The organism is Pontiella desulfatans (genome assembly GCF_900890425.1).
In the GTDB taxonomy this organism is placed as follows: Bacteria; Verrucomicrobiota; Kiritimatiellia; order Kiritimatiellales; family Pontiellaceae; genus Pontiella; species Pontiella desulfatans.
In genome coordinates this window covers 3286738-3344408 of the sequence record NZ_CAAHFG010000001.1, presented here as the reverse complement: position 1 = coordinate 3344408, position 57671 = coordinate 3286738, and the positions used below count along the sequence as shown (strand labels likewise).

44 protein-coding genes (2 of these 44 only partly in view) are annotated in these 57671 nt (G+C 57.7%); 34 read left to right on the top strand and 10 right to left on the bottom strand.

Annotated elements, in window-relative coordinates:
• The 9 genes from E9954_RS11820 to E9954_RS11780 all read left to right on the top strand — a co-directional run.
• A protein-coding gene (locus E9954_RS11820) for a glycoside hydrolase family 95 protein (RefSeq protein WP_168442185.1) crosses the window boundary here: on the top strand, positions 1-2063 show its 3' portion. 403 nt of this gene lie to the left of the window's left edge; only the last 2063 of its 2466 coding nucleotides appear in the window; its start codon lies off the left edge, out of view; the stop codon is at positions 2061-2063.
• Positions 2064-2074: 11 nt separating this feature from the next.
• Entirely contained in the window at positions 2075-3925 is a 1851-nt protein-coding gene (locus E9954_RS11815) for a dienelactone hydrolase family protein (RefSeq protein WP_136079371.1), read from the top strand.
• A 213-nt stretch (positions 3926-4138) separates the two neighbouring features.
• The gene (locus E9954_RS11810; RefSeq protein WP_136079370.1) at positions 4139-4954 is read left to right on the top strand and encodes a PaaX family transcriptional regulator C-terminal domain-containing protein; all 816 of its coding nucleotides are present in this window, start codon (positions 4139-4141) and stop codon (positions 4952-4954) included.
• 348 nt (positions 4955-5302) lie between these two features.
• Positions 5303-7936, top strand: a complete 2634-nt coding sequence (locus E9954_RS11805) for a glycosyl hydrolase 115 family protein (protein WP_136079369.1) — start codon at positions 5303-5305, stop codon at positions 7934-7936.
• Between the two features lie 239 nt (positions 7937-8175).
• Positions 8176-9564, top strand: coding sequence for a sulfatase family protein (locus E9954_RS11800; protein WP_222847157.1), 1389 nt, complete (start codon positions 8176-8178; stop codon positions 9562-9564).
• A gap of 171 nt (positions 9565-9735) precedes the next feature.
• A complete protein-coding gene (locus E9954_RS11795; RefSeq protein WP_136079368.1) occupies positions 9736-11253 on the top strand; it encodes a sulfatase family protein in 1518 nt (505 codons plus the stop codon).
• Positions 11254-11307: 54 nt separating this feature from the next.
• Positions 11308-11952 (top strand): hypothetical protein, encoded by a 645-nt coding sequence (locus tag E9954_RS11790; protein WP_136079367.1) that lies wholly within the window; start codon positions 11308-11310, stop codon positions 11950-11952.
• Between the two features lie 753 nt (positions 11953-12705).
• Positions 12706-14448, top strand: coding sequence for a hypothetical protein (locus E9954_RS11785; protein ID WP_136079366.1), 1743 nt, complete (start codon positions 12706-12708; stop codon positions 14446-14448).
• 75 nt (positions 14449-14523) lie between these two features.
• Positions 14524-17994 carry a leucine-rich repeat protein gene (locus E9954_RS11780; protein ID WP_136079365.1) on the top strand — a complete coding sequence of 1157 codons (3471 nt, stop codon included), beginning with the start codon at positions 14524-14526 and terminating at the stop codon, positions 17992-17994.
• Between the two features lie 24 nt (positions 17995-18018).
• Here the strand turns inward: E9954_RS11780 and E9954_RS11775 are convergent, their stop codons facing one another.
• Positions 18019-19434 (bottom strand): sulfatase family protein, encoded by a 1416-nt coding sequence (locus E9954_RS11775; protein ID WP_136079364.1) that lies wholly within the window; start codon positions 19432-19434, stop codon positions 18019-18021.
• A 181-nt stretch (positions 19435-19615) separates the two neighbouring features.
• Between E9954_RS11775 and E9954_RS11770 the strand changes: the two genes are divergently transcribed.
• The 7 genes from E9954_RS11770 to tatA all read left to right on the top strand — a co-directional run bounded on the left by E9954_RS11770 (position 19616) and on the right by tatA (position 26524).
• Positions 19616-20344, top strand: coding sequence for a DUF975 family protein (locus tag E9954_RS11770; protein ID WP_136079363.1), 729 nt, complete (start codon positions 19616-19618; stop codon positions 20342-20344).
• Positions 20345-20354: 10 nt separating this feature from the next.
• Positions 20355-21536 carry a tRNA guanosine(34) transglycosylase Tgt gene (tgt, locus tag E9954_RS11765; protein ID WP_246046705.1) on the top strand — a complete coding sequence of 394 codons (1182 nt, stop codon included), beginning with the start codon at positions 20355-20357 and terminating at the stop codon, positions 21534-21536.
• A complete protein-coding gene (gene yajC / locus E9954_RS11760; protein ID WP_136079362.1) occupies positions 21537-21890 on the top strand; it encodes a preprotein translocase subunit YajC in 354 nt (117 codons plus the stop codon). It abuts the gene before it with no gap.
• Between the two features lie 14 nt (positions 21891-21904).
• A complete protein-coding gene (gene secD, locus E9954_RS11755; protein WP_136079361.1) occupies positions 21905-24391 on the top strand; it encodes a protein translocase subunit SecD in 2487 nt (828 codons plus the stop codon).
• Between the two features lie 63 nt (positions 24392-24454).
• Positions 24455-25702, top strand: coding sequence for a cation diffusion facilitator family transporter (locus E9954_RS11750; RefSeq protein ID WP_136079360.1), 1248 nt, complete (start codon positions 24455-24457; stop codon positions 25700-25702).
• A 45-nt stretch (positions 25703-25747) separates the two neighbouring features.
• Positions 25748-26221 carry a hypothetical protein gene (locus E9954_RS11745; protein ID WP_136079359.1) on the top strand — a complete coding sequence of 158 codons (474 nt, stop codon included), beginning with the start codon at positions 25748-25750 and terminating at the stop codon, positions 26219-26221.
• Between the two features lie 9 nt (positions 26222-26230).
• Positions 26231-26524, top strand: a complete 294-nt coding sequence (gene tatA, locus E9954_RS33485) for a twin-arginine translocase TatA/TatE family subunit (protein WP_136079358.1) — start codon at positions 26231-26233, stop codon at positions 26522-26524.
• Positions 26525-26527: 3 nt separating this feature from the next.
• Here tatA and E9954_RS11735 read toward each other — a convergent pair whose 3' ends face one another.
• Positions 26528-27709 (bottom strand): ROK family transcriptional regulator, encoded by a 1182-nt coding sequence (locus E9954_RS11735; RefSeq protein WP_168442184.1) that lies wholly within the window; start codon positions 27707-27709, stop codon positions 26528-26530.
• 115 nt (positions 27710-27824) lie between these two features.
• On the opposite strand from E9954_RS11735, the gene E9954_RS32440 reads away from it, so the two are divergent.
• Entirely contained in the window at positions 27825-28271 is a 447-nt protein-coding gene (locus E9954_RS32440) for a hypothetical protein (RefSeq protein WP_168442183.1), read from the top strand.
• Between the two features lie 177 nt (positions 28272-28448).
• Here E9954_RS32440 and E9954_RS11725 read toward each other — a convergent pair whose 3' ends face one another.
• The 4 genes from E9954_RS11725 to E9954_RS11710 form a co-directional block, all read right to left on the bottom strand.
• Positions 28449-28850, bottom strand: coding sequence for a phnA protein (locus tag E9954_RS11725; protein ID WP_136079355.1), 402 nt, complete (start codon positions 28848-28850; stop codon positions 28449-28451).
• A gap of 69 nt (positions 28851-28919) precedes the next feature.
• Positions 28920-29147 carry a DUF2164 family protein gene (locus E9954_RS11720; protein ID WP_136079354.1) on the bottom strand — a complete coding sequence of 76 codons (228 nt, stop codon included), beginning with the start codon at positions 29145-29147 and terminating at the stop codon, positions 28920-28922.
• 74 nt (positions 29148-29221) lie between these two features.
• Complete coding sequence (locus tag E9954_RS11715) at positions 29222-30325, bottom strand: Ldh family oxidoreductase (RefSeq protein ID WP_136079353.1); 1104 nt, start codon at positions 30323-30325, stop codon at positions 29222-29224.
• A gap of 29 nt (positions 30326-30354) precedes the next feature.
• On the bottom strand, positions 30355-31563 hold the full coding sequence (locus tag E9954_RS11710) for a glycosyltransferase (protein WP_136079352.1): 1209 nt from the start codon (positions 31561-31563) through the stop codon (positions 30355-30357).
• A 152-nt stretch (positions 31564-31715) separates the two neighbouring features.
• Here E9954_RS11710 and E9954_RS11705 point away from each other — a divergent pair, with 152 nt between their 5' ends.
• The 3 genes from E9954_RS11705 to lysS all read left to right on the top strand — a co-directional run bounded on the left by E9954_RS11705 (position 31716) and on the right by lysS (position 35000).
• Positions 31716-32294, top strand: coding sequence for a hypothetical protein (locus tag E9954_RS11705; protein ID WP_136079351.1), 579 nt, complete (start codon positions 31716-31718; stop codon positions 32292-32294).
• A 68-nt stretch (positions 32295-32362) separates the two neighbouring features.
• Positions 32363-33418, top strand: a complete 1056-nt coding sequence (gene tsaD, locus E9954_RS11700) for a tRNA (adenosine(37)-N6)-threonylcarbamoyltransferase complex transferase subunit TsaD (RefSeq protein WP_136079350.1) — start codon at positions 32363-32365, stop codon at positions 33416-33418.
• 133 nt (positions 33419-33551) lie between these two features.
• A complete protein-coding gene (lysS, locus tag E9954_RS11695) occupies positions 33552-35000 on the top strand; it encodes a lysine--tRNA ligase (protein ID WP_136079349.1) in 1449 nt (482 codons plus the stop codon).
• A gap of 137 nt (positions 35001-35137) precedes the next feature.
• Here the strand turns inward: lysS and E9954_RS11690 are convergent, their stop codons facing one another.
• A complete protein-coding gene (locus E9954_RS11690; protein ID WP_136079348.1) occupies positions 35138-35734 on the bottom strand; it encodes a hypothetical protein in 597 nt (198 codons plus the stop codon).
• Between the two features lie 197 nt (positions 35735-35931).
• On the opposite strand from E9954_RS11690, the gene E9954_RS11685 reads away from it, so the two are divergent.
• The 4 genes from E9954_RS11685 to E9954_RS11670 all read left to right on the top strand — a co-directional run bounded on the left by E9954_RS11685 (position 35932) and on the right by E9954_RS11670 (position 40001).
• Complete coding sequence (locus E9954_RS11685) at positions 35932-36249, top strand: nucleotidyltransferase domain-containing protein (RefSeq protein WP_136079347.1); 318 nt, start codon at positions 35932-35934, stop codon at positions 36247-36249.
• Positions 36233-36619: a HEPN domain-containing protein gene (locus E9954_RS11680; protein WP_136079346.1), complete on the top strand. Its 387-nt coding sequence runs from the start codon at positions 36233-36235 to the stop codon at positions 36617-36619. Before E9954_RS11685 ends, E9954_RS11680 begins: the two co-directional genes overlap by 17 nt.
• Positions 36620-36631: 12 nt before the next feature.
• Positions 36632-37651, top strand: coding sequence for a hypothetical protein (locus E9954_RS11675; protein ID WP_136079345.1), 1020 nt, complete (start codon positions 36632-36634; stop codon positions 37649-37651).
• Positions 37652-38267: 616 nt separating this feature from the next.
• On the top strand, positions 38268-40001 hold the full coding sequence (locus E9954_RS11670; protein ID WP_136079344.1) for a DEAD/DEAH box helicase: 1734 nt from the start codon (positions 38268-38270) through the stop codon (positions 39999-40001).
• Here E9954_RS11670 and E9954_RS11665 read toward each other — a convergent pair.
• Positions 39998-42610, bottom strand: coding sequence for a VIT domain-containing protein (locus tag E9954_RS11665; protein WP_136079343.1), 2613 nt, complete (start codon positions 42608-42610; stop codon positions 39998-40000). The two genes, E9954_RS11670 and E9954_RS11665, sit on opposite strands and share 4 nt — an antisense overlap.
• A 5-nt stretch (positions 42611-42615) precedes the next feature.
• Entirely contained in the window at positions 42616-42957 is a 342-nt protein-coding gene (locus E9954_RS11660) for a PadR family transcriptional regulator (RefSeq protein ID WP_136079342.1), read from the bottom strand.
• Positions 42958-43126: 169 nt separating this feature from the next.
• Here E9954_RS11660 and E9954_RS11655 point away from each other — a divergent pair, with 169 nt between their 5' ends.
• From E9954_RS11655 to E9954_RS11610, 10 genes are all read left to right on the top strand, one after another.
• On the top strand, positions 43127-43825 hold the full coding sequence (locus E9954_RS11655; protein ID WP_168442182.1) for a DUF4377 domain-containing protein: 699 nt from the start codon (positions 43127-43129) through the stop codon (positions 43823-43825).
• Between the two features lie 50 nt (positions 43826-43875).
• Entirely contained in the window at positions 43876-44559 is a 684-nt protein-coding gene (locus tag E9954_RS11650) for an SDR family oxidoreductase (protein ID WP_136079340.1), read from the top strand.
• Positions 44560-44708: 149 nt separating this feature from the next.
• Positions 44709-46394 (top strand): hypothetical protein, encoded by a 1686-nt coding sequence (locus E9954_RS11645; protein WP_136079339.1) that lies wholly within the window; start codon positions 44709-44711, stop codon positions 46392-46394.
• Between the two features lie 12 nt (positions 46395-46406).
• Complete coding sequence (locus E9954_RS11640; RefSeq protein ID WP_136079338.1) at positions 46407-47195, top strand: TIGR00266 family protein; 789 nt, start codon at positions 46407-46409, stop codon at positions 47193-47195.
• Positions 47196-47375: 180 nt separating this feature from the next.
• On the top strand, positions 47376-50345 hold the full coding sequence (locus E9954_RS11635; protein WP_136079337.1) for an AIR synthase-related protein: 2970 nt from the start codon (positions 47376-47378) through the stop codon (positions 50343-50345).
• A 28-nt stretch (positions 50346-50373) separates the two neighbouring features.
• A complete protein-coding gene (locus tag E9954_RS11630; protein WP_136079336.1) occupies positions 50374-52662 on the top strand; it encodes a DEAD/DEAH box helicase in 2289 nt (762 codons plus the stop codon).
• Positions 52650-52856, top strand: a complete 207-nt coding sequence (locus E9954_RS11625) for a hypothetical protein (RefSeq protein ID WP_136079335.1) — start codon at positions 52650-52652, stop codon at positions 52854-52856. Before E9954_RS11630 ends, E9954_RS11625 begins: the two co-directional genes overlap by 13 nt.
• Complete coding sequence (locus E9954_RS11620; RefSeq protein WP_136079334.1) at positions 52853-53173, top strand: hypothetical protein; 321 nt, start codon at positions 52853-52855, stop codon at positions 53171-53173. The genes E9954_RS11625 and E9954_RS11620 overlap by 4 nt, the downstream gene beginning before the upstream one ends.
• Before the next feature lie 524 nt (positions 53174-53697).
• Positions 53698-54888, top strand: a complete 1191-nt coding sequence (locus E9954_RS11615; protein WP_136079333.1) for a hypothetical protein — start codon at positions 53698-53700, stop codon at positions 54886-54888.
• Between the two features lie 798 nt (positions 54889-55686).
• Positions 55687-57147 (top strand): FAD-dependent oxidoreductase, encoded by a 1461-nt coding sequence (locus tag E9954_RS11610; RefSeq protein WP_136079332.1) that lies wholly within the window; start codon positions 55687-55689, stop codon positions 57145-57147.
• A 30-nt stretch (positions 57148-57177) separates the two neighbouring features.
• Here the strand turns inward: E9954_RS11610 and E9954_RS11605 are convergent, their stop codons facing one another.
• On the bottom strand, positions 57178-57671 hold the 3' portion of the coding sequence (locus tag E9954_RS11605; RefSeq protein WP_136079331.1) for a hypothetical protein. Its footprint extends 688 nt past the window's final position; only the last 494 of its 1182 coding nucleotides appear in the window; its start codon lies beyond the right edge, outside the window; its stop codon occupies positions 57178-57180.

The following is a 57671-nucleotide window of genomic DNA, read 5'->3' as shown; positions in this document are numbered from 1 at the left end:
ACTATTCGCGCACGCTCGACTTCGAAACCGGCGAAGTGGAGGTCCAGTGGCGGGATGGGGAAACCCGTTTTTCGCGAAGGCTCTTTGTTTCGATTCCGGATCATCTTTCGGCGATGTCGATCAGCGCCGACCGTGCGGGTGCGGTGAATGGCGACGTCACGCTGGATATCCACGATCTGAACGATGCCATCGAGCAAAGCGGGAAATCGTTTGATCCGGGCTTTACCTACCGGACGGTTGCCGATGGCGACTTTATCGAGTTCCATGCCGATGGCTCCGATGGGGGGGAGTTCGGTGGCGCGGTGCGTGTGGTCTGCAAAAACGGGACCATGGAAGCCGATGGGAAATCGATCCGGTTTTCCAATGCGGACGAGGTTGTCTTGCTGGTCGGGTTCTTTGCGAACGAGGAGGGCGCAACGGCCATGCCGCGTGTGAAAAAGCAACTCGCGGCGCACGCTGGGGATTACGGAAAACTTTTCGACCGCCACCATCCGCTCCACCGTGCAAAATTTAATTCCATGGGGCTGCGTTTAAACATGGCGGATAGGCAGGACACCCCGAACGAACGGTTGCTGCTGGATGCCTATCAAAACCCGGCATCGCCGGAGTTGGTTGAAAAACTGTTCAACTATGGCCGCTACCTCCTGATTTCCAGCAGCCGGGCGGGGGGCTATCCGGCGGGGCTGCAGGGCATCTGGAACGGGGACTACCGCCCGCCGTGGAGCGGACTGTATGGCATTAACGAAAACCTGCAGATGACCTATTGGCAGGCGCTGCCCGGCAACATGCAGGAATCGATGATGGCCTTCTACGACTATTTCGACAGCCATCTCGACGAGTTTCGCTATAACGCCAAGCAACTTTGGGGCTGCCGCGGCATCTATATCCCGCCCTTCATGTCGCCGGACTCCGGCGTCATGCGCCACACCGCGCCGCACGTCGTCTACTGGACGGATGCCGCCGGCTGGTTGGCCTCGTTCTACTACGACTACTACCTCTTCACCGGCGACGAAAAATTCCTCAGGGAGCGCGCGATCCCCTTCATGAAGGAAGTCGCGCTCTTCTACGAGGACTACATCGTCAAGGATGCAAATGGCAAAAACATGTTCCTGCCTTCCCAGTCACCGGAAAACCAACCGGCGGACAAAATGATCACGGATCCGAAAACCGGCCGCGTAGGCAAAATCAAAGTGCAGATCAATTCGACGATCGCCGTGGCCATTGCCAAAGAGGTTTTCGGCAACCTGGTTGAGGCATGCGAGGCCGTGGGGGTGGAGCAGGGCGGCGTGAAACGCTGGAAACAAATGATCGCCGATATGCCGGACTACCAGGTGAACGAAGAGGGTGCGCTGAAGGAATGGATGCATCCGGACTTCAAAGACAACTATGAGCATCGCCACCAGTCGCACCTCTATCCGCTCTTCCCTGGGCAGGAGATTACGGCGGAGTCCGACCCGGCGCTCTACGACGCCTGCCGGGTGGCGATCGAGAAGCGGCTGGTCATTGGCCTCAAATCGCAGACGGGGTGGTCGCTGGCGCACATGGCCAATGTCTATGCCCGGCTGGGCGACGGGGAAAAGGCACTGGAAGCCTTGAACATCCTCTCACGCTGCTGCCTGGGGCAAAACCTTTTCACCTATCACAACGACTGGCGCAAGATGGGTGTAACCTTGCCGATTACCTGGGGGCGTACGGCCCCGTTTCAAATGGATGCCAATTTCGGCATTCCCGCGGCGGTCATGGAAATGCTCTGCGGATCGACCGCCGACATGCTCCGCTTGCTGCCGGCGCTTCCGGCCAGCTGGCCGGCCGGCGAGTTCCACGGCCTGCTGACCCGCACCGGGGCCAGCGCGTCCGCCCAATGGGACATGGCGAAAAAGGAGGTCGAACTGACGCTCCTTGCCAAGCGCAACGCCACGTTCTCCCTGAAGTTGCCGGGTGAAATCCTGAGGCTGGAGTGCAGCCGCCCGCAGGCCGTCGGCGCATCGAAATATGGCGAACAGTATCGGGAGATTTCCCTGAAGAAAGGCGACGACCTGAAACTTAAAATCAAACTGAAGTAGGAGGGGCTAGGATGGGAACGCAACGATTCAAGGTCTTGGGGATGGTCGCATGCCTGGTGCCGGGGCTCTTTGCTGAAACCTTGGCACCGTTGAACGGAACTCCGGCACCGCAGACGCATGCGGAGCTTTGGGCGGGATTTGACCCACGCGCCGAACCGCTGGATATGGAAATCCTGAAGGAATGGGAAGAGGACGGCGTGGTGCTGCGGGTCGTGCGCTTCCGCGTCGGGATCTTTAAGGGCGAGAAGGCCATGTTGGCCGGGGTGTACGGTTTCCCCAAAGGAGGGAATAACCTGCCCGGGTTGGTGCAGATTCATGGCGGCGGGCAGTATGCCGATTACCGGGCGCCGCTGGCCAACGCGAAGCGCGGATACGCCACGGTGTCGATTTCCTGGGCGGGAAGAATCAATGCGCCGGATCACAAGGTGAACCCCGACGTCGTTAAATTGTTTTGGGAAAACAAAACCGATCACCCGAACTATCGGGTGACGACCGACTGGGGCGCGCTGGATGCATACCATGCGCCGACCAGAAGTGGCCTTGGTTCGTTCGGCAACACAAAGCCGACGGAGTGGACGCTCGATCCGGTGGAATCGCCCCGCAACAACCAGTGGTTCTTGTGCACGCTCGCCGCACGCCGCGCATTGACCTTCCTGGAACAACAGCCCGAGGTGGATAAAACCCGGATGGGCGTATACGGCCATTCAATGGGCGGCAAGCTGACCGTGTTGACCGCCGGAGCCGATGCCAGGGTGAAGGCGGCGGCGCCGTCCTGCGGCGGCATCAGCGGCCGCGACGGCGGTGCGGAGTGCGACGATGCCGTTTCGCTGAAGAAGATCAACTGTCCGATCATGTTTCTGAGTCCGGCCAACGATTTCCATGGGCGGATCAATGATTTGCAGACGGCGATAACCGAAATCCAAACCGACCAATGGCGGGCCACCTGCGCCGCACACCACAACCATCAGGACACAAAGGATTACGAGGTGGCTTCGCTGTTGTGGTTCGATGAGCATCTGAAGGGTACGTTCAAATGGCCGGAAACCCCGGCAACGGATTTGAAGTTGGGCGGTGTTCCGCAGTTTTCCGTGAAACCCGACCCATCGAAACCCGTACTGGAGGTGGATGTGTTCTATACCCGGCAGGGGCAGATGGACGGGGAGAAGGACGACCGCGAAAATACGAAAGCCCGGTTTTGGCACCATGCGAAGACCGAGAAAAAGGACGGCGTCTGGACGGCGGAGCTTCCGCTATCCGGCGCCGACAAGCCGCTTTGGGTGTATGCCAATGTGGTTTATCCGCTGGACGATCCGGTGACCGGGGCGGGGTATTATTACGGCGAATATACTACGGATCGGTTTAACCTTTCTTCGAGAATGGAAATGGGTACGCCGGGCGAGTTGAACGCCGGCGGCGTCAAGGCATCGCTAAAGCCGACATTGGATATCGAGTCGTTCGAAGGGGATTGGCAAAAGGAATGGTTCACCTACCGGCCGGAGGAGTGGGGCCGTAAAACGCACAAGATCTACGATCCGCGATGGAAAGCGCCCGAAGGCGCAAAGCTCGCCTTTGAAGTCAAGGCCGACGAAGCGAACAAGATGGCCGTCGGCATTGATTCCTACGCAGCCGAAGTTGCGCTGAAGGGTGGGGGGACGTGGCAGCAGGTTGTTCTTTCATCCTCTGATTTTAAAGACGCAGGCGGCGAATCCATGGCGGGGTATCAGGCGATCCGAGAACTGCGGCTGGGTGCAAAGGATTCGCTGAAGAAAACGGTGGATGGTCAAACGAAGAGGGCAACATATGGTGCAGCATGGAAGGGCAAGGTGCCCGAGTTCCGCAACCTGCGCTGGATCGATCCATAATCGGGCTATTCGAGAAAACAGACCCTGTTCGTTGAATCCCTCCCATCCCTTCGCATTCTCTGGGCCACGGAACTGGCCACGGCCGTGGTGCTTTCCGTGGCCCCTGGGGGGGGGAGATAGTCCCAAGATATCCTCCTTCTTTGTGGCAACGGAACCGACCACGGCCGTGGAAAGTTCCGTGACATGCAGGCGGTTTCCCTGTAAGTTTGCCTCATGAAATGGGAAACATTGCACCATCCAGACATTTCGCTTCCCGTCATCCGCCGCAAGGTGGGCGAGGAGCTTGTAACCCTGCTGGATCAAACCGCAGGCATGGTGTTGAGCGCAGGAGCCTGCGACTTCTATGGTCATTGCTATCCTTCACGGAAGGCTTTCCACGCGTCGGTTAACCGGTTGCGGAAGAAAGGACTGCTGATTGCGCCGCACACGGACGGGACGCTTCCTGAACTGAGACTGACGGATGAGGCCGAATCCTTGGTTCCCGTCTACTACTGGCCGGACAAGCTCTGGTCGAAACCGTGGAACCGATGGTGGTATGTGCTGATGTTCGACGTGCCGGAACGCGAAAGATTGTATCGAGACCAGTTGCGGGAATTCTTGAAGCGGCTCCGCTTCGGATGCCTTCAGCAAAGCGTTTGGGTGACGCCCCGGGATGTCCGCCCTGAATACGACGACCTAGACCACGCGGCGAATGTTGACAGCATTGCACATCTGTTCGAAGCGCGAACCGTGCTTGGACACGGCAACCAGTCGGTGGTTCGTGAAGCGTGGAACTTCGACAGGCTCAAAAGTTTCCACACGCAATACCTTGCCGCCGCCGACAAGAATCTATCGCTGTTGTTGGCAGGAAACCATGGCCATGCGGATTTGATTCAACTCCTGCGCATGGACAACCTCGCCTATTCGCAAGCCATGGTCACGGATCCCCTGCTTCCCGACGAGCTGCTCCCTTCGGGCTATCTCGGCAAAGAGGTTTGGGATCGTCATCAACGCATCGTCTCCCAAATCACCGACCAGGCGACCAATTGACCTGTCACGGAGCGGCCCTCGGCCGTGGTGCTTCCTGCTAACTTGACATTAAATTCCAACCCCGTTGGTAACGCAACCGTCCACGGCCGTGGTGTTTTCCGGGGCCTGGCGTTTCCGTCCCAGGATTCGTTGGCCACGCAACTGTCCACGGCCGTGGATAGTTGCGTGGTCGGATTGCGGGGCGGCATGACCATCGAGAAAGCTAATGGACCTTTCATGGCGGTAGCATATTTATTTTCCGGGTGAATCGTATCGACGTATGCTTGTGAACCCTCCTACGAACGTAGGATAGGCTTGTCTCATATGCCTTGTATTCTGTTTGGAGCATGTAACCAGGGAAATGAATTCATGAAATATCAGACGCGTACCTTTTTGCTCCTTATCGTCGTTGCCTTCGCCGGGCAGCTGCTGTTCGCCGCGCCCGCCTCCTTGAAAATCAACGGTGATACACCGTGGGTGGTCATGGAGAAGGATTACGAAAACCCGGCGATCCAGGAAGCCATCCGCGATGCCGAGCGCGATTGGTACAAGGTGTTCGGCATTCCGCCGGTGGTCTTCAAGGATAATCCACGCAACTCCTGGGATGGGGCAATCATCGTTTTTGGATCCAAGGCGAACACGGCGCACTTGCTCGATGCCGAGGTTCCTGAGGGCAAGGAGCAGCATCGGCTGTTCCCGGTGAAAGTGAAAAACAATCCGGCCATTGCCGCGATCGGCTCCGACACCCGTGGCACGGTCTTTGCCATCTATACCTTTTGCGAGCGGGTGCTCGGCATCGACCCAATGTATGTCTTCACCGACCAGGTTCCGGCGCGGCGCGGGGAAATCGCCTTTACCCGTGATCATGCCTATTGCTCCAAGGCACCGACCTTCGAAAACCGCGGGTGGTTCATCAACGACGAGGAGCTGCACGATGGCATGCACCGCGATCCGCTGGGCGGGAACGTGATTTCCATGGAATGGATGGACAAGATTCTCGAAACCCTGCTGCGCTGCAAGGGCAACATGATTATCCCGGAGTCTTCGCCCTATCCGGACGCGACCGTCTACGACCTGTGCAAGCGGCGCGATGTCATCATTACCCACCATCATATCGCGCCGCTGGGCTTGAACATGATGAACTGGCCGAAGGGTGTGCCGTTCTCCTACATCACGCACAAGGACATTCTCGAAGATGCGTGGCGCAAGGCCGCGCTGGCGCAGGCCGACAAGAAGGTCGCCTGGATCGTCGGCTTCCGCGGGGAGTCCGACGGCGCCTTCTGGCATAGCGATCCCGCTACCCCCAAGGACGATGCCGGCCGTGCGGCGGTGATTGCGGAAGCCATGCAGAAACAGACGGACATCATTCGGGAAATCGATCCGGATGCAACCATCGTTGCCGCCCTGTGGAATGAACTCGGAAGGTTCTATAACGACGGTCTGCTGAAGGTTCCGGACGGGGTTTGCAAAATGTTTGCCGACGATGGCCGGGGGTATATGCGCGACAAAGGGGACGGCTCTGATCTTGATGCGGGCGACGGGCTCTACTACCACGTCATGATGATGATGAACACCCAGAACCGCACCACGGAGGCTGTTCCGCCCGCCCGTTTCTACAGTGAACTCCGGCGCTATGTGGAAAAGGGCGCCACCCGATACGCCATCATCAACGTCAGCGGCATCCGGCCGGCCGCGATGTCGGTCGAAGCCATTACCGATTTCCTTTGGGATGCCGAGCCCGCGCTGGCCAAGAGCCCGGATGAGGCGATGAAGGAGTATCTCACGGCGTGGTATGCCAAGGCGTTTTCCCCGCAGTTGGCGACTGAACTGGCCGAGCTGCGCCTGCAGTATTACGACATTCCCTACATGCGCGAAAAGATGCCGGTGCAGGGGCGTTGGCGGGGTGCCCGCGCGGAGCACCTGCTTCAATACCTGACGCAGGAAATGCTCAAGAAATATGCCGCGGCGGTGGAGAAGGGGGAGGATCTCCGGGCCATCGACGGCTTTGACAAACAGTTCAGCCAGGCCAGGGAACCCTTGGCGGAAACCGCGGAGTTTTTCCCGGGGCTCTGGGCGCAAACCAAGAAACTGGAAAAACAGATTCCGCCGGATCGCAGGTTATTCTACCAGGCGCACTTCACCTACCAGGTGGCCGTCCATATGCATTCCTGCAGGATGCTCGCGCTCGTGAACCGCGCGTTCGACCAATATCTGCGCGACCGCAACCCGCAGGCCTTTGCCGGGAACCTGCAGGGGGCGCTGGCGGAGCTGGAACTCGTCATTGCCGAGGCGCACAAGGCGGAGTATGGCATTTGGGATACGATGTTCATGCATGTCCGCCTGATGGATATCTGGCGCACGCGCCTGATCCTGAAACAGACGATTGCCCGGATCGAAGGCAAGCCGTTCACCTCGGCCACCCGCGGCTACATGAACGGTTCGTTCTGGGGGTCGGCCCAGGCATACATGGAGCACGGCGACGGCGTCTATCCCTATTTTCATAAGCATTCCGGCCGAGGGTTGGAGGTGTTGGAAAACGGCGAGGTGTTCAAGAAGACCGTTCGGCAACAACCCCGCCGGGCCAGCGACCTGATTCAGGATGAAAGGTTCAACTCGCAACATGCCTACTCGATCGTTCCGGACGGCTTCACCAAGAATGCCGTCCTTTGGACCGACAGAAAATACACCGTGGGCGAGGTGCCTGCGGAGCTTGAGGGCGCAACCCTGATCCAGACCCCCATGCAGGACCGGGGAAGCGACCGCGACGACCTCATCACCTTCAAGCTGAAAAAGGACTGCACGGTCTATGTGGCGTTGAAGGATGAAGTACGAAACCTCCCGGCCTGGCTTGCAAGCTGGGAGGAAACGGGTTGGTCGGTTGATGCCAGAAATCATCTGTTGCTCTACGGGAAAACCTTCAAGGCTGGCGAAACCGTCGTACTCGGCTCCATTCTCAACAGCGGGGTCTCCGCCATGTACGGCGTGGTGGTCAAGGCGCTGTAAACGCGCAACCCCATCGCCGTTATCCTTCGTTTTGCACGCATTCGCTGTGGGTGTTTTTCGGCGTCGATGTGCTTTCGGCCTGCTCCACGCAGATGGATCAATCCTTCGAAAACGGAGTCTTGCATGGAAGGGGATTGTATGGCCTGGCTTATGATGATAGGTATGGTGCCTTAACGTGGGCGCGTCCGTTTTAGGCCATGGGTAGCGTTCATTTGCTAAAATCCGAACAGGGGAAACCGATGAAACACATTATGTTGAATGGACTTGCCGTAGCCGCCGCAGCAACCGCGGTCTTTGCGGCGGAGCAACCGAACATTGTCATTATCCTGAACGACGACCAGGGCTATCAGGATCTGGGGTGCTATGGCTCGCCGGATATCAAGACGCCGAACGTGGACCGGCTGGCCCGCGAAGGGATGCGCTTTACGGATTTCTATGTGGCGTCGTGCGTTTGCTCGGCCTCGCGCGCGGCTCTGCTGACGGGATGCTATCCGAGTAAGATCGGCGTACCCGGGGTCTTTTTCCCGAACCGGGGGCACAAGGGGCTTGCGCCGGAGCATGTGACGATTGCCGAGGTGCTGAAGGGGGTCGGCTATTCCACCAAGGCGGTCGGCAAGTGGCACCTGGGGGATCATGTGGAGTTTTTGCCGACCAACCAGGGCTTCGATTCCTACTATGGCATTCCCTACAGCAACGATATGTATCCGGCCAAGGAAATGAAATATGCGGACGGATGCCTGTTCCGCGAAGGGATGGATTTCAAGGCCTTGGATGACGCTTTTGCCGGGAAGTCCAACAATGGAAACCCCCGATCCATGAAGGACAAGGTTCCGCTGATGCGCAACGAAGAGTGCATCGAGTTCCCGGCCGACCAATCCACCATAACCCGTCGCTATGCCGATGAAGGCATCCAGTTCATCAGCGAAAGCGTTAAGGCCGGCAACCCCTTCTTCCTCTATCTGGCCAACTCGATGCCGCACACGCCGCTGTTTGCCTCGCCCGACTTCAAGGGCAAGAGCGCGCGCGGGCTCTATGGCGATGTGATCGAGGAGATCGACCACAACACCGGGCGCATCCTGAACCATTTGAAACAACTGGGTGTGGATAAAGACACTATCGTGGTTTTCACCTCCGACAATGGCCCTTGGCTGGTCAAGGGGGCTCATGGCGGTTGCGCCCTTCCGTTGTTTGAAGGCAAGATGACGCGCTTCGAGGGCGGGCAGCGGGTTCCGGCGATCATACGGTGGCCCGGCAAGGTTCCGGCGGGTAGCGCCTGCTCGGAAATGGCGCTGACCATGGATCTGTTGCCGACCTTGGCGCAGGTTACGGGGGCGGCGCTTCCGGCCCAGCAACCGCTTGCCGGAAAAAACATCATGGATCTGCTCACCGCGAAAAAGGGCGCAAAGACGCCGCATGAATATTTCTTTTTCGGCGACCTCGCGGTGCGCAGTGGCGACTGGAAATACCACAAGAAGGAAATCTTCAAGGTCAAGGACACCAAGCGGGAATCCAAGGCCCCGACGCTCTACAATCTGGCGGATGACATTGGCGAAAGCAAAAACGTGATCAACGATCATCCGGAAATTGCGGAACGCCTGGCCCAGGCCCTCGAAGCCCACAACCGGTAGGGTCGGTCGAACCGGCCGCATTGCCCGAGGGCACGTTCCCGGCGAAAAAAACAACGTGCAGGTTCGGCGGGGAATGATGCGGAGTCAGCGATGCCAAAATGTTGCATATGCCCTTGTTCCGATGCGTCCTTTGTGGTCGTCTATTGGGATTCACCAATATGGGGGTTTTGAATGAGTAGAATAGTTGCATGGGTCTTGGCGGGATTGGTTTCCGCTTCGGTGGCCGCGCCGCGGCCGAACATTGTATTGATCTATGGCGATGATGTTGGATTTGGCGATGTGGGGGCCTATGGCTCGGAAATGATCCCGACGCCAAATATTGACCGGCTCGCGGCGGAGGGGTTGCGTTTTACGGATGGCCATTGCACGTCGGCCACCTGTTCGCCGTCGCGCTTCTCGATGCTGACGGGCGTCTATGCCTTCCGGCACAAGGTGAGCATCCTGCCGCCCAATGCTCCGCTCTCGATCCCGACCGACATCACCACGTTGCCCAAAATGTTGCAGCGGGCGGGCTACAAAACCGGCGTGATCGGCAAATGGCATCTGGGTATCGGGGCCAAGGAGGTGCCGACGGATTGGAATGGTGCCGTGAAGCCGGGGCCGCTGGAAATCGGGTTCGACTATTCCTTCCTGCTGCCTTCCACCAACGACCGGGTGCCTTGCGTCTATCTGAAGAACCACCACGTGGTGGGGCTCGATCCAAAGGATCCACTTTTCGTGGAGCGGAAATTGGCTGACGTTCGGAAGCATGCGGGCAGCACGCAATATCCCGACGCCAAGGAAACGCCCGAGGCAATGACCTACTACAAAAGCTCGCACGGCCACAACAATAGCGTGATCAACGGCATCGGCCGCATTGGCTTCATGGCCGGCGGAGCGTCTGCGCTTTGGAACGATGAAACCATGGCCGATGAATTCGTGAAGGAAGCAAAAAACTACATTGCGGAAAACAAGGACCGTCCGTTTTTCCTCTACTTCGCCTCGCAGGACATCCACGTGCCGCGCGCTCCGCACCCGCGTTTCCAGGGCTCAACCCAGCTCGGCTACCGTGGCGACGCGATGGTGCAGTTCGACTGGTCGACCGGCGAAATCATGAAGGCCCTGGAGGAAAACGGGCTGACCGAAAACACCATCGTGATTTTTTCGAGCGACAACGGCCCCGTCTACGACGATGGCTACGATGACGGAACCGTGGTAAAAACCTCGTCCGAAGAAGTGGACCGGGGCCACGATGGATCCGGGATCTGGCGCGGCGGGAAATACCAGATCTATGAAGGCGGAACGCGGGTGCCGTTCATTGTCCGCTGGCCGGCGCGCATCAAGCCCGGTGTGTCCGCCGCGTTGGTGAACCAGGTGGACCTGATGGGTTCCTTTGCCGCGTTGCTCGGGGAGGAGCTGGCCGACGACGAAGGCATCGATAGCCGGAATACGCTGGCTGCCTTGCTGGGCGAAGAGCGCAACGGCCTGCCCTTCATGGTCGAGGAGGCCGGAGGCAAGCGCGCCCTGCGCCGGGGGGAATGGAAATATATCCAGGCCTACAAGCACAATAAAAAGGGGGTTCCCGCACAGCTTTTCAATCTGGCCAACGACCCAGGAGAGCAGGACGATTTGATCAAGACGCATCCGGAAAAGGCGGAGGCCATGGCGGGCGAACTTGAGGATCTGTTGAAAAGCAAACGGATGCGTTAGGCCATCGGTTGGCCCATCCATCCATCCACAAACTGAACAGGGGAATAAAAAAAAATGAAAACCAGCATGTTTCTTCTAACGATGGCCGCCGTTGCATTGTCCGCCGGTGCCGCCCAGGCGGCTGCGCCTAAAGTCCATCCAGTACGTATCCAGGTGATGGGCCAGCTTGAGAAGGATCGGGACTCCACGAAAAACGAATCCGAACGGTCAAGCTCGAAGTCCAAAACGGAAACGCAGTTTTATGAGCTGCAGATCACCCTGGCCAACACAATCAAGCAGGAGGGGGCGTTCGATCTGGAATGGTATTTCTTCAAACGTCCGCTCGACGGCGACGGCAATGAGGGCGATCCGGTCATCTGTGAAAAGGGCAAGACGACCATGGAGCTAGGCGGCATGAAACGCGCCACGCATCCGGTCAAATCCGGAACCTTGACCTGGTCTGAAACCAAAACCAGCAAGACCAGTAGCGGAAACAGCAACAGCAACAACAGCGGCAGCTCAAGCTCGAAGTCCGTTTCCGGCGATGTCTACGACGGTTATTTGGTGGTGGCCCGCAAAGAGGGCGAGATCATCAAAACCTATGCCAGCGACAAGAAATACATGGATGAGAAATGGCTCACCAAGTTGGACGATCCCGTCGAGGCTGGAAGGAAAGCGAGCAAAGGCGCGTCTTCCAAGAAAAAGAAGAAAGAGAAGTAGGCCCGATTGCTTTTTGCATGGCCCGCAGGATTCGTTCTGCGGGCTTTTTTGTGTTCAGCCTTCGGTCAATAAAGAACAAGGCTATGTTCACGGTGAAGATGCCGGAACCCAATCAGCGTGGGGGCTATTGCCATTCGCGTCTAGAAAAGGCTCGAGCTTCCCGAGCCTTGCGTTCAGATGTCGCCGAGGCCATCGACCCTCCACAAAACGCAGCAAGCAACCGGGTATTAACGCAATGCAACTACGCCTAAAGTGGTCTATACAGCCCCGCCGTCTTGCCATATCCTTGCCCCCATTCCAAACACGGGAGCTGGAAAAAGTGAGTGATAAGGAAATCAACGGAATCCGATTGGCTGTTTTATTGGCCTGCATGACTACGCTGACCGCGTGTCTGCTTTTTCTGGAAATCCTGTAGACCGGATATTTCGCCGGAAAAACGCCGTAATCCGGGCTTCACGGACAAATAGTTGAGGTTCATAAACCCCCAGAGGCAATACGTTAAACGAGTTATGCACATCAAAATATGACAAAAATAATCATTGTGTAAGACAAAGGGCAGGCGTAGCGTCCTTCCGTTCACGGGAGAGGTCATGAAGGTCGGTTTTAAAAATGTGGGCACGGTGCGGTCGAATAAGGCTGGCCCCATTCCGCATTGGCCGACTTCTGACAACCCCATCTCCCCATGCACCACAGCCCGTTTCCTTCAACAGGAAGCGGGCTTTTCATTTCAACAACCATAACCGGAGACGTCCGATGAAAAAGACAACATGCGTTACACTTGCTGGCCTATTGATGGCATGCGGCTCAACCCTGGCCAACTTTTCCGGCGGGGATGATTTCAATGACAACATAATGAATTCCGGCAATTGGACGAATTTCGTGAATGAGGTTGGAACCTCATTCACTGAAACCAACGGACGGCTTGAGTTCCAGGCCACAGGAGTTGGGATTGACCGTTCCAATGCATGGAAATGGAAAGCCAATGCTGGAAGCTATACGAATGACTGGACTGTTTCAATCACCACGGTCAACCAATTGAATGAAAATCTTATACCGAGCGGCAGCAATGAAACATGGCTGGGTATTGGCGTGTACTTTAATTCGTTCAGCAACTCCTTCGGTATCGACCGCAATAAGGGCAACAATGGTTTCGGGTATCATGACATCGTTACTGAGGGAGGGACGAATGGGGTCTCCCAGTTCAAGGAATACCAGGCGGCATCAAGCGATGAGATCAGCTTTACCATTTCTTTCGATGCAAGTGCCAAGACGATAAGCAGCTCATATGACCAAGGCGCTGGGTCCGTTGTAAACAAGACCATGAATATCACCCCTTGGGGCATGGGCAATAGTGATGTTTTTGAAGTCTTCATTTATGGCGGTAGCCGCGGGGTGGTTGTCAACTCCGGCGATGTTTATGCAGACAACTTCACCGCAACGTCAGACGAAGGCATGCCAATAAACGAGGAAGCACGTATTCACTGTTCCTCCATCGTCGGAAGCTGGGTTATCGGGGATCCGACGACTGAGGATACCGTGGCGCTAACCTTCCTTACAAACGGTACCTATTTTCTTACTCATGATAGCACGGATGGCTTTTCCGGTGGACTGGGCATGGAACGGGGAACCTATACCTGGGATTCAGAGACCGGTGCGTTCAGCCGTACGGTAACCGTGGACACGAATGGTGAAGGGGGACTTTCGCATGCCACGATCCTAAGCGCCACTGTTCAAGGAGATGCCGTTTATTTTGACCTTGATGATGAAGGAATCGGAATCTTTCACCGTGTCTACCAGCCTTCCACGCCTCCCTCCATTGTTGGCGGGTGGGTTCATTTGGATCCAGTCAATAACCACGATAATGTGGTCTTCAGCTTTCTGCCCAACGGCATCTATTTCTTTGCTCAGGATGGCGATTCCACATTCGATCCCTCCGGTCAGGACGGCATGGAGCGCGGCGTTTATTCGTGGGACGGAAGCCTGCTGTCCGTTACCGCATTGACGGATACCTGCGGCGAATGGGGAATGGACGGCGAAAGTGGAGTGTCCTGTGTGGTCAATGGCAACACGATGACGTGGTTCGGCTCGTTTGTTCTTGACCGTATAGTGGATCCCGACTGCTCCGACCTCGATGGCGATGGTCTGCCGGACAGTTTTGAGTTGTTGTATTACGGAAATCCCACGAATGCGTTGCCAACTTCCAATGGCGATGGTGATGAGCTGACCGATCGCGAAGAATTCATTGCCGGCACCTTGCCAAACGACGGTTCTTCACAATTCGTGGTTTCAAATGCCCCGCCATCCCCGTCCGGCATGGTCGTCAACTGGAACGCCCTCGAAGGCCGCTCTTATTCCGTCAAATGGACGGATTCATTGACCAACGGTTTCCAAACCCTGGAAGCCGCAATCCCGTATCCGCAAAACAGCTACACCGACACGGTGCATACGGTGGAGGACGGCGGGTTTTATCAGGTTGATGTGAAATTAGGGAATTAGCTGGTGGGGCGGACATTCCTGTCTGCCCTCGGTTGAGCAGGCAGGAAAGCCCACTCCACAAAAGGAGAGCCGAAGATGAAAATGATGTATTTTATAAAGCCACTAAAGATCTCTGTTGCCACTTTGGGTTTAATCATCGGGGGAGCCGATGGTGCGATAATGATTAATTTCGGGTCGAATGATGCTGGGTCAGGGTGGAACAACATATCTCCAGGGGATCTTAATGGTGGATCCGTGTGGCCAGTGGATGATGAAGCCGGTACACCGACATCGATAGGCATACAGGGTTTCGCAAATCTTTTCGCCGATCAGACAGTCTACGATGGCCTGACTTTGGGACAACCAAGTAGTGCACTATGGAACTCCGGGGTTTCGAAAGAATGGATAACACCGGCAGCGGCGCAGGATTACCTGGCAAACCCATCTGATGGAAGTATATACATGGCTCTCTCTGGATTGGATACGGAATCTTCCTACAGAATCGAACTTCTTGGTTCTATTGAAACGGTTGAAATTTTTCAACGTTACGGCATCGTAAGAGATTCAGGGTTGGAAATTGGTATTGATCGCCCCGCTCTTACGTATGAGGGTTTGGATGGCACGGCAAACCTTGGAACACGATCGGTCGGTTGGGAAAGTCAGGATTGGGTTATCTGGGAAAATGTCTCGCCGGGTGTATCAGGATCTACGGCTTCCATCTTTGGTATATCACCCACCAATGCTCTACTCCTAGGCTGTGGTGATGTTTCTGGAGCCGGGGCTGTGACTGCGATGCGTATCACCATTCTTTCAGAACCATCTCCTATTCATTATGTGAATATCAATAATACTACGCCCGAGTCACCGTACGGAAGTTGGGCAACCGCCGCCACAAATATTCAGGATGCCGTTGATGTGGCGGTTGATGGCGATACCGTGCTAGTAACCAACGGCAACTATTTGCTGGCATCCGAAATCCTCGTTACTAACGACATCGTGGTTCAGAGTGTTAACGGGTATGCATCGACTGTCGTGGATGGAGGCGGTGCGGTGCGGTGTTTTAATCTTACCAACAGTTCCTGTGTGGTGGGCGGGTTCACGATCACGAATGGCTATTCATCGGGAGATGAGGTGCTGCCTGACGAGGCGCGGGGTGCGGGTGTCTTTTGTAGTCGAGGTAATGCTTCTGCTACTGTTTCGAGCTGTGTTGTCATTGGAAATACTGCAACCCACCTTGGTGGAGGGATGTATTATGGAACAGCCATCAATTGCCTGTTTGTAGGGAACTCCGCTGGCTTTTCGGGTGGGGGTAAATTTGGCGGCATTCTTGAAAGTTGCACTGTAGTCGGAAACACGGCAATATTCAACGGAGGTGGTGTGGACGGCAGTTTTCTTTACCCCGGCGAGGTTAGGAACTCGATAGTTTTCGGAAATACGGCTACGGCTGATCCAGACTATATGCAATTTTTTGCTTCGTGTTCTCCGTTTCTTACCCACGGCATGGATGGGAACATCACAAATGAACCTTCGTTTGTAGATTTTGAAGACGGAGATTTCCGTTTGTCCGCTGCTTCACCTTGTATTAATTCAGGGAATAATTCCTATGTCTCATCTGCCAACGATTTGGCTGGGAATCCACGTATTTCATACGGGACGATTGACATGGGAGCCTATGAATTTATGGGCGCTGCTGCGTTGCTTGGAATATTCGGAGATTATGAATACTATTTAACCTTTGAAGGGATGACTATACCCGATGCACGGGCGCTGGCCGCAAGCCAAGGTGGACATCTAGCCACAATATCCTCTCAGGCAGTCAACGATTATCTGGATAGTCGCCTGCGGGATATGGTGAGCGATACGAGCTGGGCGGTTTGGGTTGGGCTTTCTGATGAAATCTCCGAAGGTTCTTTCCTCTGGGATTCCGGACAGCCGCTAGCCTTCCTGAATTGGCTGCCCAATGAGCCGAATAATGTGGGTAACGAGGATTTCGTTATCTTTGAGCTTGGGGCTGCCGTTCGACCGACTATTCCTGGCTGGAAGGATCAACCAATGATCAATGGCGACTTTCTCCGCCGCAGGGCTGTTTATGAGGTTCCATTGCCGAGAGTAGATTTTACCTATGTCGTCAATGCATCAGATACGAATACCGTAACAATCACCGGCTACACCGGAACGGTTGGTGCAGTCGCGATGCCATCGTTGATTGAGGGTAAAACAGTCACCGCAATTCAGGATGATGCATTTAACTTCAATACGGTTCTCACAGAGGTGACCATCCCGGACAGTGTTGTGTCCATTGGGGAACGTGCATTCTACGACTGTACAAACCTGGAAATGATTACGATCGGCGATGGGGTTGTGACCATTGACGATTATGCCTTCTTCAGGTGCACCGGACTTACAAACATTGTTATTCCGGAAAGTGTGTCATCAATCGGTTTTTTTGCTTTCGCATCCTGCTCCGGGATTTCTTCGGTGACGGTGGATGCGAATAACAGTGTTTTTGTCAGCAGTGATGGGGTTTTGTTCAGTAAAGACCTTACAGAGCTGGTACTCTATCCGGCTGGCAAGAGCGGTAACTACGCCATTTCCAATGGCGTCACATCTGTAGGCACCGGCGCATTTGCAATCCTCCCGGGGCTCACGAATATTGTCATTCCGGACAGTGTTATGTCGTTGGGAAGCTATGCATTTTATGCATGCACAGGAATGGAGAGTGTAACTGTACCCGATAGCGTGAATACAATTTCGGACTCGGCATTCCGAGAATGTTCCGGACTTACTAATGTTACGTTGGGGGCAGGTTTGGTGTCGATCGGTGGAGATGCATTCAGGAATTGTGAAAATATTACGGGCATTGAATTCCCGGAAGGCATAACGTTCATCGGCGCAGGTGCATTCAGGAATTGCACAGGGTTAATAAGCATAGCATGGCCGGAAGGTATTTCCTCTATCGGTAATGAAGTATTCGCAAACTGCCCCAGCCTCATGCACGTTGAAATTCCTGGCAGTGTCGTTTCCATTGGGAACTCTGCATTCACTTTCTGCTCCGGGCTGATTGAGCTGGTGATTCCGGACAGCGTCATGACCATTGGGAATAATGCATTCCAATTCTGTTCCGCTATAACAAATATCGTTGTGGGAAGCGGAGTAGAGTCGATCGGTAACTATACTTTTTATGGGTGCACAAGCCTTTCGAAAATGCACTTCAGGGGAGATGCACCTGCCATCGGGATGGACGCGCTTTTCGATACAGGCCTCTCAACGGTGCACTATCTTGGCGGAACGGAGGGGTGGGGTGCGACCTATGGTGGTCGCCCAGTCGTTCCGTGGTTGTCTCCGGTTCAGGTTTTCCTGGGTAGTATGGGCATTGAGTCAAACGAGTTTGGATTCAACATTGTCGGAACTCTGGGTGAGTTGGCCGTGGTCGAAGTCTGCACAAACTTAGTGTCTGGAAATTGGGAACCGGTCTCCAGCAATGCAATTCCATCCGGGATGTTACGCCACAATGATCCAGAATCAACGAACCAAGTAGAGCGTTACTATCGTCTCGTGATTCCATAACGAGAGGAATGCCGTGGAGTTGACTTACTTAGCGAGCTTTTCGTGCTCCGCTTTGGCGCGGGCGCGGAGTTTGGCGGCTATTTCGGGGTGTTGCTTGTATAGGTTGTTGGTTTCGCCGATGTCGTTGCGCAGGTTGTAGAGTTCGGGTTCGAATTTACCTTTCCTGTAGTCCTTGGGTTCAACCTTTTGGGAATAGCTGATGGCCGGGACGTCCATGATCAGTTTCCAGTCGCCCATGCGGATGCAGGTGAGCTTGCCGTTCATGAGGTAGTAGAGGAAAAAGTCGCGCGGGGCTTTTGCACCGGGCTTGCCTTTCAGCAGGTCGGAGGCGTCGGCCCCGTCGATCAGGTGGTCGACCGGAATTCCGGCGAGGGCACCGATGGTGGGGAGCAAGTCGAGGGTGCCCATCATTTCTGTGCACGTGGTTCCGGCGGGAATGGTGCCGGGCATTTTCATGATGCACGGAACGCGTAGCCCGCCCTCGAAGGTGGATCCTTTACCATTGCGCAGGGGCAGGGCGTGGCCGCCATGGTCGCCGAAGGAGAGCCACGGGCCATTATCGGACGTGAAGATGACGAGGGTGTTGTCTTCGAGTCCGTTCTTTTTGAGGGCGGTGTTGATCTGCCCGACGGCCCAGTCGATCTCCTCGATGGTATCGCCGTAGAGCCCGGCCTTGCTTTTGCCTTTGAAGGCTTCGGAGGCGAAGAGCGGAATGTGGGGCATGGCCGGGGTCACGTAGATGAAGAAGGGGTTGTCTTTGTTCTGTTCGATGAACCTGACGGCTTCTTCGGCATAGCGTTTGGTGAGGGTGGTCTGGTCGGCCGGGAATTCGACCACCCGGTTGTCGCGCATGAGCGGAACCTTGTTCCGGCCTTCTTTTTCCAGTTTTTTAACGGCCATGGTTTTCATCCGCTCCATCGTGATGCCCTCGCGCAGCAGAATGTCGTCGGCCGGTTTGAGTTCCGGGGCGAGCCACATGTCGTTGGAGTAGGGGACGCCATAGTAGGTGTCGAAGCCCTGGGCGGTCGGCAACACGCGCTCCGTGTGGCCAAGGTGCCATTTGCCGATGCAGGCGGTGGCATAGTTTTTCTTTTTCAGCTGTTCGGCGATGGTGATCTCTTCGGGCGCAAGCCCTTTGTCGCCGGAGTGGGGAAAGAGGACGCCCTTGGCCATGCCCAACCGCTGGGGATATTTCCCGGTGAGCAAAGCGGCGCGCGACGGGGTGCAGACGGGTGCGGCGACATGGAAGTCGGTAAAGCGCATGCCTTCCTGCGCCATTTGGTCGAGGTGTGGGGTGGCGATGTCGGGCGAGCCGAAGCAACCGATGTCTTGGTAGCCCTGGTCATCGGTGAAGACGATAATCACGTTGGGCGGTCGTTGAGCCGATAGTGCGGATAAGGCTGCGAATACGATAGCGAGCAGAGTGAAGAGCTGTTTCATGTTTCCCCTATAGGTAAGATGTTAACCACTAATCGTCACTAATTTGCACTAATGGACAAACAGCAGGAGAGGATTAGTGAAAATCAGTGACGATTAGTGGTGCTTCCCTCCATCTTCCGGCTTGGTTTGCCGGATGGATTTCGGCACTATTCCCGCCTTAATTCTTTCTTAGGGGAAAGCCATGGCTGGTTTGGACGATTTATTGAGCGAGGGCGCCAGCGCGCCTTCGGCTCCGGGACTCGGGGGCGACATCGGGGGATTGGGCGGGTCTGACAACAAGGACTTGATGGCCGATGCGCGGATGGCGCTCTCTGGCAATTGGGGCATGGCGGTGCTGGGGCACCTGCTCTATATCGCGCTCATGATGAGCTTTTCCATTTTCGTGGGATCGGCCGTGCTGTTCGTGACGTTCACCAGTGCGGCCAGCGGAACCGACGCAACCTCGGCAACGACGGCCATGAATTCTGCGGCCAACCTGATCGAATTGCTCGTTTCCGGAGCCTTTATTGTCGGCTTCATGGGCTTTTTCCTTGGCATCGCCCAGGAATCGGAAGCCCGGCTTGATTTGCTGTTCGTGGGTTTCCAGCGCTTTTGGAAGTCGTTCGTGGTCTATTTTTTCTTTAGCCTCATGGTTATGCTCCTGCTGTTGCTGCTCATCGTTCCCGGCATCATGGCCGCGCTGGCTTTTTCCATGGCGTTTTTTGTGATCGCCGACGACGAAGATTGCGGGCCGTTCGAGGCGCTTGGCCGCAGCAAGGAAATGATGAAGGGCAACAAATGGAAATTTTTCTGCCTGCACTGGCGCTTTTTCGGGTGGGCGTTGCTCTGCACCATCCTGCCGATCGGCTGGCTCTGGCTCGTCCCCTACATGCAGACCTCGTTTGCAAAATTCTACGAGGATGTAAAGTGAGGCGTGATTCGTGATTCGTGATACGGGCAATGGGAAACTACAAATTCCCGGAAAATTTGAACTACTCGGCACCGATCCCTCCTGCAAGGCGCGGCGGGGGCGCTACCACACGGCGCACGGCTCTTTCGAAACGCCGGTCTTCATGCCGGTCGGGACGCAGGCCACGGTGAAGGCAATGTCGCCGAAGGAGATGCACGAACTGGATTGTGAAATCCTGCTGGGCAACACCTATCATCTCAACGACCGCCCCGGCCCCGACCTGGTCGAGCGCATGGGCGGCCTGCACCGGTTCATGGGGTGGGACCGGGCCATTTTGACCGATAGCGGCGGCTACCAGGTCTTCAGCCTCGGCTCCATGAACAAGATTACCGAGGACGGCGTCTCGTTCAAGTCGCATTCCGATGGCCGCACCCATTTCATCGGGCCACGCGAATCGATGGAGATCCAGCGCAAGCTCGGCTCCGATATTGCCATGGTTTTCGACGAATGCCCGCCGTACCCGTGCGACAAGGATTACGCTTGCAAAGCCGTACGCAGAACCCTAGATTGGGCGGCTATTTGCAGGGAAGCGCCCCGGGCGGAAGGCCAATTGTTTTTTGGCATTGCGCAGGGCAGCGTGTTTCCGGAGTTGCGCGAAGAGTGCGCCAAGGCCCTCGTCGGGATGGATTTCGACGGCTATGCCATTGGCGGCGTGAGCGTTGGGGAGCCCGATGAACTGATTCTGCGCGGCGTGGACGACACCGTCGACCACCTGCCGCAGGAGAAGCCTCGCTACCTGATGGGTGTTGGAGAGATGGCCCAGATGGTGGAGTCGGTGGCGCGCGGTGTCGATATGTTCGACTGCGTCATGCCCACGCGCCAGGCGCGCAACGGTGCGGTTTCGACGCGGCGCGGACGCTACCCTGTGAAGGCGGCCCTCTATAAGGAGGACCCCCGGCCACTGGAGGAAGGATGCACCTGCTACGCGTGCCAGAACTTTACGCGTGCCTACGTGCGGCATCTTCTCAATGTCGGGGAAATCCTGGGGTTGCGGTTGATAACGATGCACAACCTGCATTGCTATCTGGAATTTATGAGAGATATGAGAACGGCGATAGAGAAGGGGAGATTCGACGAATTCCGCAAGGAGTTCCACTCCGGCTATCGCGTCGTGCTTGAGGAACATGCGTTAAACGTAAAGGAGAACAACTAGATGTACCTACTACCCTTAACTATCGCCGAAGCGGCGCCAGCAGCAGCGCCCGCCGGGGGCGGATCCCCGTTCCAGATGATTGGAATGATGGCCATTCTGTTCGCCATCATGTATTTCATGATGATCCGCCCGCAGAAGCGCCGCGAAAAAGAACGCAAGGAAATGATCGCCGCCGTCAAAAGCGGCGAGCGCGTCCTGCTCACCAGCGGCATCATCGGCCAGGTTACCAACGTGAAGGAAAGCACGCTGGTCATCCGGATTGCCGAAAACACCAAGATTGAAGTGGTTCGCGCCGCGATCTCCCAGATTCTGGAAAAGGGCGAAATGCCCACCGAAATTGAACCGGCGAAGTAGGAAAGGTTTACACAATGGATAAAAACAAACTCTGGAAGTGGTTGCTGCTCGGCGTTCTGGTCATCTGGTCGCTCACGCTCGCCGTACCTCCGTTCGATAAATACGACGACGAAGGCAACCTCGTCTCGCGCGGCAAGATCAAGCTGGGGCTCGACCTCAAGGGTGGATCGAGCTTCGTGGTTGAAGTCGATGCCGCCGATGTCGCCAAGAAAATGGTCGAAGCCGGCGATGCCGCCTCGGTCGAGCAGCTCGGCGAATCCAAGCTCAATGCGCAGATCAAGCGAGTTCGCGACATTGCCGTCGAAGTCATCCGCAACCGCATCGACGTGCTCGGCACCGCCGAACCGGAAATCTATCCGGAAGGGGATGCGCGCATCGTGATCCGCCTGCCGGGGGCCGACACCGCAACGCGCCACGAAGCCAAGATGCAGATCTCGCGCGACGCCGTGCTCAGCTTCAAACTCGTTCACGCCGAAAGCGAAACCTGGGTGAATGAAACGATCGGAAGCGGACAGCTTCCGCAGGGCTTCAAGGTTGCTGGCCAGGATGCTTCCGGCCCCTTCCTGATCCGCGACCGCTCCGCGCTTTCCGACGACAAGCTCGACCGCGCCTTCTTCGAGCGCCTCAAGCGCCTCGGCAGCAAGTCGGCCGACTACATGCTGATGGAAGACCGCCTGCAGGACGACTCCACCGTCTACCGCCCGCGCTACATCGAGCGCCGCCGCCAGCTCGGTGGCGACACCGTCGTGAACGCCAACGTGGAACCGAACCCGATGACCGGCCTGCCGGAAATCACGCTCGAGTTCGACAAGGAAGGCCAGAAATCCTTCGGCCGCATCACCGAGGCCAACGTCGGGCGCCAGCTCGGCATCATCCTCGACGACAAGCTCTATTCCGCGCCGAACCTGCGCGAAGCCATTTATGGCGGACGCGCCTCGATCTCCGGCAGCTTCACCATCACGGAAGCCCGCAAGCTGGCCAACGTCCTGAAAGCCGGCGCGTTGCCGGGCCGCGTCAAGATCGTCGAGGAGCGCACCGTTGCCCCGACGCTCGGCCAGGATTCGATCGATAGCGGCATGATGGCCATCATCTACGGCGGCATCGCCGTTCTGGTCTTCATGATGGTGTACTACATGGTTCCCGGCATCATCGCCAACCTCTCGCTGGTCTTCGTGCTGATCCTTTTGCCGGTCGGCATGGTGGTTTCCGCCGGCTTCCTCGGCGTGGTCTCCGGTTCGCTGGAAGGTTCCGCCGTCAGCCTCCCGACCCTCACCCTATACGGTATTGCCGGTATTGTGCTGACCGTCGGCATGGCGGTTGACGCCAACGTACTGACGTTCGAACGCATGCGTGAGGAATGGAAGGTCGGCAAGTCGATCTCCGGCGCCATCAACGCGGGTTACAACAAGGCGTTCAGCACCATTCTCGACGCCAACGTCACCACGTTGCTCACCGCCATCATCCTCTTCTGGCAGGGCTCCGGCCCCATCCGCGGTTTCGCGGTCACCCTGAGTGCCGGCATCTTGGTCAGTATGTTCATCGTGCTCGTCATGACCCGCCTCTTCTTCAACACGCTGGCCGACGCCAACATGCTGAAATCCGTCAAGATGATGTCCATCCCGTTCCTGCAGAACGCCAACTTCAACTTCCTCGGCGCCCGCAAGATTGCCGCGATTGTCTCGTTGGCGGTCATTGTTGGTTCCTGGGGCTTCTTCTTCTCCAAGGGCGATGCCAACTTCGGTGTGGACTTCACCGGGGGCACGGTTACCACCTTCCAGTTCGAGCAGGAACAGCCGCTCGAAGCCGTTCGCGGTGCGTTGGAAGCCGCCGGCTTTGCCTCGGCGGCGCTGACCCCGATGGCCGATGGCGACGAATTCTTCCTCGACATGAAGCTTAAGGAGATGGAAGGCGCCGAGATCACGGCGCAGGAAGCCGTCCTTGCCTTGGATGGCAATCCCTCCATCGTCAAGACCGACAGCGTGGGTTCGCAGATTGGCGCCGAGCTGAAGAAGAAGGGCGTCAATGCCATCATCTTCGCCCTCATCGGCATCATCATCTATATCTCGATCCGCTTCGAGTTTGCCTTCGCCATGGGTGCGATCACCGCGTTGGCGCATGACGTCCTGATTACCGTCGGCATCTACTGCGCACTCGGCTACGAGTTGAGCATGCCGATCATCGCGGCGTTGCTGACCATCGTCGGTTACTCGGTCAACGACACCATCGTCGTGTTCGACCGCATCCGCGAAGACCTCAAGCTGGAGAAGGGCAAGTCCTACAAGGAAATCGCCAACCTCTCCATCAACCAGACCCTCAGCCGTACCGTGCTGACCTCGCTCACCACCCTGCTGACCGTGGTCATGCTGCTGGTCGTCGGCGGCGGTTCCGTGAAGGACTTCGCACTCGCGCTGTTCATCGGCATCCTGGTCGGTACCTACTCCTCGATCTTCGTCGCCACCCCAGTTGTCCTGCTGTGGCACAAGGAGGAAAAGGTTAAGTAGACTTCCTGCACTTGATTGGTCTATGTTGAAAGGCGTCCTCCAAGCGGGGGGCGCTTTTTTTTCATGAAAAATAAAACACACAAATTGCCGTTCCCGCTCATGAACCTGCTGCTGCAGGCCGTGGTGGTCCAGGAGCTGCCGGCCGATGGCCACGAAAACCGCACCCGGCTCGGGATGCTGGCCGGATGGGCGAGTACGGTCATGAGCGCCTTGATGGCGGCGGCTAAGTTTTTCCTCGGCGCCGCGTCGGGATCGGTCTCGATGATCGCCGATGCCACCAACAACCTGACCGACATGGGCAGCTCGCTGGTGATCGCCCTCGGGTTCCAGTGGTCGCGCAAACCGCGCGACGAAGACCATCCGTTCGGTCACGGACGCATCGAGGCGGTCGCGACGTTGGTGCTGGCGATCGCATTGATCCTGGTTGGGACGGAGGTGGCTCGCTCGGGGATAATGCGCCTGGTGCGTCCCCAGCCGATCGAAGCGCCCGTCTGGCTGCTGGTGGCGGTGGGGGTGACGGTGGCGGTGAAGGCCTGGATGGCGGTCTTTGCACGGCAGCTGGCCCGGTTGTCGAAATCGCAGGTGCTCGAGGCCGATGCGTGGAACCATACCTTCGATATTGTCAGCACATTCATGGTGGTGGTGGCCCTGGTGTGCTCGAAGTTCGGCTGGGGCGCGGTCGATGGCTGGATGGCCATCGGGGTGGCGGGATTCATTCTCTACACCGGCGTGGCCTATGCCCGCGAGGCCATCGATATCCTGCTCGGGCAGAAGCCCGACCCCGACGAGGTTCGCCAGATCTTCAAGACGGTGCTCGCGGTGGAAGGGGTGATGAGCGTGCATGAGATCATGGTCCACCACTACGGGGACGTGAAGATGGTTTCGTTCCATATCGAAGTGGATGCCAACATGAGCCTGGTCGATGCCCATTTGGTTTCTGAACGGGCGGAGGACGAGGTCGAAAAGCATTTCAACTGGCGGGCCCTGGCGCACCTCGATCCCGTTGACCGTTCCCATCCGCTGTTCGAGGAACTCAACGATGCCCTGCACTGGTTCATCAGGAACGATCCCTGCCTGGTGGACGTCCACGATTTGCGGGCCGAGGGGGAGGCCCCGCCATACCGTATTTCGTTCGACCTCGTGACCGATATGGAAACACGGCGCAGCGACTATGATGCCATCTACCAAAAATGCCTTTCCACCATGGAACGGGTTTTCGGCGAGCGGATCAACCATGTGGAGATTGGAATCGAGGCCGCGGTTGAAAGTGCGCCCATGGCTCGAAGGAAATATGACCTGCCCCAAGTCTAAGCCTTGTATCATGAGCCCTTCTTTGGTTGGATACCGCACCTGTTTATGACTCAACTTAAATCCAGCTTCTCAATCATCTGCGCCATGCTCGCCGCCGGAATGCTCAACGGGTGCGTCGCGCCGGACGATCCCGGGCCACCGGTTGTCGATGCCGCCGAATCCATGACGTTCCTGGAGGCCGGCCTTCGTCCCGAGGTGCTGCTTTTTCCGGACTACATGTTGATGGAGGATTTCGAGCTGAGCCAGCACGGGCGCATTCCCGAAACCCGGTTGATCGGGGCCGGGATGAGAACCAAACTCGGATTGAGGTTGGTCCGGAACCGCTTCAGCGATGAGCTTTTGGCCCAGGGGTGGACGGTCGATAAAGTGGAGATCGGCAAGCAGTCCTTCCGCCTCATGGCCAAAAACAAGGGCGCGGAAGTCGAAATCCGTGCGGTGCAGGGAACCGGACCAACCCAGGTGTTCCTGCTCTACCTGCCGGAGCCCAAGCCGGTGTTTAACCCAACGATTGATCATTAGGAGCCCACCATGAATGCCATTGCCTATTTCGGACTGCCCGGAGGATCGGAAGTCATCCTGATTCTCTTCATCATCCTGTTGCTGTTCGGTGCCAAGAAACTGCCCGAGCTTTCCCGTTCGCTCGGCAAAAGCCTCGGGGAATTCAAGAAGGGCAAGGAAGACCTCGAACGCGAACTCCGCGATGTCCAGAAAGATCTCCACAAGGCCGCCACCGAACCGGAACCCGAAGTCAAGAAAGACGCGACCGCCGAAGAAGTCGTGGCGGATGCGGCGCCGGCAAAGGATCAAGAGCCGAAGGTCTAATGCCTATAGGGAGCGAACCAGCTTGACCGGATCGTTCATGATCGAGTCGAGCACCAGGCAGGCGGCACCGAACACGCTGTCGTCGTCGCGGCCGGAAACCTTGATCCGCACGTTTTGCCGCGGATGCTTCAGTGCGCGCTGGTCGACGGTCGCCCGGGTTTTATCCAGCATGTAGCGAAGGATGGGGCGCATGGCGCCGCCGAGAACCACGGTATCGAGGTTGAACAGGTTCACCAGGTTGGCAATGCCGAGTCCGAGCATTTCCGCCATGCCGTCGGCAACGGCAAGCAAATCCTTGTCCTGGCCCCGCAACGACTCCGCAACTTTCCCGACATCGATCTCTTTCAAGCCGGTTTTCCGCGCAAGGGCCGGCAGCCCGACCTCGGTAACCCAGCACCCGTGGTCGCCGCAGCTGCAGGGTTCGCCATCCGTCCGGATCTTCATGTGCCCGGCCTGCCCGGCGAATCCGCTGCTGCCGTGGAACAGGTGTCCGTCGAGCAACAGCCCGGCGGCCATGCCGACCCCGATGCTGAGGTAGGCCAGGTTGCGGGCGTTGGAGCGGTCGGCATAGGCATGGTAGCCCAGCGCCGAGGTGTTGGCTTCGTTGTCAAGATAGACCGGCACCTCGAATTTGGATTCCCACAGTTTCTGGAAGGGGACATCCTTCCAACCAAGGGTCGGCGCATAGGTGAGCGAACCGTTCTCCGCATCGACGAGTCCGGCCAGGCCCAGTCCGATCCCCAGTGGCTTGAGCCCCTCGCCCTTGCCCCATTCGAGTGCGTTTTGAACCAACTGCTCCGCCGTGGATATCGTCTCCTGCTGCGATTGGGTGGCGCTGGTCTTGGCCGACTCTTCCCAGAGCATCTTGCCCTTGAAATCCACGACAATCACGATGATGCGGTTGATGTCGATCTCCGCGCCGATGGCAAAGCCGCCGTTGTGCGCCAGCTCCAGCAACAGGCCGGGTCGGCCTGCTCCGGCACGGCGGAATTCGGTTTCGATCACAAGCCCGGCCTGCAACAGGTCGGTCACGATGTTCGAGGCGGTGTTGCGCGTCATGCCCAGTTCCTTCGCAAGGTCGGCGCGGGCCAGGGTGCCGCGTTCGCGCAAGAGCTTGAGGATGGCCGACATGTTGAATCGCCTAACCGTGAGTTGATCCGCCTTCTTGTCGTTTACCCGTTGCATTCCTTCTCCTGTTCGCCGGAAATTGAAAACAGCTTTTACCCCAGAATCCAAAAGAAAAGAAGCGATTTCCAAGGTTTGGCAATAGTAGGATGCGTTTAAAGGGAAAGGATAACCGATGCAAGCACCCCAATGGAATACCGAAGACAAGGGCGGATCGCTCCGCAAGTGGATCGTAGAACTCAATGTCGAGGCCAGACGACAGTTCCTTGAGGCCGGAACCCACGTCGAAATCTTTTTTATCTTCAACGATGAAGGGTTGGTGGAGGTCGTACCCATTGTCGGGATGGACAAGGACGAGATGATCCGCGAACTCAAAAAGATGCTCGCCGAGCGCAGCGGCTATGCCTTCATCCACATTGCCGAGGCCACCGCGCGGCATATGGACTCCGCGGCCAAGACCGATGCGCTCCTGCTCCACGCCGAAAGCCGCGACGGTCTATGCGAGGCCTGGATCAGCACCGTCGTCCTGCGCGGCGATGAAAAGCTGCTCCTCGATGAAGTCCGGGTGGAAGGCTCGCGGATCGATGGCCGTTTTGCTGGTATTTTTCGGGATATCGATTGAGCGGGATGATCTCGGGATACCGCGGTTGTGAAGATGCCCAGGTTGCGCAATTCATCATACTTGCATAAGTGTGATAATTGATTTTACCCCCGATATTGTTGGGTGGGATGCCATATCCTACTTATGCAAGTATGATGGTTTGCCGCATGCAAACGCAGGCTTTTATCCGAGGGTTGGCTAGTCTGCGGCGTTGGCCCAGTCCTCGACTTCGGGGTCGAGGTAGGCGTGTTCGAGTAGCTCGCTGGCCCAGTGCTCTTTCTTGGCGGCCAAACGCTTCAGCATGCGGAACGACATGGCCTGGGCGGCGGGGACTTCGGAATAAAGCGAATTGTTCAGGCAGCGCCAGGCGGAGGGGATCATCTTCTTTGGATTCTCGATCTGTTTCCTGCAGCCCTCGCAAATGAAGAGGCATCCATCGACGGAGGGTTCCTCTGCAATCGGGGGCACTTCAAAGATCTCCAGCTTAACACCGTGCTTATCGCAGAGCTCGCAGTGCGAACGGGAGCGACGCACCAGGTCTTTCGCAAAGCGCGAGAGCTGATTCTGCCGATGAAATTTCCCTTGGAACCCCGTAGACATGCTGCATCCCCATAAGTAGTTGAACCACAAGTTAGAGGAATAATTGGCAATGTCTGGAAAAAAAGGGAACTATTTCTTTTCGAAGATGGCTTCGAGATCCTCGATCTGGGTAAACATGAATTGCTTCATGTCCAGGATCGCGGTGTTGTAAATGGCGGGGGCGAGTTTTTCGAGGAAGGCATCGAGAAGCCGGTCGGCCTTGAAGTCGCTGATTTCTTCGTCGAACTCGTCGAAATAGATCGCGACGAGTTTATTGCGAAGCCCGTCCTTCTGTGCGTCTGATAGTTTAAGTTCCATGGATGTCTTGGTTGCGGATTTTGAAACGGGACTATTCTGGAGTGGAAATGGTCCTGTGAAAACTAAGTTGGGAGCTATTCAAAGTCGAATTGATAGTCGAGGCCGAGTTCGTTGCGCATGGTGACGATGTCGTTCTGCAGCGCTTCGTTAACCGGCACACCGGTGTTGGCGCGCTCGATGCCGGCGAGATATTCCTTTTCGCCGCAGGTGTAGATGCGTTCGGCCCCCGGTGCCTTTTCGGATTCGCGCAGGGCACGCATGATGTCGCCGGCGGTTTTGCGGAAGTCGGCCGGGGCGCAGAAGCATTGGATGTCGATGGCCATGAAATAGTGGCCGAGTTCATAGGGTTTGCGGTTGCCGGAGCTATCCTTGTCGATGAGCTGCTTGAGGAACGCACCCTGCTGCAACGCGGCGGAGAGGACTTCGGTGACGGTGGCGAATCCGTAGCCCTTGTAGCCGCCGGTCTCTTCGCCAATGCCGCCGATGGGGGCGAGGGCGGCCTCGCCCTTCACCAGATCGTCGAGAATCTGCTTGGAGTCGGTCTTGGATTTTCCGTCGCGCCCGACAATGAGTCCTTCGGGGCAGTCGCGGCCTTCGCGGGCATACTGTTCGATCTTGCCGCGTTGGATGATGGAGGTGGCGTAGTCGTTCACGAAGTCGAAGGGCTCGTCGGTCGGGAAACCGAAGACGAGCGGGTTGGTGCCGAGCATGTTTTCGACGCCGAAGGTCGGGGCGATGGACGGGCGTGCATTGGTTCCGGAGATGCCGATCATGTCCTGGGCGGTGGCCATCAGCGGGTAGTAGCCGGCAATGCCGTAGTGGGTGGAGTTGCGCGCAACCACCATCCCGAGGCCATGCTTCTTCGCCTTCTCGATCGCCATTTCCATGCAGCGCTTCGCAATCACCATGCCCATGCCGTGGTGGCCATCGACGACGGCGGTGGCGAGATGGTCGCGCACAACCTCGAACTCGGTGGTGGCCTGCTGGATCTTCTGGTGGACGATGCGGTCGTAGTAGATCGGTTTCAGACGGCCGATGCCGTGGGAATCGATGCCGCGTTTGTCGGATTCGATCAAGACATCGGCGCAGGTTCGGGCTTCTTCCTCCGGGACGCCGATGCCGATGAAGACATCGGTCATGAAGTTGTGCATGTGGTCGAATGGAATGTGGTGTGTCATGGCGGCTTCCCCCGTGGTTCGTTGTGAACCTAGATGGATACCACTTCGGCCAGAACTTGTTCAAGCTCGCGGATGGTGGAACGTACGTCGTATTGCCGCTCCACCATGCCCTTGGCGGCTCTGCCCATGGATGCGGCCAGATGCCCGTCGTTCAAAAGCCAGCCGATGGAATCGGCGAAGAGTTGCGGAGTGTCGGCCACGAAGCAGTTGACGCCGTTCTGCGCGGGGATGCCGGCCACGCCCAGGGCCGTGCTGACCACCGGAAGCCCGGTGGCCATGGCTTCGAGCACCTTGATGCGCAGGCCCGATCCCAGGCGCATTGGATTGATGAAAATGGTGGCTTGCTCGCGGTAGGGGCGCAGGTCGTCGACCGCCCCCGCAACGGAAATCCGGTCGTCCTTGTCGGCCAGCCGTTCCATTTCATTGCTGGCGCCTTCCCCGATGAAGAAGCATTTCAGCGATGGATGCTTCCTGCGGGCGATCGGCCACACCTCGTGGGCGAACCACATCGCGCCGTCGTGGTTCGATTTGTCCGCGAAATAGCCACACATCATGATGATCGGATCGGCGGGTTTTGCAACCGGTTCGCGGTCGAGGTAGTCGAAGTCGATACCCGGCGGGATGACGGAGATGGGCAACTGCGGTGCATGCTGGAGCAGGGTGAATCGATCCTCCGCCGTGAGGGTCAATATGTGGTCCATTGCGCTATAGAGTTCGAACTCGTATTTTTCCAGCAAGCGCACCTGGGTGGCGCTCTTGATGCGAAGCGAGAGGGGGACGCCGGCGGTTTCCATATATTTTGAAAAGGCGGTCGTCAGGCAACGGTGGCACGAGACCACCTTGTGCACGGCGGATAGGTACGGGTTGCGGTAGAGGTACATGCCCATTTCGCTGAACTCCGCCACCACCACGTCGTACTGGGTGCGTTCAACCAGGTCGCCCACCAGCCGCATCATGGTCTTGGTGTGGTTTTTCCAGTAGATGGCCGGCAGGGAGCCGCTGACGTAGTCGCGCAGTATGCGTACCGGCAGGTTGCGCCGCTTGGTCGGGAGGGTTTCCACTTCGTGCAGCTGCCCGCGCAGTCCGGCAACATGCCGTTCCTCGGTCGGGTCGACAAACGAGGCCAGGCCAACGCAGTGGCCCCGGTCAATCAGTTGCCGCATGCGCTGATAGATCAGGCGGTGGCCGCCCGCAACGTTGCCGTGCGGCAGCCGGTTGGCTAGAATCAGTATTTTCATGCACAGCAAACCCTAGCCGAACCGCCGGCTCAGTTACACTTAAAAAACAGTTGCGGACGCTTTCTGATCCTTGGATACTGCCGTTCTTGTTAAACGAGCCTTTGCGGAACGAATGTTCCGGTCGTTGCCAACTACAATAGGAGAATGAGAAAATGAAACGTATTGCCTTTGGTCTACTAGCCCTGACAGCCTGCATCGGATTTTCCGGATGCAAATCCACCCCCAAGATGACGTCCGACAAAACCATGTTCGAAGTCATGCAGGAGGAAGTCGGAAAGATCACGGACAAAGGGGGCATGGCCTCGGTGGGCCTGGGCGAATCCCGCAATACGCAGCTGGCCATCACCAAGGCCAAGGTGGAGGCCCGCAAGAACCTCGCCCAGCTCGTTTCGGTGAAAATCGAAAACCTCGAAAAAGCCTTCATCGAGGAGGTCGGTGAAGCCAGCGGCTCCGAAATGAACGAGCTCTTCAGCTCCGCCACCAAGCAGATCACCTCGCAAACCCTGCAGGGCACCACCCCGAAAATGCAGAAATACGAAACCACCGACGGCGTCACCACCGCCTATGTCCTGATGGTCCTCAATCCCGACATCATCGACGAGTCCCTCAAGGGCAACGATGGCGCAAAGCACCTCTACGAACGTTTCCGCGCCTCCAAGGCCTTCGATGAACTCGACAAGGAAATGAAGGAATACGAAGCCGCCGAAAAAGCCGAGATGATGAACATGTAGTATCCACTCGGCTGAAAGTTTGAAAACGGGGCTTGAATACATCATTCAAGCCCCGTTTTATATGCGCCATGAAAATTCTTGGAATCGAAAGCTCGTGCGATGAAACCGCCGCCGCCGTTGTGGAGGACGGCCGCAAGGTGTTGTCGAACGCCATCTACTCGCAAATCGCCAAGCACCGCCCGTACGGTGGCGTGGTGCCGGAGATCGCCTCGCGCAACCATGTGGCCAAGCTGCCCGGCATTATCGAGGAGGCGCTGGAGGGCGCGGGCGAAACCTACGATTCCATTGATGCCTTGGCCGTCACCTACGGCCCCGGCCTGGCCAGCTCGCTGTTGATCGGTTTTACCGCCGCAAAGACCCTGGCCATGCGGCTGGGCAAGCCGCTGATCGGGGTGAACCACCACGAAGGCCACCTCCATTCCGTGTTCATGAAGGAGGATGCCCCGTCCGCAGACGAGGTGTTCCCGATGCTCGGCCTGCTCGTCTCAGGCGGCGACAGCAGCCTCGTGATGATGCGCGGTGTCGGCCAGTACGAACTGCTCGGCAGCACGATCGACGATGCCGCGGGCGAGGCGCTCGATAAAGCCGCCGCCGTGCTGAAGCTCGGTTATCCCGGCGGCCCGATCATCCAGAAGACCGCCGAGGGCGGCAACCCCGACGCCATCCGTTTCCCGCGCGGGCTCGATAGTGTGGATCGTGGAAAGTGGATCTATAAATACGACCGCGAACTCTGTTTCAGCTTTAGCGGGCTCAAGACCTCGTTGCTCACCCACGTCAAGAATCTCGACCACGAGCCAGAGGGGCAGGAGTTGGCCGATATTGCAGCCAGCTACCAGGAAGCGGTGGCCGATGCGCTGACCAAACGGGTTGCCCGGGCGCTCAAACGTTTTGAAATCAAGAGTTTTTCGTGCGCCGGCGGGGTCTCGCTCAACAAAGTGTTGCGGGAAAAGCTGACGGCCCTCTCGGAAAAGACCGGTGTTCCGCTCTTGCTCTGCCCACCGGCGCTCTGTACCGACAACGCCGCCATGATCGCCGGCGCCGCCTACGAAAAGGCCCGCCTTGGTAAGGCCATGGGCGAACCCTTGGACGTCAATCCCAACCTGCGGTTGGCGGATTGGGCGTAGGGGAGTATGGGGGCGGGGGTGTCCATGCCCGGACACCCCATTGCTCCGCCACTCCCGTACTCCACCACACAGCAAGCTTGCCTTGCTGCTGCCGAAACCCTATGGTTCGCGGCCAATTTTTCAGGAGAAAACCATGAGCGAAGAACAACTTTCAGGAAATGAATACCGCCAGCAGCGCATCGAAAACATGAACAAGCTCGCCGAGGCCGGTTTCCCGGCGTTCGGTGCCGCATTCGAGCGCACGGCCACGCTGGCCCAGCTGCACGCGGATTTCGAAGAGGGCAAGGCGGTCAAGGCCTGCGGTCGCATCGTCGCCATCCGCAAAATGGGCAAAATGGCTTTCGCCCATGTTTCCGACGGTTCCGCAAAGTTCCAGCTCATGGTCAAGAAAGACCTGGTCGGCGACGACACGTTTGATGCCTTCAAGCTGCTCGACCTTGGCGACATCATCGGCGTTGAAGGCGATCTCTTCATCACCCGCACCGAAGAGCAAACCGTCCGCGTGAACGGCTGGACGCTGCTTTCCAAGGCGCTATTGCCGCTTCCCGAAAAGTTCCACGGCCTCACCGATGTCGAAACCCGCTACCGCCAGCGCTCGCTCGACCTCATCTCCAACCCGGAAGTGATGGATGTGTTCAAGAAGCGCACGCAGGTCATGAAGGAAATCCGAAGCTTCCTCGATGGCCGCGGCTACTTCGAGGTTGAAACCCCGATGCTCCAGCAGATTGCCGGCGGCGCGGCGGCCAAGCCTTTCCAGGCGCACTACAATGCGCTCAACATCGATGTCTTCATGCGCATCGCGCCCGAGCTATACCTCAAACGCCTGATCGTCGGCGGCATGGACCGGGTCTACGAAATGAACCGCAACTTCCGCAACGAAGGGCTCGACCGCACGCACAATCCCGAATTCACCTGCCTCGAAATCTACCAGGCCTACGGCGACATGCGCACCATGCAGGAGCTGATCCAGTCCATGTTCACCCACCTGGCCGAAACCATCTTCGGCAAGATGGAGTTCGAATGGATGGGCAACACCATCAACCTGCAATCCCCTTGGCGCGAAGTGCCATACCACGATCTCGTCCGCGAGCACCTCGGTGCCGACTGGTTCGAAAAAAGCCTCGACGAAGCCAAGGCCAAGGCGGCTGAACTCGAAGTCCATGTTGAAGAGGGGGCAGACTTCAAGCAGGTCACCCACGAGATCTACGACAAAACCATCGAAGGCGCGCTCATTCAGCCCACCTTCATCACGCGTCTTCCGGCCGAGCTCGTGCCGCTGGCCAACGCCTGCGCCGACGATCCGGAGCTGGTCGATGTCTTCGAGCTGATCATTGGCGGCAAGGAGATCGCGCCGGCCTACAGCGAGCTGAACAATCCCATCGAACAGCGCAAGCGTTTCGAGGAACAGGCCGCCGGCGATGCCTCCAAGATCGACGAGGATTTCCTCTCGGCCTTGGAATACGGCATGCCGCCGACCGGTGGCATGGGCATTGGCATCGACCGCCTCATGATGCTGCTCACCGGCTCCGACGCCATTCGCGACGTCATCCTCTTCCCGCAGCTCAAGCCAAAAAGCGCGTAGTCCCGCCTTCTTCCGGCGGAATCCGTCGATTCGGGCTTTGTAATATTTGTTCGCTGCGTCACGGAAAAACTCACGATCGTGAGTTTTTCCGTGACGCAGTGTCGTTGCCTAAGTGCTCTCGACAGGGCGCATGCGTACTATTTTTCCCTCGTAAAGGACATCTCCGATCCGCTGAGCCGAAAAACAAGCGCGTTCTCATTCAGGGTGCGGATGTCGCTCTCGAACCATTTTCCCAAGGCGGCTTTATCGTCCTTGTTCGTGGTCAGCAACTTCGTTCGGAGCGTGTCGCCTTTGATTTCCCAGACCCCTCCATAGAAAACGCCCGGTTCCACGAACTCGGTCTTGTATGTGCCATCGGTGCGGTATTCATAGATGATTGTAATAATCTGTCCGGTTCCATTCAGCCTCCAACGGCCGGGCAACCGTGCGTCGCGTTCCGCACGCGCGGCCTTTTCCTTTGCGATTCTTGTGGCGGCGGAGGTGTCGGGGAAGTGCAGGGCATCCCCGGGTTGCAGTTTTCTCCGGCCGATTTTGTTTTTGCTTTTGAATCTCGCAACGTAGGCCTTCAACGATTCGCCCTCGTAGTGTTCGGGGAAGTCGGCCATGTCGTTTTGGACGATTTCCTCAATGCTCTTTTCCTTGCCGGTCAGGATATGCGTGCCGCCCGGTTCGGCGAACAAACCGCAGCTTGCCAGTGCGATGCTCAGCAGGATTCCACTATTCTTGTTCTTCATATTCACCCGTCTTGTTGAAGGAAACGCCTAGGGTTGATCAGCATTTCTATTATGGATCCCCATATCATTCCAGCATTTATCCGCAACATGCACCCGGTCGTCTGCTTCAGCACCATCCAATTCCTGCTGCCAGATGGAAGCGCCAGCGGATATTCGGCAGTCTTGACTTACCCATATCTTTCAAGCAACTTGTCGGCATGGTTCAGCGAAGCGAAATCATTGAATATGCCAATGAGGTGGCGCGGCAATTCCAGCCGGAGCGCATCATTCTGTTTGGTTCCTATGCAGAGGGCAAGGCGACCGAAGACAGCGATGTCGATTTGTTGGTGGAAATGAGCCATGCCCAGTCCGGCCTTCAGCAGGCATTGGCCATTCGCAAAGCCGTTAAGCGAAGTTTCCCGTTGGATTTGATTGTCAAATCATCCGAGGAAATCCGCAACCGCGTGCAGCAAAACGATTTTTTCCTCAAAACCATCATGGACAATGGGCAGGTGCTCTATGAGCAGGCTGGTTGAGGAATGGATCGCCAAGGCCGAAGGGGATTGCGTGACTTCGCTTCGAGAATATCGTGCCCGAAAATCCCCAAACTATGATGCCGCCTGTTTCCATGCTCAGCAATGCATCGAGAAGTACCTGAAAGCCGTTTTGCAGAAGCATGGGATTCCGTTCAGGAAAATCCACGATTTGGAAATCCTGCTTCAATCCTGCCTTGGATTGTTCCCGCTTTGGCAGTCGATGCAGGACGATATGGAACTTCTTACGCAGTATGCCATCCATTTCCGCTATCCCGGAGAATCCGCCGACAAGGCCGAGGCCAAACAGGCGGTTGATGCCATGAAGCGGTGCAGGGATGAAATACGTATGGCTCTGGATGCAGATGAATAGGATTTTTCCCGGATGAGGAATAATGAACGATTGCGCTCTATACTTCTCGCATTGCTATTGGCCGGGCTTTCGTACTTTTTGGTCAAAAACCTAGTGGTGTTTGTCGGGAACGACTTGCAGGGGAATAGAGAGGGAACCACGCTTTTGGAATGGATGCTGGATTCCCGATTAGCATGGACGCTGTATCTCTACCTTGTTGCCTGCTTTTCGTTTTTCTATCTGGGCTTTCGACTGGCTTCCGGGCTTAGGTGGTACTGGAGAATGTTATCCTTCCCTGTCTTGTGCTGTGTTTTTTTTGTGATGCTATGGGGCGTGGCGAATGCGGTTTTATATTCTCAGGAAAGACGCGTCTGTTTACACCAGGGCATACTTGCTGAAAATGATTTGGGCGAATGTCTCCAGCGTAAACTCGATATGCTGGAAACGCATAGGAGTGGCCTGCCGTCTCCTGATGACGGAAACCATGTTACCGCATTGCAAGAGGGGGTTTTTGATCCTCAATATTATTTCTCCTGTTTTACTAATCTCTCGATGGAATCAGGCTTCGTTCTTGATTATTCATACTCGCAAAGCTGGTTTGCTGGAAGCCCTTGGATTTACGCACGTAACGTTGGGGAGACACCTGCAATCGATGATGTTGACTGCGATTGGTTCCTTAAAGTGCACCTGAACGGTACGGAAGAAAGCTATTTGGAATATGCTGTCCTTTACAGATACGCGGATCAGTTTTATTTGACTGGGCATGCCATTAAGGGTTCAGAAGGACGAATCGTGGCGTCCAAGGCTCAATATGAAAATCTTATCAACAAGGGCCTGGGTTTGGGGGCTCGTTCGATGAAGCAGGCATGCGTGATCGATTTCTATCCTCGGGTTCGCATAGCAGAAGATTCTGTCGAAGTATCATTCTGTAGCTTCTCCGGGCATGGTGGATTAGTACGAAAAACAATTACCATTGCAAGAGAGCATGCTCATCGCATTTTGAACGAGGATGAGGAAACAGTTATCAAGTATGATTGTGGATGGATTATGTGAGCAGCAGTGTCTGGGGTTTCAGTGAAAGTAGCTGTGGCGCATTCGTGGATTTCCAGACATTATGCAATTCCCTGTGAATCAGCCCTGTACCCGCCGCCATCTGCGGAGCAATCTTCTCCCGGCAGCTCAAGCCGAAAGCTCGTGGAACAGGTTTAGTCCCGCCTCCAGACGGAATCCTCGGTTAAGCAACGGAAGGGGCTGGCCACGGAACAAACCACGGCCGTGGTCCGTTCCGTGGCCATGCTTGGTGCGAAGCTCGGGGCTAAAACCCCGTGGCTTGCGGCATTTGTAGGGATGAAACGGCTGTGGGACGATGCCTTTCTTCCGTTTGGCGGGGAAGGTTTTCTTTGTCACTGTTCCATCCCTACAATTATTCCGACACCGCGTAGCTTGCTGCGGGGAGGTTCATTTCTTTTTCATAAACAGGTTGCATCTCATCCAGATGTGCGTATAACCGCGCCTTCGTTTTGCAGAACCGACGTTGAAGTGTTCTGTTGATTCGGGGCTAGACTCTTGCGATGGGCGCGGGATTGGCGCCCTGTTAATTGTGGAGAGACGGTACCGCACCGCCAAACTTGGCCGGTGCCGTGTTCGTTTGTCACTGTGAGAGGATAGTATGAAATTCACCGAACTGGGGCTGAGCCCCGAGACGCTTAAATCCATTGAAGCCCTAGGCTTCGAAACCCCAACCCCGATTCAGGAACAGGCCATCCCGGTACTGCTCGAAGGGACGCGCGATTTTGTTGGCCTGGCTTCGACCGGTACCGGCAAGACCGCCGCATTCGGTCTGCCGCTGCTGGAACGGGTGGATCCCGACAACGGCATGCCGCAGGGCATTATCCTTTCGCCGACCCGCGAGCTCTGCCTGCAGATCGCCGACGACCTGAAAAAATTCGCCCGGCATCGCCCGGGGCTGCAGATCACGGCGGTTTATGGCGGTTCGAACATTGCCACACAGATCCGCGATCTTAAACGCGGCACACAAATCATTGTAGCGACTCCCGGTCGCCTGCTCGACCTGATCGAACGCCGCGCGGCAAAACTCGATCAGGTTTCCGTAGTCGTTTTGGACGAAGCGGATGAAATGCTCAATATGGGCTTCAAGGATGAGCTGGACGCCATCCTGGAAAAGGCACCGGAAGATCGTGTTACCTGGCTGTTCTCGGCCACCATGGCCAAGGGCGTGGCGCGCATTGCGCAGAACTACCAGACCGACCCGGTCGAGGTTTCCGTCGGTGGCCGCAACGAAGCGGCCGCGAACATCGAGCACTTTTGCTTCATGGTCCACGAAAAGGATCGCTACCCGGCGGTCAAGCGCATCCTCGACTACCTGCCCGAAATCTATGGCCTGATTTTCTGCCGCACGCGTGCCGAAACGCAGACGGTGGCCGAAAAGCTGATGGCCGACGGCTATTCCGCCGAGGCGCTGCACGGCGAACTGTCGCAGGCGCAGCGCGACACCGTGATGCGCAAGTTCCGCCAGAAAGCGGTGCAGGTGCTGGTGGCAACCGATGTCGCCGCCCGCGGCATCGACGTCAACGACATCACGCACGTGATCCACTATAAGCTTTCGGACGAAGTTGCGGCCTACACGCACCGCAGCGGCCGCACGGCCCGTGCCGGCAAGTCCGGTGTTTCGATTGCGCTGATCAACATGCACGAGCGTCGCCGCATCGTCGAGCTGGAGCGCCGCAACAACATTACGATCAAGTTGGAAAAGATTCCGGACGCCCGGGCCATCTGCGAAAACCAGTTGCTCGCGCTGATCCATCGCGTGGTCGAGGTCGATGTGAAGGAAGAAGAGATTGCGGATTATCTTCCACCGGCCTACGAGGCGCTCTGCCACCTCGACAAGAAGGAAATCATCAAGCGCTTCGTTGCGGTTGAGTTCAACCATTTCCTCGACTACTACCGCAACGCCGAGGATCTCAATGCCAAGTCGAAGCCGCGCCGCGAGCGCCAACCGGGGCAGCAGCGTTCGGAAAATTCCAAGCGCAACCACCGCATGCAGGCCTACGATACCAAGGGGTTCTCGATCAACGTCGGCCGGGTGCACGGTGTCAATGCCGGGGCGATTGTCCGGCTCGTCTGCGAAAACAGCGGCATCAAGTCGAATCAGATCGGCGCGATTGATCTGGGGCGCGACACCTCCTTTTTCGAAGTTTCGAAGGAAGCCGCCAACACGCTGCGCAAAGGCATGCAAAACCTCTCGCTAGACGGCCGCCCGGTAAGCCTCCGCGCCGCAGGCGGTCCGGGCGGGGGCGGCCAGGGTGGCCAAGGTGCCCGTTCCGGTGGTGGCGGCAACCGCCAAGGCGGCGGACGCCCCGAACGCCGTAAGAAATACGACTAGATGTGCAGGGCAATCCTGATGCGCCGGACGATTCGGCGGCCGTAGAAGACCAGCAGCGCGGCCATGGCGAAGAGGACTAGCGTTCCCGGTTCGGGGACGCTGGGCACATCGGAGCTGCTGACCGGCTTAAGGTTGGCTTCGTCGAACTGTTGTTTCGTTTCAAGCACCACCGCTCCGCTCACCGGCGTGACGAGGTGGTGCTTCAGGGCCAGCCGCAGCGCTTCTTCGTTTCCGGGGATTCCGTCGGCGAGATCCGCGCGGATCCGGTCCCATGCAAAAAGCCGCACCAGATGATCGGTCGCCGGCTTCGCGTCGGCCGGTTGCTCTTCGGCATGGAAGCGCTTGGCTTCCCATACCGTTTGGCCGTTGGAGAGCGAGCGGAACAGATCCTTCAAGTCGCTTTCGGTGTCGGCGAAGCGGGGGGCGGCGCGGAAGCCGGGCAGGTCGCCCAGCTGCTCGGCCAGCCGGTGCGGGCCGTGTCCGATCTGGAAGTCGATCAGCTCCACTTGTTTTTGCCGTTCCATGACCTGCCGTAGCGGTTCTCCGGAATTAAGCTTCCAGGGTTGCGGGCCATGCACCCAGACGATCGCGGTACGGTTGCCGGTATAGGGTATTTTCCAGACGTCCCGCAATGCGGGGCCGTTGTCCTGTCCGCCCGTGGTCTTCAGGGTTTGGATCTGCTTTTTCAACACCTGCAGTTTGCCGTTGGTCAGCAACTGCGCCCGGGCAAGTTCGACCGGCTCGTCGCTGGAAAGTAGAATGGACACGGGGACATCGCGCGGAAGCGCTTCGAGGGCGGAGGCAATTTCCATTCGGTGCGCTTTCATGCCGACGGAGCCATCGATGACAATGGCAATATGGTCGGGACGGTGGTTTTGCCTGGGTTGGATTTGCTGAACCACCGAATCCCCGTTGCTGGCGGCCCAGCTGGTTTTGACGTTGCTGGCTCCTTTAACAACGCCTGCTTCCCCGTTGAGGAGCAGATCGGGAATATCTCCGAACAGCGAGCCGTTCGGCAGGGCGCCCAGTGCATCGGTTTCGGAAAAGAGGGATTCGCCCCCCTTGAGCCAAACCGCGTGGGCGGTGCTTTCCGGGATGCGGAAGTTGCGTTCGTGCAGGTGCGGCAGGCGCAGCGCGCGTTCGCTCTCCGAGAGCAGCGCGAGCGGGGCGGTGATGCCGATGCGGATCTTCATGTCGCCGCTGGCGGGGACGGGATAGCACTGCATCAGGACTCGGTCGGGGCCGCTGGTGGTCACCAGCACGGGATCGCGCCGGCGGCGCACCACCTTCTTGTAGGCCTGCTTGACCTGCGAGCGCCCGCCGAACGCGGCCTCGCGTTCCTCGCCATCGATCCACAGCGTCAGGCGCGAGACCACCGCGCCGGGGGGGAGGGCGATTTGGGCACGGGCTTCGCGCTCGCGCTTCCAGTCGTTTTGGAACACCATCGTCCATTCAATGTAGGCGGTTGCGGCATCCTCGTCCACCACACCATCCATACGCGAATCGGTGAGCGAGAGCCCTTTCAACCGGCCGGCCACCACATCGCCGCCCTGTTCGGGATCCCAGTCGAACTCTTCGCCGGGATTGCGCCGGGAGCGCAGGCCGAGCGTGGGGGAGGCGACGGTGTTGAAGGCGGAACCGGTGACGCGGTAGTAGATATCGCGCGCCTGGTCGGGTTTAACCCGTTTGCCGCCGTTGATCAACCAGGAGATCGGGTCAGTCGGCATGTTGGCGCCCCAGTAGCAGGCACGGTTCATGAGCACCTCGTCGCCCGCCATGCGCAGCAACCTGATGCCTTTGAGTTGCGTTCCGGGCTGGTCGGAGGCCGCCAGGGTCAGGCCGATCTTGGTGAGGTACATCGGGGCGGAGCAAAGCAAAATGGCGGAAAGGCCGATCAGGATTCCGTTTCTGAAATACTGCAGTCGCTGCCCGAAGTGTCGCTTCAGCAGCACCCACATCCGGAAGGTGGCGGCGAGGCTGAGCAAGGGGGAGAGCGGCAGAAAGCAAAGCAGGCCGATGCCGAAATAAATGATCGCCGCAAAGCCCATGATCGCGAACGGGGTGAGGGTGGCAAACAACAATGTATTGTAGGCTGCAACGGCAACGGCGATTCCTGCCAATAGGCCAAGCCACTTTTCCGGAATGGCTTTCTTTTTCCGAATCGTGAGCCAACCGAGTAGGTTGGTCAGCGGAACCACGGCGATCAGCAAGGCGTGGAACGGAGTGGGGATGGGATCGACCAGTCCCGCATCCAGGCAAAGGTGCGCGATGGCCTCGGTGCCCAGTGCAACGAGCGGCAGGATAATGCCGGTGAACCAGAACCAACCCGTGGCAATGCCTTTGCGGATGCGCTTCGGCTTTTCGAGGGCCTGCACGAATTCCGTTTTCTTTTGGTCGGGAACCATCTCCTGGACGCCGATTCTCGCGGCGGCGGCCCGGACGCTGTCGGCAGTGATGACACGGCTGGTGCCGGTCGCCAGCTCGGCCTCGATGCGGGTTTGGATGTCGTCGGCGACTTCGTCGATGTCCACCTCCTGCGGGTCGAGCGATGCCCGCAGTTGGTCGAGGATGCCTTCAAGTTCCCGGGTTGCTGTTTCTGTCCATTCCATGGGGCTTACCTTTCATCCGTTCCGTCCATCGAGCGGAGGCCGTTGAGGATTTCCTGAAGATGTTCGTTCATGATGGAAGCGGTTTTACGGCCCTTGGCGGTGAGGGCGTAGTATTTTCGGGCCGGTCCGGAGCTGGATTCAACCAGCCGGGTCTGCACAAGCCCTTGCAGGCGGAGGCGCGAGAGCAGGGGATAGAGGGTGCCTTCGGTGATGCCGAAGCCGGGAACCTCCAGCACCTTTCGGATGATGTCGTAGCCATATTGCTCGCCTTCGAGCAATAGATTGAGGATGCAGAGTTCCAGCAACCCCTTGCGCACCTGCACCGTCCAATTGTCGAAAAAGTCCATGGTTGGTTCCCTCGCCACTGACTACCTTGTAATGCAAGGTACGCGGCGATGCAAGCCTGTTGCCGGGTTTTCTTGGCCGAGCCTCCGGGGGGGGCAGTTTGGGCAACTCTCCGGTTGAAAGATCGGGGCATCGCGCCCATTCTTCCCGTTTCCAAAGATGGAGACCGGTATGAACAGGATGAATGCGCTAGGTGTGGTTGGTGGTTGCGCGGTGGCCTTGCTGTCGTCGTGCTCGACGTTTGGTCCGGGGATCGGGAAAACCCAGACCTTCTATGTGGGGCCGGCCATGGCGGATTGCGTCGGTGTTGGGCCGATGACCTGCCTGATGGTGAAGCAGTCGCCGGAGTCCGACTATCAAATGTTTTCGAGTCCGATCCATGGCTTCGACTATGTGTCCGGCTATGAATACAAGCTGCGCGTCCGCGTGATCGAGCGCGTGACCGTTCCAGTCGATGGCTCCAGATATATCCATGAACTGATCGAGGTGGTTTCGAAAACCCCCGCCGGGATCGCCCTGGAGGGGACGACCTGGGAGCTGGTTGGCCGTATTTCCAGATCGAAGGTTTTTGTGCGTTTTGAAAATGGCACGGTTACGGGAAGCGGAGGCGTTAACCGTTTTTCGGGCGGCTATGTACTGACGGGCTCTTCCATCAAGATGGGCAAGACGGCCAGCAACATGATGGCGGCCCCGCAGAAACTGATGGATCAGGAGCTGCAATTCCTGGGTGCGCTGGAGCAGGCTGCTTCCTATAAGATTGTTGGCGAAGAGCTTCGCTTGTTCAACGCCGACGGCCGGAAGGTGCTTGCGTTCTCTCCGGCAGTCCCGGATGAAACGGCTTTGCCGGTGGCTATGAAGGTGAAGGAATGACCATTAAAGTCGATTCCCTATAGATTGAATTCGAGTTGAAAGGAAAATAGATGGCACGGACAGCATTGGTGACGGGCGCGACGCGCGGAATTGGTAGGGAACTAGTCAGGCAAATGACGGCGCTTGGGTATTCGGTGTTCGGAACCGGGCGCGATACCGCGTTGCTGGAGGCCTTGAAATCGGAAACCGGATGCCTGGGCGAAACGGCCGATCTGACCGAGCCCGCCCAGGTGGTCGAAATCTATGCCAAGGCGCAGGCCGCCCTGGGACAGGTGGATGTGCTGGTCAACAATGCGGGGCTCAACCACGTCAAGGCACCCGTGTCCGAAATCGGACTGGACGACTGGGAGCTGCAATATGCCGTCAACCTGCGCGCACCGATGCTGCTGAGCCGCGAGGCGCTTAAGGAGATGGGCAACCGCGGGGCCGGACATATCGTGAATGTGGTCAGCACCATCGCCAAAACCTCGCAGCCGAACTATTCCATTTATTCCACCATGAAATATGGTTTCATGGGATTCACCAAGTGCCTGATCAAGGAAGGCCGCGAAAAGAACGTGAAGGTGACCGCCGTCTATCCAGGCGGAACCGACACCGACTTCCGGCCCGAAGAGCGACCGGAATACCTCTCCCCCGTATCGGCCGCGAAAATGATCGTCCACTGCATCACTGCGCCGGACGACGTGGTGGTGCACGACCTGACCTACCGTCCCATGATGGAGAGCAATTTCTAAAACATCCGGAAATGCTTTGCCCTTGTTTTGCCTAGGTGCAAAACTCACGGCATTGTTTGCGCTTTGCCCGGCCTTACAAACAGAGGACTGTTTTGTAGTGGTGCCAAGGGCGCGGTTTGTAAATCATGTTCGGCAACCAGGAGAAAACCATGAAGATTAAACAGATGTGTTTGGCGGCGATCGCATGCGTCGCGATTGTTTCGGTGCAGGCGGCACCGGTCATTGAGAAACCAGCCATAATGCCGGAGGCCATGTTGTCGGTCACCGTATCGGACGTGCACGGCTTCATCGACGAATTCGGTTTGGTGGCGGCGCAAAGCTCTCCAATGATGAATGGCATGATGCTCAAGAATCTGCTCGGCATGCAGCTGGGCGATCCGGGGCTTGCCGGCATCGCCCCGGGCAAGGGGCTGGCGATTGTCGCACTCGACACCACCAATATTTTTGCCGTCATCGAAGTGGCGGAAGCCCAGTCGGCGGCCTATGCCGGCATCGCCACCCAAAAGGGTATGGCATCAACGTATTCCAACGGATTGCTGGTGCTCGGAGGATCCGAGGAGCAGGTGGCCAAAGGAGCCGGCCTCTCCGGGCGCGTGCAGGCGAAGTTGCTCGCCAAGCGCAGCCCGACACTGCGTATCGCGGCCCAGCCGGCGGCGATCATCGAACGCAACAACGAACTCATCCAGGGTTTCCTGCAATCCATGCCGGCCCTGTTGGGCGCCAGCATGATGGAGGCTCCAGGCGCCTCCACCAATTCCGCCGCGACCACCGCAAAGATCCTCGAAGGCGAGCTGCGGGTGCTGTTGTCGATGAGCAGCCAGTGCAAATCCGGCGAGGTGGTGCTGGCCCCTCAGGGCGGATCAGTGAAAATCAATGAAACCTTTGTTCCAATGGCGGGGACGGCGCTGGCCAAGCTGGTCGATTCCCCGAGTGCCCCCAAGGGCAACCCCAAGGTTCAGTCCGGATTGTTTGGCGACGGCATGGTGCTGGTGGACTTCATGATGGCGAACCCGGCGGCTTTGTCCGATTTCATCATGGCCGAAACCGAAAACCTGTTCAAAACCATGCAGATCAAGGAGGTCGATGTCGCCTCACTCAATGGAATCATGACCAAGTGGATGAAGCTCTACTCCGGTGCCGGATGCGAAACCTTCGATTTCGATGCCGATGCCGGCATGAGCGTAAACTACCTGCTTGAAGTCAACGACGAAGCCGCCTCGCTGGCCCTGCTCAAATCCATGGTCAAGGATATGGAACCTTTCATGAAGCTCTATGAAAGCATGGGGATGCCGATGAAGCTCGTCTTCAAGGAAAACGTCCGTGAGCACAAGGGCATCAAGATCCACCACCTCGAAATGGATATTTCTTTGGAGGAAATGATGGCGGAGCAGAAAAAGCAGATGGAGGCCCTGAAGATGGATAACATGGGCTACGACATTGCCATCTTCGACGGGCTGATGCTCTACACCATGGGCGGAACCAAGATTGAAGGCGTGATCGACCGGGTGAAAGACAACGCCGCAACGGTTTCAACGGTCAAGGCTCGCAAGGTATATCCCGAGGGCGGATTCTACTATCTGGATTGGGATGTCGCCCGATACATGGAAATGATTTCCGCCTTCATGCCGGATGATGCCCAGTCGCCATTTGCTCCACAGGTGATTGCCCTGATGCAAGGAGTCGACCCGATCACTTCCGCCGGCTTCCGGCAGGATGGCCGCGTGATGTGGAGCATCAATATTCCCGGCGATCTCATCGCCAAACTCGGCCAGATCGGCATGATGATGCAGATGCAGCAAATGCAGCAGCAACAGCAGGGCATGCCGGTTCAATAGGGAGGATCAACCATGAAGTGCCATGAACTAGACTACGAAATCCTCGGCGACGACCTGCAAACCGTCGAGGTGGAGCTCGATCCGGCGGAAACCGTGGTGGCCGAAGCCGGTGCGATGAACTGGATGGATGATGGAATCTCGTTCGAAGCCAAGATGGGCGATGGTTCCGAGGCCAACGAAAGCATGTTTGGCAAGTTGCTCGGCGCGGGCAAGCGCGCACTCACGGGCGAGAGCCTGTTCATGACGCACTTCACGAATGTCGGGCAGGGCAAAAAGCGCATCGCGTTCGCCGCGCCCTATCCCGGCAAGATCGTGCCGCTCAACCTCGCCGACTGCGGCGGGGAAATCCTCTGCCAAAAGGATGCGTTTCTTTGCGCGGCCAAAGGCACGTCGATCGGCATCGCCTTCACGAAAAAGTTCGGGGCCGGTTTCTTTGGCGGCGAAGGTTTCATTCTCCAGCGTCTGAAGGGCGATGGCATGGCCTTTCTCCATGCCGGCGGAACGGTGGTTAGGAAGGAGTTGGACAACGGCGTGCTCAAGGTCGACACCGGTTGCATCGTCGGATTCACCCCCGGAATCGAATACAGCATCGAGGGCGTTGGTCTGAAATCCGCCTTTTTCGGCGGCGAGGGCCTATTCCTCGCCACCCTGCGCGGAACGGGTGCCATCTTCCTCCAGAGCCTGCCGTTCTCCCGCCTGGCCGACCGCATCATCGAGCATGCCCCGCAGCAGGCCGGCGGCGAGCGCCAGGGCGAAGGTTCCGTGCTTGGCGTCGTCGGCAACCTCCTCGGTGGCCGTTAGGCTCCCCCGGTCCGGACGGAAAAACTGACGGCCGTCAGTTTTTCCGTCCGGGAACTGCCTGGGTTTGCGAATCCCGTCCGTTGGGGGCGGGATTTTTCATTTCTGTGTTTAACCCGCCCGCGCGAACGGCTATTGTCCCCGTTTTACTTGAAAGAGAACCTAATCGGGTGGAGTTGAAGCATGATTTATCGTATTGAAATCGGTTTGAAGGATGGCGTGCCGGACGCGCGAGGACGTGGCGTGATCCATCGGGCGGAGGGGGCCCTCAAAATGGCGATTGCGGAATGCCGTACGCGCGACGTCTACAAAGTGGTCGCCAATATCGACGCCGCCAAGGCCGCCGAAATCCAGAACGCCTTTGCCGATCCGGTCGTGGCCGAGTCCGCGATGGGACGCCTGCCCGCCCCCGAATCGTTCGACTGGATGCTCGAGGTTGGGTTCAAGCCCGGTGTGACCGACAACGTGGGGCGCACCGCCCGCGGAGCGCTGAAAGACGAAGTGGGCCGCGAACTCGAATGGGAGGAGCAGGTCTACACCTGTCTCCAGTATTTTCTCTCCGGCGACCTTAGCCGTGCGGACGTGGAGCATCTGGGCAAAGACCTTCTGGCCAATACCCTCATCCAGACCATCGCCGTCTACTCCAAAGAGGAGTGGCTGGCCGCCGAGCCGGACATTACCGCGCCGATCTTCGACGATCATCCCGAAATCAAGGTCAACACCATTGAGCTGCCGGACGACGATGCCGCGCTGATGAAGATTTCTTCCGATGGCATCCTGTCGCTCTCGCTCGAAGAGATGCGCACCATCCGCAACCACTACCTGCGCGACGACGTCAAGGCGCACCGCGCCGAGTTGGATCTGCCGGAATGGCCGACCGATGTCGAACTCGAGTGCATCGCCCAGACCTGGTCGGAGCACTGCTCGCACAAGATTTTTGCCGGAACCGTCAACTACAAGGACGAAGAGACCGGCGAAACCGAAACGATCAACTCGCTCTACAAAACCTACGTCAAGGCCTCCACCAAGAAGATCGAGGAGTCGATCGATTGGCTGGTTTCGGTTTTCACCGACAACGCGGGCATCGTGAAATTCAACGAAGACATCCACCTGGTCTACAAGGTGGAAACGCACAACTCGCCCTCCGCGCTCGATCCCTACGGCGGTTCGATGACCGGCATCGTGGGCGTCAACCGCGACCCGCTCGGCACCGGCATGGGCGCGGCGCTGGTTTCCAATGTGTGGGGCTACTGCCTCGGCTCGCCGTTCTACGACAAGGAAATCCCCGAAGGACTGATGCATCCGCGCCGCATCCGCGACGGCGTCCATGAAGGTGTGATCGACGGCGGCAACCAGTCCGGCATTCCCTATAGCCGTGGCTTCGAATGTTTCGACGAGCGCTTCCTCGGCAAGCCGCTGGTCTACTGCGGCACGATGGGCACGATTCCGGTGGAGGTCACCGGCGGCCCGTCCGAGCGCAAAGAGATTGAAGTGGGCGACTGGACAGTGATGTGCGGCGGACGCATCGGCAAGGACGGCATCCACGGCGCAACGTTTTCCTCGGAAGAGCTCCGCACCGAATCGCCGGCGCAGGCCGTGCAGATCGGCGACCCGCTGACCCAGCGCAAGCTTTACGAATTCCTGATCGAGGCGCGCGACCTCGGGCTCTTCCGCTGCATCACCGACAACGGCGCGGGCGGCATCTCCTGCTCGTTCGGCGAGATGGGCAAATATTCCGGCGGTTGCGAATGCGACCTCGCCGGCGCGCCGCTGAAATATGAAGGCCTCCAGCCTTGGGAAGTGCTTGTTTCCGAGGCGCAGGAACGCATGACCCTCGCCGTCCAACCCGAAAAGCGCGAAGCGTTCGAAGCCCTCGCCAAGCAACGCGATGTCGAAGTGGCCTTCATGGGCAAGTACAACGATTCCGGCTATTTCACCGTCAAGCAGGACGGCAAGGTTATCGCCAGCCTCGACATGGATTTCCTCTACGAAACCGGTTGCCCGACCCTCGTGATGCCCGGCGTTTGGAAAAAGCCCGAAGTTCCGTCGCCGGCCGTTGTAGCGCAGTCCGACTATTCCGGCACCCTCGCCAAGCTGATGGGCGATCTGAACATTTGCTCCCGCGAATACAAGAGCCGCATCTACGATGGCGAAGTCAAAGGCCTCTCCGTCGTGAAGCCCTACGTCGGCGTCAACGCCGACGTTCCGTCCGATGCCACCATGATGCGTGTGGAATACAACAACGATCGCGGCGCGGTGCTGGCCGAAGGCATCAATCCCTGGTTCTCGGACATCGACACCTACGACATGACCACCTCCGTGATCGACGAAGCGGTTCGCCGCGTCATTGCCGTGGGCGGCGATCTGAACCGTATTGCGATTCTCGACAACTATTGCTGGCCGGATCCGGTCGAGTCGGACAAAACGCCCGACGGCGCCTACAAGATGGCGCAGCTGGTCCGTTCGAACAAAGCACTCTACGATTTAACAACTGCGTATAAAACGCCAGCGGTCTCGGGTAAGGACTCCTGTAAGAACGACTCCACACGGGGTGGAAAGAAAATATCAATACCTCCGACATTACTCGTTTCCTCCATCGGTCAGATCGACGATGTGAAGAAGGCGGTCACCATGCCGTTGAAGAATGCCGGGGATGAAATCTATGTAATCGGCGACACCAAGGATGAACTCGGTGCGTCGGCCTACTACCGCCTTCTGGCGGAAGAGCAGGGCGCTCCGATGAACTATGGCGGAACCGTTCCGGCGGTGGATGCCGGCAAGGCGCTCAAAATCTATGCGGCGATGAACAAGGCCACGGATGCCGGCCTGCTGAAATCCGCAACGACCCCGAGCAAGGGCGGCCTGGCCGTTTCGCTCGCGCTGACCGCCATCGGCGGGCAGCTCGGTGCGGATGTCGATCTCTCTGGTTTGGGCCTCGATGCCGCGACGGCGCTCTTCTCGGAATCCAACAGCCGCTTTGTTGTGACGGTTGCGCCCGAAAAGGCCGCCGAACTCGAAGCCCTCTTCGCCGGCCTGCCGATCGCGAAGATTGGAACGGTTGTGGAAGAGAAAACGCTCAAAATCGCCGGGGCGGTTGACGTTGGGCTGGATGCCCTTGTGAAGCCGTTCAAGGAAACGCTGCTGGGCGTTTAAGGTAGAACGAGCGTCCCTCATTCTTGAGATGGAAGATTTCTGCTTAGAGGCCGTAGCCGAGAAGCAGGGCACTCCGTTTGGGGTGCTTTCGCTTTTATCGCTGCCAACGGAGCGGTTCGCGAAGAACTATTTCTATGCCGGGACGACCGGTCCGGTGCATTGTCTTCGGCTGGAGTTTGAATACGACGGCGTCCGCATTCCGCCCGATCACCCCAAGGCACTGATCGATTGCGGCGGGGAAAAGGTGCGTCGCAACCGCGATGCCGAGCTGAAGCTATCGGCTTTGCTGGATCTGCCGCCGCTGCAGAACCTGACGAAGGTGTATCATTGGGTCGACAAATCCGATCCGCGCAGCGGTTGGAAAAGCTGCAGGACGGAGCAGGAATGGTTGCTGTTTGTCGAGCTGACCCTTCCGGTCCTGGAGGCGCAGGGCTGGCGGATCGAGATGGATGCCTCGTTCGAGCTTTCAGTCCATTCGCCGGAAGGCTGGTACGTCGATCTGGAGGAAACCGCCGGTGGGTCGTTCCATGCGAAGGTTGGTTTCGAACTGTCCAACCGGCGCATCAACATTCTTCCGTTTTTGCTGGAACGGCTGCACGGCGGTAAGCCGCTGGACTATTTGCTGCTCGACGACGGGCGGCGGGTGTCGATCCCGCCGGAGCGCATCGACCTGCTGACGGCCTCGCTGCTGGAGCTGCTCGACAAGGATGCGCTGAAGGCCGGCGGCGAGTCGGTCGAAATACCATGGATCCGCGCCATGGAGCTGGCGCGTCTGCGGGACCTGGAGGATTTCCAGGCGGAGCTGCCCGAGGTGCTCAAGGAAAAGGCGGCGCGGTTGGCCCTGGTGACCGATGCCCCCAAGGTGCGCAAACCGCGCGCGTTGAAGGCCGACCTGCGCGACTATCAGCGGCAAGGGCTCAATTGGCTTCAACTCCTGCGCGATGCGGGCTTCGGCGCCGTGCTGGCCGACGACATGGGGCTGGGTAAAACCGTGCAGGCGCTCGCGCATATTCTGGTGGAAAAGCAGGCCGGGCGGATGGATGCCCCGTGCCTGATCGTGGCACCGACCAGCGTGCTCTACAACTGGGAGGCCGAGGCAAAAAAGTTTGCCCCGTCGCTCAACGTTCATGTTTCGCATGGCGCGGGACGCGCCGACCATTTCGAGGATTTCGCGAACCATGATCTGATTGTCACCTCCTATCCGCTGCTGGCGCGCGACGGCGAGGAACTGCTTAAGCATCGTTTCCATTTGCTGATTCTCGACGAGGCGCAGTTTATCCGCAACCACAAGACGATTGCCGCGCGCATCGTCCGCCTGTTCGATGCGCACCAGCGCATCGCGCTGACGGGGACGCCGCTGGAAAACAACCTCGACGAGCTGTGGTCGCTCTTCTCCTTCGTGATGCCGGGGCTGCTCGGAACGCACGGCGTATTCCGCCGATATTTCCGATGGCCGATAGAACGGGCGGGCAACGGCGTGGTGCGCGGCGTGCTGGCGCGGCGGATTGCTCCGTTCACGCTGCGCCGCACCAAGGACGAGGTGGTCAAGGAGCTGCCGCCTAAAACGGAAATGATCCACCGCATTGAGCTGACGCTGGCGCAGAAGGAACTCTACGAAACCGTCCGCGCCGCATCCGAAGACCGCGTGCGCGAGGCCGTCAAGGGCAAGGGGCTGGCACGCTCGCACATCATTGTTTTGGATGCGTTGCTGAAAATGCGGCAGGTCTGCTGCCATCCGCAGCTGCTCAAGCTCGAATCTGCCCGGGATATTTTTGAATCCGCCAAGCTCGAAGCCCTTCGCGAAATGCTGCACGAGATGGTTCCGGAAGGCCGCCGCGTGCTGATCTTTTCGCAGTTCACCTCCATGCTCAAGCTGATCGAGGACACGCTCAAGGAACACGGCGTGGACTACGTCAAGATTACGGGCAGCACGAAGGATCGCAAGACGCCCGTCGCCGATTTCCAGGCGGGGAAGGTGCCGGTGTTTCTGATCAGCCTCAAGGCGGGCGGAACGGGACTCAACCTCACTGCCGCCGATACCGTCATTCATTTTGATCCGTGGTGGAACCCGGCGGCGGAGAGCCAGGCGACCGACCGGGCCTACCGCATTGGGCAGGACAAGCCGGTCTTTGTCTACAAGTTCATTGCCTCCGGCACCGTCGAGGAAACCATCCTCGAGATGCAGGAAAGGAAAAGAGGGTTGATCGACGGACTGCTCGGCGACCAGAAGGAGGCGCTCGCCAAATGGGGCGAAGCCGACCTCGATGATTTGTTCAAGCCGTTGGAATCGGAGTCGGGGAAAATATGGAAAAGATGACATTGGACGGGGCGCTTCAGCGCTTGTGCGAAATTCGGCATGGCGTGAATGAAAGCGCCTTGCAGACCGTGCGTGAAAACTGGGAGGAGGCGTTGCCGATCCTGCTGCACGAAATCGAAGTGGCCGAGGTGTTCGAGCGGGACTACCCGGAGACGGCTGGTGGGGAAGATGCTGTGGGAGTTGCGATGAAATGATGCATGATGATGCTCAATTGGACTTTGATTTTTCGGCGGACAGCCTGCTGGAGTTTCCCGTTGTTGTGGAGGAAAAGGGCTGGAGCGCATTTGAGTCGGAGCAGGCGGAGGCGATCCGTATGCTGAACGAGCGCTTCGGCATCGCGCTCAACCGCAAAGTCCGCCTACGCCTGGTCGGCTGGCCCGAGGAGTTCGAGGGGCGGCTGATGCTCGAAGACCTGCTGCACCCGACCGGGCGCGAGAAAACCGTCCGCCTGCGCCTTGGCAAGCTCACGTTCGACAACACCGACATCGAGTTTTGCCGCACGATGGATTGATTCCTTCCCAGGGCGGGACGGGGGGGCGGTAATCAATACCTCTGTCATCGCTCGTTTCCTTCATCGGTCAGATCGACGACATTAAGAAGGCGTTCTCTATGAACTTGTTATACGGCAAAGCTGTCTCCGAATCCAACAGCCGCTTCGCCGTCACCATCGCACCCGAAAAGGCCGCGTGCCCATCGCTTGGTCTCCACGGGCGGAAATCCCCATGTTCATAGTATTAAATACTAGAATAAATATCATAATACTCATGGATAGTTCCGGTGGGGCCGATTATGCTAACTCCTAGGTGAAAAGGTATATACCCAACCTTCAAAAGGAGACGTGCAATGAAACAGTTCATGGTTTACCCCGTTCTCGCAGTCCTTCTATCGATTGAGGTTTCGGCCCAAAATCCGTCGTTCGGTGGAAAGGATTTTCGTCGGATATGGGTCGGAGGTTCATTGCCGCAAGGGGCGCCGGAAATTCCCAGGTTTTCCAGTGGATCGGAGATCTATCTTAACTCCGCAGGGGTCGTCATTATGCATCGTTTATGGGGGAACGGGGTCTATTTCGTGGACGATAGCGGGGCTTATACCTGCGCGGTCAAGGCGCAGCCTGAGTTCACTGAGGCCGCACGGTTCGATTACATGGGATCGAAGCCTGATGGAAGTTTTCTGATCTGTCCCGTGGCCAACCTTCTGATCTATCCCTGCCAAACATACACTGCTAGTGGGTTGTCGGCGGTCGATTCTCCAACGCCGGAACAGCGGATTAATTTAGGTAACTATGTCGACGGTCGATTCGTTTATTTAGAACATGCGGGGCTGGGACAGGTGAACATCTGGTACGCCTCGGAGGGCAATCCGAATGAGCTCTGGCTGGACAATTCGGACTTCGCCGATTTGGCCTCGATACTGGATTATGATGGTGAGTCGTTGGCTTTCGCGACGGGCATGATAGGGGATTATGACATCCAACGCCGCGCCTCTGACGGAACCTTGACCCGAATCATCGGCAATGGTGACGCGATGCCGGGGGTTGCGGGCACGACGTATGCCGGCACTCCTGATCATGACACTGTGGAAATTGATCAGGGAACAGTCTACGTGAAGGGCGTGGGATCCGGAGGGGATATCGTGCTTTTTTCCTCTGACGGCACCACCACCACCGTCATCGCGAAGGTTGGTCAGGTAGTTCCCGGTCTGGCCTCGGTTACCATCCTCGGGTTGGAGCTTAGGCAGGTGAGCAGCGGGAAAATCTGGGTGCAGGTAACTCAATCCGATGGCGATACGGTGCTTTATCAGATCAGCGGTGGTACTTGGGCGAGAGTTATTGGAAAATTTGATAACTATGTCAGAGGCAGGCCCGCCGCATTCGATACCTATGAGCATGGTTCATTAGGCGATACGGCAGTGATTGCCGTGACCTATCTTGATTTTACATCGCCGACCATTTACTCCATCGATCTATACACGAACGCCGATCTTCCCGGTATCTCGGAGGCCGTAGGCGGGGGCCCGATGCTTCAACTCTTTCCCGCGTCGGGCGGTGCTTGGACCATCGCGACGCTGGGCGAGGCGGGCACGACTAACACGTTGCAGTCCAGCTCCTCGCTCACCAACACGACGTGGGAAACCGTTGGAGTTCCCCAGATCGCGGATGGAACCAACCTGATGGAATGGACGCTGCTTCCGACCAACGACGTCGGCTTCTTCCGTCTCGTCGAATAAGAGGGATGGATCGTCTCTCTTTTATGATTCCTCCTTGAGGGGGAGGCCTCCGGCTGGATGCACAAATCGATATCGCGCACGCTGAAAAAGAGCCGGTCGAAAATGGGAGGTATACCAACCATCCTCCTTTCGACTATAATAGTGCCATGTGCTTTGTTTGGCTAAGCCTCGCTTCGCGACCGTTGCTTGGACTATGGTTGCCCATCGTCAATCCATCAAAAAATGATCCAGTATGAACAAGATGATCTTATCGTTAAGCACCGCGGCCCTGTGCGCGAGCCTTCTCTCTTCGTGCGTGTCCAGAAAGAACCCGTCGTAGACCAACCCGGAATTTTCCGAACGTAAGTTAGGCAAAACGGCGGTGATCGCCATCGGCGAGAGCAAGTTTCGTGTCAATCAATTCGAATCGCTGATGGCGCGGGAGCTGACGGGGCGGGGCGTCAACGCGGGATCGCTTCATCAATTCCATCCCGCGATCAACGACATGGAGAAAGATCAGATCACGCTTTCGTGTGAGCAACCGGTTTCGAACCGTCCAGCGAGGATTCCAATGGACCGTTGGCTCCCTCGCTGCAGGAAACCATCGACCTGCCGGGCGACATCATTCTGGTCTACAGCGCCGGGGATGCGGCGTTGCATGCTTGACCCGCGATGGATGCCGACTCTTGACAAGGGCCGCGTATTCCTTTACGCCATTTGATCCTGGCATTGCTCTTTGTGCCGTTCGCTCGGGGGACGGGTTCCAATGGGTGGAAGGGAGCGGTTTGCCACTAACCGAAATTGTTGAAGGGGGCTGGCATGGATCGCAGGGATTTTTATAGGACGACCGGATCACTTGGTTTGGGGTTGCTGGCCGGTCAGGCGACGGCCGCCCCGGAAAAGACGGAGGTTGCGGGGTTCTACACCGAAGCCTCCAAAAAACTGCCCGTCCGCGAATTCGATGTGGTGGTGGCGGGGGGCGGCACGGCGGGCGTGATCGCCGCGATCGCCGCGGCGCGGACCGGCGCCAAAACCATCCTGGTGGAAGGCAAGGGCTATGTCGGCGGGGTTGCGGTCGAGGGCGGTACTGCGCTACACAGTTTCTATAATCTCTGGAAGGCGTTTCCGGGCGTTGAAAAGCGGCAACTGGTGCGCGGCATCCCCGCGGAAATGGTCGATCGGTTGACGGCCATGGGCGGTGCGACGGGATATGCCGAAATGGAAAAGCACTATGCGTACGATTCGGTCTGCACGGCGATCGATACCGAACTCTACAAGTTGAACGCGCACGAAATGCTGGATGAGGCGGGCGTCTACGTGTGCGTGAACACCTTCCTCGCGGGCGCGGTGACCGAGGGCCCGCGCGTGAAAGGGGTGATCCTCGAAAGCCGTTCGGGGCGCGAGGTGGTGTATGCCAAGTCGTTCGTCGACTGCACCGGCTATGCCGACCTGGCCGCGCACGCCGGCGCGGAGTATACCGAACCCAACGACTATGCGGTGGTCAACAGCATGGGGCTCGGGAACGTCGACCTGGAACGCTACTACCAATTCCTGGCCGACCGCGACGCCGTCCACCAGCTGGCCTACGGCGTGCGTAGCGGCGAGCCGGGGCGCATCATCCGGATCGGCGCCGAGGGTTCGCAGGGCTATCCCGAGGAGTTCGTCAAAGGCGCGCGTAAGATCGGCATGTCGGCCATCTCGACCACCACGCAGGACAACTATCTGATGTTCATCAAGATGAACATGAAGCTGCCGGTCAGCCCGACCGACCGCGATGCGGTGGCGAAGGCCGAGCTGGAATTGCGCAAGCGCATGAAAAAGGGGGTCGAGCTGTTCCGCGCGCACATCCCCGGCTTCGAGAAAGCGTTCATGACCCGCACCAGCCCCTCGCTCGTTATCCGCCGCGGTCGCTGCGTCGCCTGCGACTACGACATCACGCACGAGGACGTGATCCATGGCATGCATTTCGACGACGACGTCTTCGTGTATGGATTCCACGACATGGCGCCGCGCTTCCAGATCGCCAACGGCGGAAGCTACGGCATCCCATACCGCGCGCTCTGCGTGAAGGGGCTGGACAACCTCTATGTGTCCGGGATGATGATCACCTCCGACCATAAGGCGCACATGTCGACCCGCAACACGGTCAGCTGCATGGGGCAGGGGCAGGCCAGCGGAACGGCCGCCGCCCTCTGCGCGCTGAATGGCCACGATTCCAGATCGTTGCCCTACTTGGACTTGCGCCTGGCCCTGGAAAAGGGCGGCGTCTATTTTGAATAGGGCTGCGCTCCCCGGGCGCCGGAGCGGCGATTATTCTCCATGCTCCGAAGCATACTGCCGAAGCAGCTTCTTTTCCGCATCGTTCATGAACTTGGAAATGTCTTCGATGACGGAGCCGTCGCCATGGAAGGCGCGGACGATGGGGCCGAACTGGGAATCGAGCACGTTGTGGGCTCCGGTTGAATCCTTGCCGGCATGGGCGAGCACCACGACGTTGATGGTGGGCCAGCGTTTTTTGTCGGGCCCGTAGGCATCGAGCATCATCTTTTTGTAGCCCGCCACCATCTTGGCCGGTTCACCTTTCCCGCCGCCGCCCCAACCGTCGATATAGTTGGTGGTCAGCACAAAGATGGTGTCCGGCTGCTGGGTCAGGATCGACCAGGCGACGGCGCGGCCCCAGTGCGTGAAGCCCTTGTTGCCGAGATATTTTTTTTCGAGAGGTTCGGGGACGACGTAGGGGTAGGCCCATTTCGTCGAATAGCCCGGAAGCGGTTCGACGCGGGTGGGCCACTGGTTGCGTGCGG

Bases quoted from the DNA above. Each gene is read 5' to 3' on its own strand.
- E9954_RS11625 (WP_136079335.1), top strand. From the start codon at position 52,650: ATGGAAAAGATGACATTGGACGGGGCGCTTCAGCGCTTGTGCGAAATT.
- tatA (WP_136079358.1), top strand. From the start codon at position 26,231: ATGAATGCCATTGCCTATTTCGGACTGCCCGGAGGATCGGAAGTCATC.
- E9954_RS11795 (WP_136079368.1), top strand. From the start codon at position 9,736: ATGAGTAGAATAGTTGCATGGGTCTTGGCGGGATTGGTTTCCGCTTCG.
- E9954_RS11660 (WP_136079342.1), bottom strand. From the start codon at position 42,957: ATGGACTTTTTCGACAATTGGACGGTGCAGGTGCGCAAGGGGTTGCTG.
- E9954_RS11645 (WP_136079339.1), top strand. From the start codon at position 44,709: ATGAAGATTAAACAGATGTGTTTGGCGGCGATCGCATGCGTCGCGATT.
- E9954_RS11610 (WP_136079332.1), top strand. From the start codon at position 55,687: ATGGATCGCAGGGATTTTTATAGGACGACCGGATCACTTGGTTTGGGG.
- E9954_RS11780 (WP_136079365.1), top strand. From the start codon at position 14,524: ATGAAAATGATGTATTTTATAAAGCCACTAAAGATCTCTGTTGCCACT.
- E9954_RS11715 (WP_136079353.1), bottom strand. From the start codon at position 30,325: ATGACACACCACATTCCATTCGACCACATGCACAACTTCATGACCGAT.
- E9954_RS11745 (WP_136079359.1), top strand. From the start codon at position 25,748: ATGACTCAACTTAAATCCAGCTTCTCAATCATCTGCGCCATGCTCGCC.
- E9954_RS11675 (WP_136079345.1), top strand. From the start codon at position 36,632: ATGAGGAATAATGAACGATTGCGCTCTATACTTCTCGCATTGCTATTG.
- E9954_RS11770 (WP_136079363.1), top strand. From the start codon at position 19,616: ATGGCTGGTTTGGACGATTTATTGAGCGAGGGCGCCAGCGCGCCTTCG.
- E9954_RS11805 (WP_136079369.1), top strand. From the start codon at position 5,303: ATGAAATATCAGACGCGTACCTTTTTGCTCCTTATCGTCGTTGCCTTC.
- E9954_RS11665 (WP_136079343.1), bottom strand. From the start codon at position 42,610: ATGGAATGGACAGAAACAGCAACCCGGGAACTTGAAGGCATCCTCGAC.
- E9954_RS11785 (WP_136079366.1), top strand. From the start codon at position 12,706: ATGAAAAAGACAACATGCGTTACACTTGCTGGCCTATTGATGGCATGC.
- E9954_RS11710 (WP_136079352.1), bottom strand. From the start codon at position 31,563: ATGAAAATACTGATTCTAGCCAACCGGCTGCCGCACGGCAACGTTGCG.
- E9954_RS11630 (WP_136079336.1), top strand. From the start codon at position 50,374: ATGGAAGATTTCTGCTTAGAGGCCGTAGCCGAGAAGCAGGGCACTCCG.
- E9954_RS11775 (WP_136079364.1), bottom strand. From the start codon at position 19,434: ATGAAACAGCTCTTCACTCTGCTCGCTATCGTATTCGCAGCCTTATCC.
- E9954_RS11655 (WP_168442182.1), top strand. From the start codon at position 43,127: ATGAACAGGATGAATGCGCTAGGTGTGGTTGGTGGTTGCGCGGTGGCC.
- E9954_RS11705 (WP_136079351.1), top strand. From the start codon at position 31,716: ATGAAACGTATTGCCTTTGGTCTACTAGCCCTGACAGCCTGCATCGGA.
- E9954_RS11810 (WP_136079370.1), top strand. From the start codon at position 4,139: ATGAAATGGGAAACATTGCACCATCCAGACATTTCGCTTCCCGTCATC.
- tsaD (WP_136079350.1), top strand. From the start codon at position 32,363: ATGAAAATTCTTGGAATCGAAAGCTCGTGCGATGAAACCGCCGCCGCC.
- E9954_RS11800 (WP_222847157.1), top strand. From the start codon at position 8,176: ATGAAACACATTATGTTGAATGGACTTGCCGTAGCCGCCGCAGCAACC.
- E9954_RS11750 (WP_136079360.1), top strand. From the start codon at position 24,455: ATGAAAAATAAAACACACAAATTGCCGTTCCCGCTCATGAACCTGCTG.
- secD (WP_136079361.1), top strand. From the start codon at position 21,905: ATGGATAAAAACAAACTCTGGAAGTGGTTGCTGCTCGGCGTTCTGGTC.
- E9954_RS11650 (WP_136079340.1), top strand. From the start codon at position 43,876: ATGGCACGGACAGCATTGGTGACGGGCGCGACGCGCGGAATTGGTAGG.
- E9954_RS11720 (WP_136079354.1), bottom strand. From the start codon at position 29,147: ATGGAACTTAAACTATCAGACGCACAGAAGGACGGGCTTCGCAATAAA.
- E9954_RS11640 (WP_136079338.1), top strand. From the start codon at position 46,407: ATGAAGTGCCATGAACTAGACTACGAAATCCTCGGCGACGACCTGCAA.
- E9954_RS11615 (WP_136079333.1), top strand. From the start codon at position 53,698: ATGCATCGTTTATGGGGGAACGGGGTCTATTTCGTGGACGATAGCGGG.
- lysS (WP_136079349.1), top strand. From the start codon at position 33,552: ATGAGCGAAGAACAACTTTCAGGAAATGAATACCGCCAGCAGCGCATC.
- E9954_RS11635 (WP_136079337.1), top strand. From the start codon at position 47,376: ATGATTTATCGTATTGAAATCGGTTTGAAGGATGGCGTGCCGGACGCG.
- E9954_RS11815 (WP_136079371.1), top strand. From the start codon at position 2,075: ATGGGAACGCAACGATTCAAGGTCTTGGGGATGGTCGCATGCCTGGTG.
- E9954_RS11790 (WP_136079367.1), top strand. From the start codon at position 11,308: ATGAAAACCAGCATGTTTCTTCTAACGATGGCCGCCGTTGCATTGTCC.
- E9954_RS11680 (WP_136079346.1), top strand. From the start codon at position 36,233: ATGAGCAGGCTGGTTGAGGAATGGATCGCCAAGGCCGAAGGGGATTGC.
- E9954_RS32440 (WP_168442183.1), top strand. From the start codon at position 27,825: ATGCAAGCACCCCAATGGAATACCGAAGACAAGGGCGGATCGCTCCGC.
- E9954_RS11690 (WP_136079348.1), bottom strand. From the start codon at position 35,734: ATGAAGAACAAGAATAGTGGAATCCTGCTGAGCATCGCACTGGCAAGC.
- E9954_RS11725 (WP_136079355.1), bottom strand. From the start codon at position 28,850: ATGTCTACGGGGTTCCAAGGGAAATTTCATCGGCAGAATCAGCTCTCG.
- E9954_RS11735 (WP_168442184.1), bottom strand. From the start codon at position 27,709: ATGCAACGGGTAAACGACAAGAAGGCGGATCAACTCACGGTTAGGCGA.
- yajC (WP_136079362.1), top strand. From the start codon at position 21,537: ATGTACCTACTACCCTTAACTATCGCCGAAGCGGCGCCAGCAGCAGCG.
- E9954_RS11620 (WP_136079334.1), top strand. From the start codon at position 52,853: ATGATGCATGATGATGCTCAATTGGACTTTGATTTTTCGGCGGACAGC.
- E9954_RS11685 (WP_136079347.1), top strand. From the start codon at position 35,932: ATGGTTCAGCGAAGCGAAATCATTGAATATGCCAATGAGGTGGCGCGG.
- E9954_RS11670 (WP_136079344.1), top strand. From the start codon at position 38,268: ATGAAATTCACCGAACTGGGGCTGAGCCCCGAGACGCTTAAATCCATT.